The sequence below is a fragment of the Helicobacter sp. 10-6591 genome (assembly GCF_003288805.1).
In the GTDB taxonomy this organism is placed as follows: domain Bacteria; phylum Campylobacterota; class Campylobacteria; order Campylobacterales; family Helicobacteraceae; genus Helicobacter_F.
The window spans coordinates 1-57,671 of record NZ_NHYK01000010.1 but is presented as its reverse complement, the minus strand read 5'-3'; the positions used below and the strand labels follow the sequence as shown (position 1 = coordinate 57,671).

At 38.2% G+C, this 57,671-nt stretch carries 57 protein-coding genes and 1 pseudogene (1 of these 58 running past the window's edge); 23 read left to right on the top strand and 35 right to left on the bottom strand.

Annotation, left to right across the window (positions count from 1 at the left end; genetic code table 11):
• Positions 1 to 1,610 carry the 3' portion of a type I restriction endonuclease subunit R gene (locus CCY97_RS04665; protein ID WP_112064325.1) on the top strand. Its footprint begins 1,471 nt before the window's first position, so the window shows 1,610 of its 3,081 coding nt (coding positions 1,472-3,081); the start codon falls outside the window, past its left edge; the stop codon is at positions 1,608 to 1,610.
• Positions 1,611 to 1,739: 129 nt separating this feature from the next.
• Here the strand turns inward: CCY97_RS04665 and CCY97_RS08490 are convergent, their stop codons facing one another.
• On the bottom strand, positions 1,740 to 2,213 hold the full coding sequence (locus CCY97_RS08490; RefSeq protein WP_258456982.1) for a hypothetical protein: 474 nt from the start codon (positions 2,211 to 2,213) through the stop codon (positions 1,740 to 1,742).
• Positions 2,214 to 2,462: 249 nt separating this feature from the next.
• Here CCY97_RS08490 and CCY97_RS04655 point away from each other — a divergent pair, with 249 nt between their 5' ends.
• Positions 2,463 to 3,284 (top strand): cytolethal distending toxin subunit B family protein, encoded by an 822-nt coding sequence (locus tag CCY97_RS04655; RefSeq protein ID WP_112064323.1) that lies wholly within the window; start codon positions 2,463 to 2,465, stop codon positions 3,282 to 3,284.
• Positions 3,281 to 4,033: a hypothetical protein gene (locus CCY97_RS04650; protein ID WP_112064322.1), complete on the top strand. Its 753-nt coding sequence runs from the start codon at positions 3,281 to 3,283 to the stop codon at positions 4,031 to 4,033. Before CCY97_RS04655 ends, CCY97_RS04650 begins: the two co-directional genes overlap by 4 nt.
• Positions 4,034 to 4,281: 248 nt before the next feature.
• Here CCY97_RS04650 and CCY97_RS04645 read toward each other — a convergent pair whose 3' ends face one another.
• From CCY97_RS04645 to CCY97_RS04625, 5 genes are all read right to left on the bottom strand, one after another.
• Entirely contained in the window at positions 4,282 to 4,833 is a 552-nt protein-coding gene (locus CCY97_RS04645; RefSeq protein WP_258456981.1) for a hypothetical protein, read from the bottom strand.
• Positions 4,834 to 4,843: 10 nt separating this feature from the next.
• Positions 4,844 to 4,936: a hypothetical protein gene (locus tag CCY97_RS08485; protein ID WP_258456980.1), complete on the bottom strand. Its 93-nt coding sequence runs from the start codon at positions 4,934 to 4,936 to the stop codon at positions 4,844 to 4,846.
• A 237-nt stretch (positions 4,937 to 5,173) separates the two neighbouring features.
• Complete coding sequence (locus CCY97_RS08480; RefSeq protein ID WP_112064320.1) at positions 5,174 to 5,413, bottom strand: hypothetical protein; 240 nt, start codon at positions 5,411 to 5,413, stop codon at positions 5,174 to 5,176.
• A 53-nt stretch (positions 5,414 to 5,466) separates the two neighbouring features.
• Positions 5,467 to 6,174: a glycosyltransferase family 2 protein gene (locus CCY97_RS04630; protein WP_112064319.1), complete on the bottom strand. Its 708-nt coding sequence runs from the start codon at positions 6,172 to 6,174 to the stop codon at positions 5,467 to 5,469.
• Positions 6,171 to 6,974, bottom strand: a complete 804-nt coding sequence (locus CCY97_RS04625; RefSeq protein ID WP_112064318.1) for a hypothetical protein — start codon at positions 6,972 to 6,974, stop codon at positions 6,171 to 6,173. Before CCY97_RS04625 ends, CCY97_RS04630 begins: the two co-directional genes overlap by 4 nt.
• Positions 6,975 to 7,142: 168 nt before the next feature.
• Between CCY97_RS04625 and CCY97_RS04620 the strand changes: the two are divergent.
• A pseudogene (locus CCY97_RS04620) lies at positions 7,143 to 7,346 on the top strand (DNA methyltransferase); the annotation flags it as partial.
• Between the two features lie 193 nt (positions 7,347 to 7,539).
• Here CCY97_RS04620 and CCY97_RS08475 read toward each other — a convergent pair.
• From CCY97_RS08475 to CCY97_RS04575, 11 genes are all read right to left on the bottom strand, one after another.
• Positions 7,540 to 8,496 carry an HNH endonuclease family protein gene (locus CCY97_RS08475; RefSeq protein ID WP_258456979.1) on the bottom strand — a complete coding sequence of 319 codons (957 nt, stop codon included), beginning with the start codon at positions 8,494 to 8,496 and terminating at the stop codon, positions 7,540 to 7,542.
• A 359-nt stretch (positions 8,497 to 8,855) separates the two neighbouring features.
• Positions 8,856 to 9,005 (bottom strand): hypothetical protein, encoded by a 150-nt coding sequence (locus CCY97_RS08470; RefSeq protein WP_258456984.1) that lies wholly within the window; start codon positions 9,003 to 9,005, stop codon positions 8,856 to 8,858.
• On the bottom strand, positions 8,947 to 9,081 hold the full coding sequence (locus CCY97_RS08570) for a DUF262 domain-containing protein (RefSeq protein ID WP_346435142.1): 135 nt from the start codon (positions 9,079 to 9,081) through the stop codon (positions 8,947 to 8,949). Before CCY97_RS08570 ends, CCY97_RS08470 begins: the two co-directional genes overlap by 59 nt.
• A gap of 131 nt (positions 9,082 to 9,212) precedes the next feature.
• Positions 9,213 to 10,379, bottom strand: a complete 1,167-nt coding sequence (gene dapE / locus CCY97_RS04610) for a succinyl-diaminopimelate desuccinylase (RefSeq protein WP_258456978.1) — start codon at positions 10,377 to 10,379, stop codon at positions 9,213 to 9,215.
• Positions 10,360 to 10,635, bottom strand: coding sequence for a hypothetical protein (locus tag CCY97_RS04605; protein WP_112064316.1), 276 nt, complete (start codon positions 10,633 to 10,635; stop codon positions 10,360 to 10,362). Before CCY97_RS04605 ends, dapE begins: the two co-directional genes overlap by 20 nt.
• 126 nt (positions 10,636 to 10,761) lie before the next feature.
• Positions 10,762 to 12,891, bottom strand: a complete 2,130-nt coding sequence (locus CCY97_RS04600) for a heavy metal translocating P-type ATPase (RefSeq protein ID WP_112064315.1) — start codon at positions 12,889 to 12,891, stop codon at positions 10,762 to 10,764.
• 33 nt (positions 12,892 to 12,924) lie between these two features.
• Positions 12,925 to 13,281 carry a YtxH domain-containing protein gene (locus tag CCY97_RS04595; RefSeq protein WP_112064314.1) on the bottom strand — a complete coding sequence of 119 codons (357 nt, stop codon included), beginning with the start codon at positions 13,279 to 13,281 and terminating at the stop codon, positions 12,925 to 12,927.
• Complete coding sequence (locus tag CCY97_RS04590; RefSeq protein ID WP_112064313.1) at positions 13,282 to 13,626, bottom strand: hypothetical protein; 345 nt, start codon at positions 13,624 to 13,626, stop codon at positions 13,282 to 13,284. It abuts the gene before it with no gap.
• Positions 13,627 to 13,635: 9 nt separating this feature from the next.
• Positions 13,636 to 14,010 (bottom strand): hypothetical protein, encoded by a 375-nt coding sequence (locus tag CCY97_RS04585; protein WP_112064312.1) that lies wholly within the window; start codon positions 14,008 to 14,010, stop codon positions 13,636 to 13,638.
• Between the two features lie 17 nt (positions 14,011 to 14,027).
• Positions 14,028 to 14,774, bottom strand: coding sequence for a hypothetical protein (locus tag CCY97_RS04580; protein ID WP_112064311.1), 747 nt, complete (start codon positions 14,772 to 14,774; stop codon positions 14,028 to 14,030).
• A gap of 9 nt (positions 14,775 to 14,783) precedes the next feature.
• On the bottom strand, positions 14,784 to 15,179 hold the full coding sequence (locus CCY97_RS04575) for a hypothetical protein (protein WP_112064310.1): 396 nt from the start codon (positions 15,177 to 15,179) through the stop codon (positions 14,784 to 14,786).
• 239 nt (positions 15,180 to 15,418) lie between these two features.
• On the opposite strand from CCY97_RS04575, the gene typA reads away from it, so the two are divergent.
• The 5 genes from typA to CCY97_RS04550 are packed head-to-tail and all read left to right on the top strand — an operon-like array spanning position 15,419 to position 20,978.
• Positions 15,419 to 17,218 carry a translational GTPase TypA gene (typA, locus tag CCY97_RS04570; RefSeq protein ID WP_112064309.1) on the top strand — a complete coding sequence of 600 codons (1,800 nt, stop codon included), beginning with the start codon at positions 15,419 to 15,421 and terminating at the stop codon, positions 17,216 to 17,218.
• Between the two features lie 46 nt (positions 17,219 to 17,264).
• Positions 17,265 to 17,888 (top strand): NAD(P)H-dependent oxidoreductase, encoded by a 624-nt coding sequence (locus CCY97_RS04565; protein WP_112064308.1) that lies wholly within the window; start codon positions 17,265 to 17,267, stop codon positions 17,886 to 17,888.
• A gap of 14 nt (positions 17,889 to 17,902) precedes the next feature.
• Positions 17,903 to 20,275 carry a ribonucleoside-diphosphate reductase subunit alpha gene (locus CCY97_RS04560; RefSeq protein ID WP_112064307.1) on the top strand — a complete coding sequence of 791 codons (2,373 nt, stop codon included), beginning with the start codon at positions 17,903 to 17,905 and terminating at the stop codon, positions 20,273 to 20,275.
• Complete coding sequence (locus CCY97_RS04555; protein ID WP_112064306.1) at positions 20,253 to 20,708, top strand: Sua5 YciO YrdC YwlC family protein; 456 nt, start codon at positions 20,253 to 20,255, stop codon at positions 20,706 to 20,708. Before CCY97_RS04560 ends, CCY97_RS04555 begins: the two co-directional genes overlap by 23 nt.
• 24 nt (positions 20,709 to 20,732) lie before the next feature.
• On the top strand, positions 20,733 to 20,978 hold the full coding sequence (locus CCY97_RS04550) for an RNA-binding S4 domain-containing protein (protein ID WP_112064305.1): 246 nt from the start codon (positions 20,733 to 20,735) through the stop codon (positions 20,976 to 20,978).
• On the opposite strand, the gene panC is transcribed toward CCY97_RS04550, so the two are convergent.
• Genes panC through CCY97_RS04525 form a run of 5 tightly spaced genes read right to left on the bottom strand, consistent with a single transcriptional unit; the run spans position 20,975 to position 27,392 of the window.
• Complete coding sequence (panC, locus tag CCY97_RS04545; RefSeq protein ID WP_112064304.1) at positions 20,975 to 21,835, bottom strand: pantoate--beta-alanine ligase; 861 nt, start codon at positions 21,833 to 21,835, stop codon at positions 20,975 to 20,977. The two genes, CCY97_RS04550 and panC, sit on opposite strands and share 4 nt — an antisense overlap.
• A 13-nt stretch (positions 21,836 to 21,848) precedes the next feature.
• The gene (locus CCY97_RS04540) at positions 21,849 to 22,673 is read right to left on the bottom strand and encodes a 4-hydroxy-3-methylbut-2-enyl diphosphate reductase (RefSeq protein ID WP_112064303.1); all 825 of its coding nucleotides are present in this window, start codon (positions 22,671 to 22,673) and stop codon (positions 21,849 to 21,851) included.
• Between the two features lie 9 nt (positions 22,674 to 22,682).
• Positions 22,683 to 23,978 carry a 3-phosphoshikimate 1-carboxyvinyltransferase gene (aroA, locus tag CCY97_RS04535; RefSeq protein ID WP_112064302.1) on the bottom strand — a complete coding sequence of 432 codons (1,296 nt, stop codon included), beginning with the start codon at positions 23,976 to 23,978 and terminating at the stop codon, positions 22,683 to 22,685.
• A 3-nt stretch (positions 23,979 to 23,981) separates the two neighbouring features.
• The gene (gene pheT / locus CCY97_RS04530) at positions 23,982 to 26,381 is read right to left on the bottom strand and encodes a phenylalanine--tRNA ligase subunit beta (RefSeq protein WP_112064301.1); all 2,400 of its coding nucleotides are present in this window, start codon (positions 26,379 to 26,381) and stop codon (positions 23,982 to 23,984) included.
• A gap of 30 nt (positions 26,382 to 26,411) precedes the next feature.
• Entirely contained in the window at positions 26,412 to 27,392 is a 981-nt protein-coding gene (locus tag CCY97_RS04525; RefSeq protein WP_258456983.1) for a phenylalanine--tRNA ligase subunit alpha, read from the bottom strand.
• Between the two features lie 198 nt (positions 27,393 to 27,590).
• Between CCY97_RS04525 and CCY97_RS04520 the strand changes: the two genes are divergently transcribed.
• Complete coding sequence (locus CCY97_RS04520; RefSeq protein ID WP_112064299.1) at positions 27,591 to 29,414, top strand: tetratricopeptide repeat protein; 1,824 nt, start codon at positions 27,591 to 27,593, stop codon at positions 29,412 to 29,414.
• Between the two features lie 123 nt (positions 29,415 to 29,537).
• Here the strand turns inward: CCY97_RS04520 and CCY97_RS08255 are convergent, their stop codons facing one another.
• Complete coding sequence (locus tag CCY97_RS08255; RefSeq protein WP_181562824.1) at positions 29,538 to 29,678, bottom strand: hypothetical protein; 141 nt, start codon at positions 29,676 to 29,678, stop codon at positions 29,538 to 29,540.
• Positions 29,679 to 29,701: 23 nt separating this feature from the next.
• Entirely contained in the window at positions 29,702 to 30,076 is a 375-nt protein-coding gene (locus CCY97_RS04515) for a hypothetical protein (protein WP_146744503.1), read from the bottom strand.
• Between the two features lie 551 nt (positions 30,077 to 30,627).
• Between CCY97_RS04515 and CCY97_RS04510 the strand changes: the two genes are divergently transcribed.
• From CCY97_RS04510 to CCY97_RS04495, 4 genes are all read left to right on the top strand, one after another.
• Positions 30,628 to 31,458, top strand: coding sequence for a carbon-nitrogen hydrolase family protein (locus CCY97_RS04510; RefSeq protein ID WP_112064297.1), 831 nt, complete (start codon positions 30,628 to 30,630; stop codon positions 31,456 to 31,458).
• A gap of 24 nt (positions 31,459 to 31,482) precedes the next feature.
• Complete coding sequence (locus CCY97_RS04505; RefSeq protein ID WP_011989934.1) at positions 31,483 to 32,364, top strand: polysaccharide deacetylase; 882 nt, start codon at positions 31,483 to 31,485, stop codon at positions 32,362 to 32,364.
• 128 nt (positions 32,365 to 32,492) lie between these two features.
• Entirely contained in the window at positions 32,493 to 32,822 is a 330-nt protein-coding gene (locus CCY97_RS04500) for a hypothetical protein (RefSeq protein WP_011989935.1), read from the top strand.
• Entirely contained in the window at positions 32,815 to 33,882 is a 1,068-nt protein-coding gene (locus CCY97_RS04495; protein WP_112064296.1) for a GTP-binding protein, read from the top strand. The genes CCY97_RS04500 and CCY97_RS04495 overlap by 8 nt, the downstream gene beginning before the upstream one ends.
• A 1,248-nt stretch (positions 33,883 to 35,130) precedes the next feature.
• Here the strand turns inward: CCY97_RS04495 and CCY97_RS04485 are convergent.
• Complete coding sequence (locus tag CCY97_RS04485) at positions 35,131 to 36,591, bottom strand: NCS1 family transporter (protein WP_112064294.1); 1,461 nt, start codon at positions 36,589 to 36,591, stop codon at positions 35,131 to 35,133.
• A 683-nt stretch (positions 36,592 to 37,274) separates the two neighbouring features.
• Here CCY97_RS04485 and CCY97_RS04480 point away from each other — a divergent pair.
• Complete coding sequence (locus CCY97_RS04480; protein ID WP_112064293.1) at positions 37,275 to 37,475, top strand: hypothetical protein; 201 nt, start codon at positions 37,275 to 37,277, stop codon at positions 37,473 to 37,475.
• Complete coding sequence (locus tag CCY97_RS04475) at positions 37,462 to 37,713, top strand: hypothetical protein (RefSeq protein WP_112064292.1); 252 nt, start codon at positions 37,462 to 37,464, stop codon at positions 37,711 to 37,713. Before CCY97_RS04480 ends, CCY97_RS04475 begins: the two co-directional genes overlap by 14 nt.
• Before the next feature lie 139 nt (positions 37,714 to 37,852).
• Here CCY97_RS04475 and purF read toward each other — a convergent pair whose 3' ends face one another.
• The 9 genes from purF to CCY97_RS04425 form a co-directional block, all read right to left on the bottom strand.
• A complete protein-coding gene (gene purF, locus CCY97_RS04470) occupies positions 37,853 to 39,265 on the bottom strand; it encodes an amidophosphoribosyltransferase (protein WP_112064291.1) in 1,413 nt (470 codons plus the stop codon).
• Between the two features lie 59 nt (positions 39,266 to 39,324).
• Positions 39,325 to 42,063, bottom strand: a complete 2,739-nt coding sequence (locus tag CCY97_RS04465) for a RecB-like helicase (RefSeq protein ID WP_181562823.1) — start codon at positions 42,061 to 42,063, stop codon at positions 39,325 to 39,327.
• 20 nt (positions 42,064 to 42,083) lie between these two features.
• On the bottom strand, positions 42,084 to 42,941 hold the full coding sequence (gene fdhD / locus CCY97_RS04460; protein WP_112064289.1) for a formate dehydrogenase accessory sulfurtransferase FdhD: 858 nt from the start codon (positions 42,939 to 42,941) through the stop codon (positions 42,084 to 42,086).
• Between the two features lie 43 nt (positions 42,942 to 42,984).
• Positions 42,985 to 44,037, bottom strand: coding sequence for a formate dehydrogenase subunit gamma (locus CCY97_RS04455; RefSeq protein WP_258456975.1), 1,053 nt, complete (start codon positions 44,035 to 44,037; stop codon positions 42,985 to 42,987).
• 9 nt (positions 44,038 to 44,046) lie between these two features.
• The gene (gene fdh3B / locus CCY97_RS04450; RefSeq protein WP_112064288.1) at positions 44,047 to 44,679 is read right to left on the bottom strand and encodes a formate dehydrogenase FDH3 subunit beta; all 633 of its coding nucleotides are present in this window, start codon (positions 44,677 to 44,679) and stop codon (positions 44,047 to 44,049) included.
• Between the two features lie 11 nt (positions 44,680 to 44,690).
• Entirely contained in the window at positions 44,691 to 47,513 is a 2,823-nt protein-coding gene (locus tag CCY97_RS04445) for a molybdopterin-dependent oxidoreductase (RefSeq protein ID WP_258456974.1), read from the bottom strand.
• A gap of 27 nt (positions 47,514 to 47,540) precedes the next feature.
• Positions 47,541 to 47,753, bottom strand: coding sequence for a twin-arginine translocation signal domain-containing protein (locus tag CCY97_RS04435; protein ID WP_112064285.1), 213 nt, complete (start codon positions 47,751 to 47,753; stop codon positions 47,541 to 47,543).
• Positions 47,754 to 47,830: 77 nt separating this feature from the next.
• Positions 47,831 to 48,511 carry a molecular chaperone TorD family protein gene (locus CCY97_RS04430; protein ID WP_112064284.1) on the bottom strand — a complete coding sequence of 227 codons (681 nt, stop codon included), beginning with the start codon at positions 48,509 to 48,511 and terminating at the stop codon, positions 47,831 to 47,833.
• A gap of 23 nt (positions 48,512 to 48,534) precedes the next feature.
• Entirely contained in the window at positions 48,535 to 50,124 is a 1,590-nt protein-coding gene (locus tag CCY97_RS04425; RefSeq protein WP_112064283.1) for a 4Fe-4S dicluster domain-containing protein, read from the bottom strand.
• A 319-nt stretch (positions 50,125 to 50,443) separates the two neighbouring features.
• Here CCY97_RS04425 and CCY97_RS04420 point away from each other — a divergent pair, with 319 nt between their 5' ends.
• The gene (locus CCY97_RS04420) at positions 50,444 to 50,881 is read left to right on the top strand and encodes a DNA starvation/stationary phase protection protein (protein ID WP_112064282.1); all 438 of its coding nucleotides are present in this window, start codon (positions 50,444 to 50,446) and stop codon (positions 50,879 to 50,881) included.
• Between the two features lie 38 nt (positions 50,882 to 50,919).
• Here CCY97_RS04420 and CCY97_RS04415 read toward each other — a convergent pair whose 3' ends face one another.
• Positions 50,920 to 51,990 carry a bifunctional 3,4-dihydroxy-2-butanone 4-phosphate synthase/GTP cyclohydrolase II gene (locus tag CCY97_RS04415; RefSeq protein WP_112064281.1) on the bottom strand — a complete coding sequence of 357 codons (1,071 nt, stop codon included), beginning with the start codon at positions 51,988 to 51,990 and terminating at the stop codon, positions 50,920 to 50,922.
• A gap of 237 nt (positions 51,991 to 52,227) precedes the next feature.
• Here CCY97_RS04415 and CCY97_RS04410 point away from each other — a divergent pair, with 237 nt between their 5' ends.
• From CCY97_RS04410 to nadA, 6 genes are read left to right on the top strand one after another with little or no spacing between them, the layout of a single operon-like run.
• Positions 52,228 to 53,550, top strand: a complete 1,323-nt coding sequence (locus tag CCY97_RS04410) for a hypothetical protein (protein ID WP_181562822.1) — start codon at positions 52,228 to 52,230, stop codon at positions 53,548 to 53,550.
• A gap of 47 nt (positions 53,551 to 53,597) precedes the next feature.
• The gene (gene lpoB, locus CCY97_RS04405) at positions 53,598 to 54,200 is read left to right on the top strand and encodes a penicillin-binding protein activator LpoB (protein WP_112064279.1); all 603 of its coding nucleotides are present in this window, start codon (positions 53,598 to 53,600) and stop codon (positions 54,198 to 54,200) included.
• 11 nt (positions 54,201 to 54,211) lie between these two features.
• Positions 54,212 to 55,138 carry an LPP20 family lipoprotein gene (locus tag CCY97_RS04400; RefSeq protein WP_112064278.1) on the top strand — a complete coding sequence of 309 codons (927 nt, stop codon included), beginning with the start codon at positions 54,212 to 54,214 and terminating at the stop codon, positions 55,136 to 55,138.
• A 56-nt stretch (positions 55,139 to 55,194) separates the two neighbouring features.
• Complete coding sequence (locus CCY97_RS04395; RefSeq protein ID WP_112064326.1) at positions 55,195 to 55,743, top strand: queuosine precursor transporter; 549 nt, start codon at positions 55,195 to 55,197, stop codon at positions 55,741 to 55,743.
• 9 nt (positions 55,744 to 55,752) lie between these two features.
• Positions 55,753 to 56,535, top strand: coding sequence for a phosphatidylserine decarboxylase (locus CCY97_RS04390; RefSeq protein WP_112064277.1), 783 nt, complete (start codon positions 55,753 to 55,755; stop codon positions 56,533 to 56,535).
• A 12-nt stretch (positions 56,536 to 56,547) separates the two neighbouring features.
• Positions 56,548 to 57,561 (top strand): quinolinate synthase NadA, encoded by a 1,014-nt coding sequence (gene nadA / locus CCY97_RS04385; protein WP_112064276.1) that lies wholly within the window; start codon positions 56,548 to 56,550, stop codon positions 57,559 to 57,561.
• Positions 57,562 to 57,671 lie beyond the last annotated feature (110 nt).

Here is a 57,671-nt window from a genome sequence, read left to right as displayed (position 1 = left end):
TTTTGCAATTAATTGATAAAGAATATGATTTAATGGCTCTTAATGCAGATGAAGAAGTGATTGAGCAAAGCAAACGAGAATTAAGCAAGATGGAATCTATATTAGGAGATGAAAGTACAATTAATTCTTTGGTTGATGATATTTTAAATCACTATGAATACAATAGAGAGCATCTCTTAACTGGTAAAGCAATGATTGTTGCTTATTCAAGACTTATTGCAATGAAAATATATGACAGAATTTTAAAATTAAGACCACATTGGGGAGAAAAGGATAAAGAAAAAGTTGCTGTTGTTATGACTTCAGGAAATAATGACCCTGAAGAATGGCGCGATATTATTGGCAATAAATCTTATAAAGCTGAACTTGCAAAAAGATTTAAAGACAATAAAGATACTTTAAAAATAGCAATTGTTGTTGATATGTGGCTTACAGGCTTTGATGTTCCATCATTAGCAACAATGTATGTTTATAAACCAATGAATGGTCATAACTTAATGCAAGCGATTGCAAGAGTAAATCGTGTATTTAAAGATAAAGAAGGCGGATTGGTTGTTGATTATGTAGGTATTGCATCTGCCTTAAAACAAGCAATGAATGATTATACAAAACGTGACCAAAAGAAATATGGAAACCCTGATATTTCTAAAATTGCATATCCTAAATTTGTTGAAAAATTGGAAGTATGTTGTGATTTATTCCATGGCTATGATTTTTCAAAATTTATAACCGGTACGGATTTAGAAAGAGCGAAATTAATTAGTGGAGCGGTGAATTTTATAGTTGATCCAAATATGCAAGATAGAAAAGAATCATTTCAAAAAGAGGCTTTATTGCTGCATCAAGCATTATCGTTGTGTTCTTCTATTGCACAAAGTGATGAAAGAATTACAGCAGCATTCTTTGAATCAGTAAGGGTGTTGTTGAATAGATTGATGAATACCGGAGTTGATAAAAAGATATCTCTTCTGGAAATGAATGCAAGAATTAACGAGCTATTAAAGCAAAGCATAAAAAGTGATGGTGTAATCAATGTATTTGCTGATGTAAAGCAAGAATTTTCATTGTTTGATCCTAAATTTTTAGATGAAATTGCAAACATGAAAGAAAAAAATCTTGCCGTTGAAATATTAAAAAAACTCATTTCTGAACAGGTTTCTATTTATACAAGAACAAATTTTGTAAAATCAGAAAAATTCAGTGAACTTATTCAAGCGGCTATGAATAAATATATAAATGGTCTAATTACTAATGCTGAAGTCATTGAAGAACTATTAAAAATTGCAAAAGAAATTAACGATGGAGAACAACCAATTGGGGACTTAAATGCAGAAGAAATTGCTTTTTACGATGCTTTGACCAAACCTCAAGCTGTTAAAGATTTTTATAAAAATGAAGAACTCATAAATATGACAAGAGAATTAACGGAATTATTAAGAAAAAGCAAAACAATAGATTGGCAAAAGAAAGAATCTGCCCGAGCAAATATGAGGAGGACAATAAAAAGACTTTTGAAAAAATACAATTATCCGCCGAAGAATCAAATGGATGCATTGCAAACAGTAATGACTCAATGTGAACTTTGGACAGATCATTTGATGGAAGTATAATTGCATTTTGACTAGCAAGACTGAAATAGTCCAAACAAACCTAAAACATAAATAAATATAATTAAATTTAATATAAAAGATATAAATATTAATCTGTTTATAAAATATTTAATAATCCATTAAGTAAAATTATTTAAGAATAACAATAAATATTAATCTATTTAAAAGGTATTCAATGAGAAATTTACTATTTTTGCTCTTTATATCTATATTTTTTATATCTTGTACTGGGACTAAAACTCCATACGCACCACTTGCGATAGATGATAACTCTACTACAAACAATCTGAGATCTAATTTATTTAATAGATTTGATTTGGGTAATAACTCAAACAATTCAAATAGCACCCCGTTGCTAAACTTATCCCTATCTCCAAGTCTTGGATCTAAATCTGCCCCACTAACTATAATCAACCCAAAAGGTGGCTCATCGATAACTGTTTGGGCATTAGCTGAGGGCAACTGGCTATGGGGATATACCCTAGATAACTCAAAGGATTTTGGTGGGGCTAGAACTTGGCAAGTTATAAATCTAGGTGATGATATAGTATTAATATTAAATTTCCTTACTAATACTTGTATCCACGATGAAGGCAGTGGCATAACCCACCGCTCTTGCAACCCAAAAAATCAATCTCAGCAATGGCACCTATCTGCTATGGATAATGGAGCCATTCAGATAAAATCTAGCGCTTCTGGTAAGTGCATTACAACAGATCTTGGCTCACTAGTGCAAACTGGTAGCTTTTACAGCCTTGCTATGAGAGATTGCAATTTTAAGCCAAACTTTAATCAACAATGGGTGTTTGTCCCTGAGGCTGCACCTACATCGCCACTGTTAGGATACCAACAATGAGATATATTTTAGTTTTATTATTTAGTGCTGCAGCACTATTTGGTGTAATTGATGATTTTAAGACCGCTACTTGGAATATGCAAGGCTCAAGCGCTAGTAGCGAGGCTAAATGGAGTATTAGCGTAGCTCAGATGTTCTCTGGAGCAAATGGGATTGATGTGTTAGCTATCCAAGAAGCCGGAACTCTCCCGGCTACAGCTGAACCAACTGGAAGAGAGTTTAGAGCATTTGGCACACAAGTAGTAGTAACTGAACATGTGTGGAACATCGGCACTAGACTTAGGCCAGATCTGATATTTATCTACTTTGCTAGAACTGATGCAGCTGGCAATAGGGTAAATTTAGCAATAGCTAGCAGAAGACAAGCTGATGAAGTATTCTTGCTCCCACCGCCAACAACAGTCTCAAGACCACTTCTTGGTATTAGGATAAATACTGATGCTTTCTTTAGTATTCACGCTTTAGCAAATGGTGGAGCTGACGCTTCGGCTATCGTTCACAATATAGATCTATTCTTTCAAAGATCTCCAACTCTAGCTAGCACTAACTGGATTATAATGGGGGATTTTAATAGAGAGCCTGTGGATCTTCTTAGCTCATTTGAATTAGAGTTAAGGCTAAGAACTAGGATAGTTACTAATAACGCCATCACGCAAATTAGCGCTAGAAGAACTCTAGATTACGCTGTGGTTGGTAACTCTAATCGTGCTGTTGTTCCAGCTCCATTACCACCAATATCAGCTAGCACATTCTTTAGCGGATTTAGAACTCATATAGCAAGCGACCACTTCCCTGTAACATTTAGGAGATTTCCATGATAAAAACTCTAAAAATATCTTTAATAGCTCTAATATCTCTATTTATTGTTAGTTGTGCTTCAGTGCCGAGTAAGACCTTTTTAATGCTAGATGACTCTAAAGGTTTTGCAGGAAATATAAGCAAAGCCCCAGATGAGAAAAGAGCCCCAGATAGAATTAAAATCAGTGATTTAAATGATAAACCAAATTTAAAATTAAATAATTCAAACAACCAAGATGGGTTTGATCCATTTACTTTGCCTTTAAGCCTAAGATCGCTTGATACTGGAATACCTTTGGTAGTGAATTTAGGCAAATCTGATGAGACTTTTAACTATAACATCAGGGAGGTTAAAGCCTTTCATCCAAGTGCGATTGCTGATATCAAAAGAGCTGATAGCTTTGCAAATTTGAGTTTAGAGTATGTGCAGTTTGTATCAGCTAAGGATATAAATGAGTGCTTGGGAATTGATGAAAGTGGATTTTTTACTTTAAAAAACTGCTTTGCAGATCTAAATAATAAGAAATTTGAAACTGTATTTCAGCTAATCCCTTTGCTTAGTGATGCTGTAGAGATAAGATCGTTAGTGTTAGGTGGTAAAGAGTGTATAAGCACATTTTTTAATCCAAACTTAGCGCCATGGCAAAGGGTAGGAATCTTAAGATGTGAATTAAGAGAGGGCTTTAGTGTAGATCTACCAAAGCTTTGGGCTATTATGCCAGAAATCAGAGAAGCTGCTGTTATACAGCCTATTGATGAGGGGCGCTAGGGGATAAGTCCTGTGTGAATGTTTATAAAATTAGTGAGCCCAATGTTATCTTTATGGTTTCCTGAACCTTGGTGTGGTTGCTTGTTTGCTTCAATTTGGGTTTCTTTACAATGTGTGCTAGGTGCGTATTTAGTCAAAGATTCAAAGACATAAAGATTTTAGGGTAGCGCATGCGTGTGCAATAGGAATTCACGCAGGTTGGACTTTAGCAAGCATGTTAAGCAGTGTGGCGTAATTGTATTTTGGTACTAACATTTAAAAATTTCTAGGTGTGGGTTCATAGTTTTGAGGTCTTTTTCTATCTCATTGTTATAAACGCCAGCACATAAAATCACAAAAGCATTGTCTTTGTCTTTTAGGATTGCAGGGGATTTGACACTTAGATTTGTCCCATAGAGCCGTTTTTCTTGTTTATTGGGGTTATTGTCTAAAATATGGAGAATTTTTTGACTATGCAGTCCATTATATATGAGGTATTGGGAGAAGAGATGTGCGCCAAAGAGATAGGCATCTGCATCTCTTTGTTCTAGGAGGGAATTTAGCTGTTCTATTAAAGCAGTATAGTGGTGGTGTAGGTCTAGAAATAGTTTTTTGTGTGCATTATAGTCTAGGTTTATTTGGGCTTTGGCAGTATCATCTAAACGTGCTTTAATAAAGATGGAATGCTCAGAGAAGTATGTTTTCTCAATGATGGAGAAATGATTCTTGTGTAAGAGGTATTTGATAGTATCTTCATTTAGGAAAATCGTGTGTTCAAAATTTAGGCAATTAATCCCCTTGTTCTCCAGCCACTTTTGCATATTTGGGAGGCTAAACCCCATCTGCCCCCCCCCCCCCATTATTTGCTAGAATTTTGTAGCATTTGTTTAAAAATACGTTAGGGTTATAGATGTGTTCAAACAAATGGCTGTGGGTGATTAAATCAAAATCCTCTTGGAAGTTATGTTACTCAAAGTAGCCTTCTATGTATTGGACTTTGTTGGTTTTGTGTGTTGGTGTAGGCTCAATAATTGTCCATCGTAGATTGTGGTTTTTTGCTAGGCAGTTTTTGGAGAGCTTTCCATGTCCTCCACCGACTTCTAGGACATTTTTGGGTGAGGATTGTAAAACAAACTCTGCAAACTCCTTATGGTGGTTTTCTCAAATTTCTCCTACCAAGCCTGCATAATGTCCATTTTTGTATAAAATCTCTAAGGGAATAAGGTCTTGGAGTGCGATGACACCACTTTCGTAGATGACCCATTTTTGTTCGCAGATGACATCTGATTCTACATTTTCATTTTCCACACAACCTGCAAAAATAGGAAATGTATTTTCATAGAGTGGTTCAAATGCTTTTTGCCCGGTGATTGGGCAAAATTCTCGGTGGATGTAATGCATGGTTATCCTTGTGTTTTTGGTGTTATAGGGTAAATTCCTTAAATTAAGTGTTGTTAGATGAGCTTGTAGTATTCTTCAGGAGTCCCGCAAAAGATAATGTCTTGTTTAGAGATTTCAAAATATCTAATATCTTTGTTCTTTTGGATGAGGTAGTTATACAAAGGTGCAACATAGTATTCGCCCTTGTGCGTGATTGCTTGGGAAAAGTTGAAGGTAAAGGCATCTAGAAAGTCTCCAGTATGCTTAAAATAGTATAATCCACTGCTACGTAGTGATGAGATTCTATCTTTTTCTGTCGTTTTTAGCACGGTGTTTTGTGCACCTGGGAGGATGAAGCTCCATTGATTGCCAAATCCCATAAATACTTCTAAATAACCATCACAACTTGCATAGTTAGAAGGAAATTGAAAATTAGGACGGAAGGTATCGATGTTAAAGATTAACAGGCTTTGATCATGAGCAATCCCCATGCTTTTAAGTCCTAAATAAATAGTGTGTGCTTGCCCGAGTGTTGTGTTATGGAGTGGGACTAGGAGGGGATTTGAGATGTTGAGTGTTTCGTAGGTTTTTACAATAAAGTCCTTTGTGTTGTAAATCTCTCTATAGATAAATAAAAACTTCTGGGATTTGTAGTGTTCAAAGCTCTTTAGCACACGCAATAGCACAGAACCTTCTTTTGTCTCTAGCATGTATTTTGGGAGGGTAAAACCCGCTTGTGTAAATCGGCTGCTAAGTCCTGCCATGGGGAAAACAAATGTCATGCTCTCTCCCTTAGTCGGCAAAAATCTTGATAGAGTCTAAAGGCATTAGCAAATAATGCCCACTGCCGAGTTTTATTATCTGCGTGTAAGGGAAGCATTGAGAGAAAGATGTGAATCATAATGGCATAGAGTTCTAGAGTGTTGTGATGGAAGATTTTTAGAAATCTCTCTTGAATCTCTTGGATATTGTTTGGGGTTTTGATTGCAAAATGGATGCGGTTTTTGGAAATTGTCAGTGTGTAGCAATCGCAAATAATAAAATCATAAAGCCCAATGCAAGAGTGCATTAGCTTTGCATAGTCGTATTTTTTGTCGCCATAGGGGGTAATTTGGTTGGAAAAATCCATCCCCCTTGGGTCAAAAATCTTGATGCCATTGGAACGGAAGTCATACATGATATTAGAAAAACAAAAATCCCCATGGATAAAGGAATGCGTATTTTGCTCTGTGATGTAGGTATTGATAGAAGATAGCATTTGTGGGATGGAGATTTTAAGGTCTTCAAACTCCCAAATTGTGTCGCAATCAAGCCGGTTTTCCAGTAAAAAAGTCTGGAATCGCGCTTGGGTTTTAAGCGGGTAGCTAAAGTTGATTGCTGCTTTTGTCGTGCGGGAGTATAGCTGTTTAAGGAAGTTGTAGATGGTTTGGAAGATTTTGCTCCAAACATAGGGTTGCAATCTACCAAAAACAAAAAGCTCTGAGAGGGTATTTAAGTAGAGATACTCAACTTTATAATGCGAGCTATCGCGGTCTCCTAAGAAAGAGGGGATATTGGTGGAGAGCTCTTTTGGGAATTGCAAAAACCAAGCAATTTCTCCTTGAATTTTTTTGGAGTTTGTGGAGGATTTGATGAAATAATTCTCTGCTATAGTCAGTGCATTAAAGGCTCTTTGGGAGGTTATCCTTTTCTTGGAGTTAAAATAGCTGCTTAATAGCCCAAAGTCAAAAGCGCTTACAATCCCGCGCCCTTTCCTAGAGAGTTGCCTAAGCGGTGCATTAAACTTTTCTCTTATGTGGGTGAAGTGGTATTTGATCCATTTTGTGGGAGTGGCACGACGCTTTTAGAAACAGAATCTAATTGTCGCATAGGCATTGGGCTTGAGCTTGATAAAGAATATTGCAAGCTTATAGAAAAAAGATTAAAAGAGAATGTGAAACTTTTTAAAGTCTAGTGTTACAATGCAGCTAGGCAGTAAATTTACACAGGCTGTTTATAGGTATTAAAAAAGAATCTAGTTGTATAGGCATAAAACGCAAAGAGCTAGAATCCAAAGCGCAAATTTACAACTGCAAAGCTTAGAAGGCAAAAAAGAAGCGATTATTTGCAATGCCCTAAAGGATTAGGGAAGCCAATGCACAAAAGTTTCAACTAAAAATTTTGGTGAAAAACTCCTCAAACTTTTGGTAAATCTGCGCATTTCGATTCTCAATATCCTCTTTGCGCCAATCTTTTTTATCGCTTCTTGCTAAATCCTGTGCTTCTATAATGCAAGAATCCTTATATATCGCTTTCTTCCTATGAAAAAACTCATTTCCAGCGTGGATATTTAGCTTTTTTTCAAGCAATATTTTATTGCCAATTTGCTCTAAATATTCTTGCGCTTCTTCTTCATTCCAACCATTGTAGTTTGTATCTTGCCATTTTTGGGGGAAAATATGCTCAATCTCTACTTTTGCAATGATATTAACATTTGCCCTCATAAAGCCCCAGAATAATCCAGAACTCCCACCTTTTAGATACATCAGTCCTAAGGCATTGTAGGCTGCAAGCTGCGGCAAAATTTCATCAAAAATGCTGCTATTTTTGTCCTTATCGCATATATAAAAGCACACACTCACGACCATTTGCCACAATTTGTTTTGATATATATTTAAAACTGCAAAATATTTTTGTGCTTCAGGGTTTAGATGATCATAAGGATTGCACCAAAATTCTGCCAATCTTTTAATAAAGTCAAAGGTCTCATTTTTGTCTAACAAATCTGCATCTGCCGCAAGATTAGCCTTCTTGCTTTTTTTAGTCCAAAAATCAAGTACACTTGGGATCTTCGTATCCACCTCGCCATGTTGCGCTCTAATGATATGCTCATATTGCAAAAACAAAAAGCTAATATCTTCTTTTTCGAGATAATTTGAGTTTTGAATCTGGCTTTCTAATGCCTTCCACTCTCTTCCAAATTCCATTTTTTCAGCATCACTTTTATTGGCAAAAATCAAGCCTTTTAAAATATCTGCTGCAGAGAGGGCAACACCCCTATTATTTAAAGTATTAAAGATGCGTAAAGCCTTATCACGTCCATCACACTCAATGGGCAAAATCACGCATAACCGCAATAAACACAGACAAAAGTCATACCACTTTGTTGGTTCATTTTTAGCTAATCCATCAATTTTATTTTGAAAGAAAACAAAATTTTTTTCATATAAAGATAGCTTTTTGCCTCCCCCCTCTGTATATTAATATCCAAAGTATCTTTAAAAAGATTTTCTAGACTCTCATTGTCTGAATCCGTAGCTACTTCGCTTTTAAAATGCGTTTTTTCAAAGTCAATATTTCCTGTTAAGGAGTCCGAGTCCCAAAGGCAAGAAGCCAAATCACTTTTAAGCTTATCAATCCCATCTTGTCCTCTTGCTTTTTCGTATAGGGCACGAATGAGTAAATTTAATGTCGTTGTCCTCTGCTATCCATCAATGATATTCTGCCTCCCATTTTCCTTGTATATCACCACAGAACCTAAAAAATATTCCTCATCTTGGTTTTCGTTTTTGTTTTTAAAAAAAATGATACACATCTTCCCATAACTGCTCACACTCATCCTCACCCCAGACATAATTCCTCTGATACATAGGGATTAAAAACTTATTTTTGGATAGATAATCAAAAATACTCTTGCGCTCAGCTCGCATTTCTGCCATTTCATACTCCTTTGTTTTCATTGCATCTTATCACAACCTTTAAATCCCAAAACTCTAACACAAGGAGGGCAAGGGATTTTAATGAAATATGCCTATCTCATTAATCCAATAAGGTTGTAGATTTAGCCAATACTATTAGCTAGTAACACTTCTAAAAATCTTATAAATATTCTCTCTAAACTTTGCACATCACTCACCTTTACGCGCTCATTGATAGCATGGATTCTGTCATTAGGCACGCCAATTTCTACAACATCTATACCTCTTAAACCGAAAAACCTTGCATCGCTTGTCCCACCACTTGTGCTAAGGCAAGCTTCTTTGCCACATACACTGCTTATACTCTCCTGCAGATAGGCAAGAAGCTTGGTGTGCTTATGCGTTATAAATCCAACTGAACTCTGCTTTAATTCTAAATCAAACTCCAAGCCCTCCAGCACCTCCTTTATGTATTTTTCCACAGAATCCACATTGCTTTGGGGTGCGTTACGGACATTAAAAAGTATTTTCAACTCACTTGGCGTGACATTTACCACTTCCATACCAGCACGAATATCAGTAATCACAAGCTTACTTGGCGCAAAATCTTCATCGCCATCATCAAGATTTACTCCTGCAAGTTTGCCCAGACGCGAACCTAAGAGCTCTATAGGATTGATACATTGCTTTGGATATGCTACATGCCCTTGCTTGCCAAAGATTTTTATCACGCCATTAATACTCCCGCGTCTGCCGATTTTTATGACATCACCACAAGTTTTGCTAGCCGTAGGTTCAGCGACTATAACCATATCTGGCAAAAATCCCTTTTGCTCCAAAAGCCCTAACATATGTTGCGTGCCATAGGTACCATCGCCTTCCTCATCACTTGTAAGCAGCAAAGAGATTCTCAGAAAATCTAGCGCATTCTCATATCTATATAGAAATGCCAAAACAGCACAGACAAAAGCACTTATACCACTTTTCATATCTTGAGACCCACGCCCGTAGATATATCCATCTTGGTGCTTTGCGCAAAATGGATCGCTCTCCCAGCCATCACCTGCAGGCACGACATCAATATGTCCGGCGAAGCAAATATGAGGGAGTTTGTCCTTCTTAAAATTCTTACTATAAGCAAAGAGATTTTTTACTCCATTTGTATCCTGCTCAATAAAAGAAAAATATGGATTCAGAAGTTCTTTTAAAAAAGAGTAGATTCCGCATTCTTGCGGGGTGATAGTGGGTGCGTTGATCAGCTTTTGTAGAAGAGTAATACAATCCATTGGTTTATTTGAACTTTTTGTCATACAGACTTGAATGCCATATGCTAAAGCCTACCAATGCTATACCACTAAGTATGTGCAAGTTTTTTGCTGTCTTGTTTTTCATAAAAAATGCACTTCCCACACATGTCATCAAGCTTGCGCTCATGCCAAGCTTTGCAAATTCACGTTTGGATTCTGTAGAAGTAAGGAATGTTTGAGTAGAAGAGAGCTCTTTTGAAACTCTCGATTTTTGTGTGTTGTGAGATAAAACTGGATTTTTGCTAGATTTTCTAGGCATGTCTTCTCCTTTTGGGTGATTTATAGTTGCGTCTTAATTGCTTAGCAAAAACCTTACGACTTTTAGAAACACTTCTATATACAATATAGACACAACCAACAAAAGCAAGTCGCAAGAGTAATGACATCAATTTTTCTTGAGATTAATAGCTTGCAAGGCATTGAACAAAAGCACAATCGTTGTGCCATTATGCAAAAAGGCTGTTTGGATTGGCGAAAGCTTGCCAAAAGTTGCAAGAGCTAGAATCGCGCTATTAACAACAACAGTTATCTTGAAGTTTTTGCGCACCTTCGATAAGCATTGCATAGCAAATTCTCTAGCTTCCGCCACAGATTCTATATCATCGCGTAAAAGCACAATATCAGCGCTCGCTTTCGCAATATCTGCCCCCCTATGCATGCCTATACCACTATCTGCCTTAATAAGTGCGGGTGCATCATTGATACCATCACCCACAAAAGCAACTTTTTTGCCTTCTTTCATAATCGATTCTAAAATCTCAGCTTTTTGGGTGGGCAAAAGCTTTGCGAAATATCTATCAATGCCAAGCTCTTGTGCAATCTCTCGAGCTTTAGAATCCTCATCGCCTGTAAGCATAATGATTTCTTTCACACCGCTTCTACGTAAACGATCAATTGCTAGCTTTGCATTTGCTCGCACAGTATCTTTAAGCAAAATAAGACCTAATAATCTATTGTCATATCCGATAAAAAGCGGAGTATGTCCAGAATCTAAGAGGGATTGAATCTGGCTATCATGCCCGCTCATATCAATACCCTCATCATCCTCCAAAAAATGGCGATTGCCTATAAGCACCTCTTTTCCATCAATATAGCTTTTCACACCATGCGCTACGATGAATGTCACTTCATCGTGGTGAATATGGATAAAGTCCTTTTGCTTTGCAGCCCTTACTACCGCTTCTGCTACTGGATGAAAATAATGCTCCTCTATACTTGCAGAAAGATTCAAAATATCCTCTTCTTGCCAAGAGCTATCAAAAGAATGTACTCCAATCACCTCTAAATCACCTTGAGTAAGCGTGCCTGTTTTATCAAATACAAAAACTTCCACATCATTAAGAGATTCCAGACTTTTCGCACCTTTTATGATAATGCCATTTTTTCCTGCACTTGAAATAGCAGCTTTGAATGCCACGGGTGTAGCAAGCTTTAAAGCGCAGGAATAATCAGCCTGTAAAACTGAGGCTACGCGAATTAAATCTCGATTAAAAAGATAAGAAATGATTGCAAGACCTAAGGTAACAGGAACAAGATTATCAGCCATTTTTGAAGCAGTAAGCTGTATGGATGATTTTTGTACCAGTGTTTCTTGGATATAGTTTTTTATACGGGCTGTAGCCGTCTCATCGCCAACGCCCTCTGCCCAAATCTTTATCCTACCTTCTTGGACAATAGTGCCAGAAAGCACTCTATCACCTCTTGCTCGTCTCACAGGTGTAGCTTCGCCAGTCATAGAGATTTGATTAACCAAAGCTTCCCCAGAGATAATATGCCCATCAATTGAGATGCTATCTCCAGCACCAACCACAACAATATCCCCAATCTTTATATCCTGACTTGGAATTAAGATAAGCTCTGATTTGCCATTGACTTCTCTTTCAACCCAAGCATCAGAATCTTGTGGCTTACTAAGCTCTTTAAGCAAATCATCGCTCTTATACATTGTCATCTCTTCTATATATTCGCCCAAAGTAAGCATGAAATTCGTAGAATTTGCCGTGCGATAATCTTGTCTATACAGCGAAATAGCTATGGCTATGGCTTCAAGCACACGGGAAGTAGCACCTTCATTAATAACTTCTTTTATCCCGCTTGCCAAAATTGGTGTAGAAGCAATAATAGAAAAGACAGATTTGAGTGTATTTGTAGGCAAAAATGGCTCCAGAAGAAGTGCTGTCAACGAACGCACAACTTCAATGCTGCTTGGAATCTCTTTTCTTAATGCGATATAACTTTGATCTGAATGTTGCTTGTTAGCAACAAGAAGCAATTTGTACAAAATCTCTAGAATTTGCTTTTGAATTATTATGAGTGTTTGCTCATCACCTGTGTAGTGGATGATGATATTGCGCAAAATCTCATTGACACGCACGCTTTGGATATATGGAAGCTTTTCTAATTCTATTCTTAATAAAATAGGCTGTATAAAATTCCCCTTGGGAAACCTATACGAGAAACGGGCACGATTTGGAATAGAATGAAGAAGACGTAGTTCTAAATTTCGCTCAGACATCTAACTGATTTACTTTAACTGGAATAGCAATACCTATTGTTGGGAATCAACTTCCGCTTTCGCATCCTCATATCGTTCTTTGAGCTCTTCTAATCCCATTTCCAATAAAGAAGTAAATTTAGCAAAGCCCTTAAAAATAGCTCTTTGGACATCTTCGTTTGTAAGTACAAAAGTAGCTACAGCACCAATAAGCGCGCCTTTAAGAAAATCTTGTTGGGTATTGCCGCTATTAAAAAATGAGCTCAATACATCTTTTGGATTTTTAGATTGTTTGTCTTGCTGATTTGCTTGTTCTTCTCTAGCCTGCCCTATATTAGCCTTCTCTTGCTGTATATAAGGGTTATCCTGTATAGAATCCAAATTCTGTAAATTCGTATCTGAAATCATCATCTATCCTTTAATTTTCTCTGATAGTGTCTTTTGTGGCGTAAGAAACCCCAAATTTTGTATAGCATAAGTGCCAGCTAATCCTAAAGCCAAATACGCCCCAGATTCTAAAAGGTTGGAAGTAACTTGCTTATTAGAACCTAGAGAATTTGCCGCGCCTATAGCACAAGCACTAACAAGCGCACCTTCAAGCCCTGCTTTTATTGCATGCTTTAAAGCATCTTGTTGTAAAATCTTGCCACTTTTATATTTTCCATAGCCCACAACTCCACCGAGTATAAGCCCTGCTACACCTCCACTCACTGCATGCGCCAAAACCGAACGAGGTGCGCCAGTATCTAACAACATAATAAAACCTTATAAATCTTGCTTTGGAGTTTCTACGAAAGTATCTAGAGTTTGTGTTTGTGATATTTTTGAAGCTCTAGGTTTTCGTGGTTTTTTAGCAACAGAAACATTTTCTTGAATAATTTGATTTCTTGGTTTTCTTCCTCTACGCGATTTTATCTTTTGTGCAGCTTCTTTGAATGCTTCGGTGCTAATCTCTAAATCTTGGACGACTCCATCTTTGAATTTTCTTGCATTTTGCGAAAGACCGTCTTTAAAAACTCGAGTCTTTTGATTGAAATCTTTACTTACACCTTGCAAGGTTTTGGCTATTTCCCTTCTATTGTTATAAGCTAGAATCGCTCCTCCACCCAAGATAAGACCTGCTAAAAATGGTAATGGCATACACTAACTCCTCTAAATTATCTTTTACTCATAAAATCCGCCAAAATCATAACACAAAAACTTCCCAAGATTCCACCACCCACAAGTGGAAAGTTGAGTTTTTCCAAAAAACTCACGAGCTCATCATGACTAAGTTTATTGTTTTGTAATTTTGTAAGTATCTGTTTTGTTTGCGAACTAAATTGCGTAATTTCTTTTGTAAAAATTTGCATACAAAATGGCAAAAACCCAGCATAATCTTGGATTTTCTTATTTTGTAAAATACTCTCCATAAAACCACTTAGTGCGGATTGTTGTGTATATCCCACATTAAGCTTAGTTAAAATATCTTTTAGAACCAATATATGATGATTGAAACTCAAAGCCTGCAAGCGGTATAAAAAATCTTTTGTGAGAGAATCCTCTGTCTTTTTTAATAAAAAATCGCAATTTTTCACATGACTACTTTCGATTCCAAGTGCTACCAAACACAATTGTGGTAAAGAACCCTGATTCGCATCATTGATACATGTTTGCAAGGCAAGAATCAAATCATCAGGCAAAGGGTTTGGCAATACAATACCTTGCATTGTTTCTGTAGTTTGCTCTGTATAACTTTGCACTTCCTCTTGTAGCCCAATTTCTCTTGCAAGAATCTGATTTATACAACCCTTAAACTCCTGTATTTGTCGCGTGCAAGCGTTATTTTCTGCCAACTCAATTGCTTGCAAACTCTTATAAAACTCTAAACTTTTTTGGCGCTCATGCATTTGAAGTTTTAGCATCATAAAACCTCATACAAAATCATTGAGTTTTGCTGTAATCTCATCTAAGCGCTCTTTTTTGATCCAAGATTCCCATAAATATGGAGCAAACAAGTTTTTATCATAGCAGATAGTTGCACTGCCAATAAGCATATTGACCTTAATGCTTTGCACAGCTTTTATTCGCTCTAAAAGCGAAATGATAAGAGTATGTGTATCGCTAGAATCTCCAGAATCAAAATCCTTAAGTTGCAAAAATTCTCTCAGTTCTGTTGTTTGTGCCCATTTTTTAGCAAGCAAAAGATTTTTAAGATTTGCACGTATTCTTATTCGCCCAGGAATATGATGGACTATTATAAAAAAATCTGCAACTTGGGCAACTTCTTGAAGCGGGATACTTGGGGGTGCAAAGGATTTTGATCTCATGAATTGATACCTAACATTTACATTGGCTTTGGGAGGTCTGAATTCTAACAAAGCTTTAGTAATTTTTAACACATCCCAATTTTATACTCAAACAAAGGCTTGCTTTATTTTTGACGCGAATCTCCTGACTTTCTTTGAGACAATATGTCTTTCTGTTTTATTCCAAAAAACTTAAGCATCTATCAATTATAATTGCCTCCTTGTAATCCAACTTATCCAAACCACATGAAAGAGAGCTCATGCAAAACATACGAAATATAGCAGTTATCGCACATGTTGATCATGGCAAAACAACTCTTGTCGATGGACTCTTACGCCAATCTGGAATCTTTTCTGAACGCGATCAAATAGAAGACCGCGTGATGGATTCTAATGATTTAGAGCGCGAAAGAGGCATTACTATCCTTTCTAAAAATACAGCAATCAACTACAAAGACACAAAAATCAATATCATTGATACACCCGGACATGCAGACTTTGGCGGAGAAGTAGAGCGCGTGCTTAAGATGGTAGATGGCGTGCTATTGCTTGTCGATGCACAAGAAGGAGTGATGCCACAGACAAAATTCGTTGTCAAAAAAGCACTGAGCTTTGGAATCCGCCCTATTGTGGTTGTAAATAAAATCGACAAACCTGCTGCTGAGCCTGATAGGGTAGTTGATGAAGTATTTGATTTATTTGTCGCTATGGATGCTAATGATTTCCAGCTCGACTTTCCAGTGATCTATGCAGCTGCACGCGATGGATACGCAATCAAAAATCTCAATGATGAAAAGAAAAATCTCGAACCGCTTTTTGAAGCCATCCTAGAATATGTTCCATCTCCTAGCGGTAATAAAGACAATGCATTACAAATGCAGATCTTCACGCTAGATTATGATAATTATGTAGGAAAAATCGGTATTGCAAGGGTGTTTAATGGTGTCATCAAAAAAGGTGCCAATGTGATGCTCGCAAAAGGTGATGGTGAGAAGGAAACAGGTCGCATAACCAAACTTATAGGCTTTCTTGGGCTTGCAAGAACTGAAATCCAAGAGGCACAAGCAGGAGATATTGTAGCAATTGCAGGATTTAATGCTATTGATGTGGGAGATTCTATTGTCGATCCAGTCAATCCTATGCCGCTTGATCCCATGCACCTAGAAGAACCTACCATGAGTGTGTACTTCTCTGTCAATGATAGCCCTCTAGCAGGCTTAGAAGGAAAACATGTAACAGCTAATAAACTCAAAGACAGATTGCTAAAAGAAATGCAAACAAACATCGCGATGCGTTGCGAGGAGATGGGTGAGGGCAAATTCCGAGTGAGTGGTAGGGGTGAGCTGCAAATAACTATTTTGGCTGAAAACCTACGCAGAGAGGGCTTTGAATTTAGCATCTCGCGTCCTGAAGTCATCATCAAAGAGATTGAAGGAATCAAATGCGAGCCTTTTGAGCATTTAGTCATCGATACACCGCAGGATTTTAGCGGGGCAATCATCGAAAGATTGGGCAAAAGAAAAGCAGAGATGAAGGCAATGAATCCAATGGGTGAAGGCTACACGCGTTTAGAGTTTGAAATACCAGCGCGCGGGCTTATTGGGTATCGTAGTGAGTTTTTGACCGATACCAAGGGCGAAGGCATTATGAATCATAGCTTTTTGGAGTTTCGAGCCTTTAGCGGAAATGTGGAATCGCGCAAAAACGGCGCTCTTATCAGCATGGAATCTGGTGAAGCCACAGGATTCTCACTTTTTAATATCCAAGAGAGAGGCACACTCTTTATCACACCGCAAACAAAAGTCTATGTAGGAATGGTCATCGGTGAGCATAGCAGGGATAATGACCTAGATGTCAATCCCATCAAAGCAAAGCATCTGACAAATATGCGCTCTAGCGGTGCAGATGAAGCAATCAAACTCGTGCCACCAAGGGATTTGACCCTAGAGAGAGCATTAGAATGGATAGAGGAGGATGAAATTTTAGAGATTACACCCCAAAATATCAGAATCCGCAAAAAAATCTTAGAGCCAAATCAACGCAAGAGAGTAAAAAAATAGTCTTTTTGCACTTAGTTGGCTTATCTTAAAATTTAAGGAGAATAGAATGGATAGATTTTTACAAGGTGTGGAGATGCGCCATGCATGCAAGATTTTTGATGAAACCAAAGCTATACCAAATGAGCAGTTTCAAAACATCCTAAAAGTAGGACATCAAGCTCCTAGCTCTTTTGGCTTGGAACCAACAAGACTTTTGGTTATCAAAGACAAGAAAACGCGCGAAGAGATAAAGCCACTTTGTTGGGATCAAGCACAGATAACTACCTGTTCAGAAGTCATAGTGTTTAAAGCACTCAAAGTAGATTTGCTTGCGGGAAGCAACTATGTGAAAAATTCTGTAGCACGTAAGCTCAAAAGTCCAGAAAAGCAAGAAATCCGTAACACATTCTACGCAAATTATCTCAAAAATCGCGGTTATGATGACTATACGATAGGATATTGGAGTGCATTACAAAGCTATATTGTGGCAACTTCAATGATGGATTATGCTAGTTTTCTTGGGATAGATTCTTGCATGATAGAGGGTTTTGAAAAAAAACCGCTTGAAAAATACTTCAATTTAGACACAGAGCGTGAGCAAATCACTCTACTTCTAACACTTGGCTATCGCAAAAAACCGCAGTCAGAAAGATTGCGCATTGATTTCAATGAGTTTGTGAAGTTTATTTGAAAGGATTTATAAGTATGTTAGACACAATCACTGTTAGAAAAAGAAATGGACGCATTGAACCCCTTGATATTTCTAAAATCCAAAAACATACCTCAAATGCAGTAAAAGATCTCGATGGTGTCAATCAGAGTGAGTTAGAAGTCGATGCAAAAATCCATTTCAAAAACGGAATCTCCACACAAAAAATACAAGAAACACTTATCCAAACCGCAGTAGATAAAATCGATGTAGATACACCAAACTGGACTTTTGTTGCCGCAAGGTTATTTTTATACGACCTATATCACAAAGTCTCTGGCTACACGGGATACAAGAAACTTACAGAATATTTTGAATGTGGTGAAAACGAAGGTAAGATACTGAAAGGTTTGAAGGAAAAATTTGATTTAGAGTTACTAGATTCCAGAATCGATGCATCGCGTGATTTACAATTTAATTATTTAGGTGTGAAAACGCTTTATGACAGATATTTACTCAAAGACAAAAACAACAAACCAATCGAATTACCACAACATATGTTTATGGCAATCGCGATGTTTTTAGCCCAAAACGAAAAAGAACCAAACGAGTGGGCTATCAAATTCTATGACATGATCTCAAAATTTGAAGTTATTTGTGCCACACCGACTTTAGCAAATGCACGCACTACACGTCACCAGCTTAGCTCATGCTACATAGGTAGCACCCCTGATAACATCGAGGGAATCTTTGATGCATACAAAGAAATGGCGCTTCTGAGTAAATATGGCGGGGGCATTGGTTGGGATTTCAGCAAGGTGCGAGGACTTGGAAGCTTTATTGATGGGCACAAAAATGCAGCCGGTGGGGTTGTACCATTTTTAAAAATAGCAAATGACGTAGCAATCGCTGTAGATCAACTCGGCACACGCAAAGGTGCTATTGCCACCTATTTAGAGATCTGGCATAACGATATCAACGACTTCATTGATTTGCGTAAAAACTCTGGTGAAGAGCGCAGACGCACACATGATCTCTTTCCAGCACTTTGGATTTGCGACCTCTTTATGAAGCGAGTGGAGGAAAATTCTTATTGGACTCTTCTAGATCCTTACCAATGCAATGACTTGACAGAGAGCTATGGAGAAGAATTTGAGAAAAAATACGAAGCCTACGAAAAAGATCCAAATATCATCAAAGAGCAAGTGTCCGCGAAAGATCTGTGGAAAAAAATCCTGACAAATTATTTTGAAAGTGGTTTGCCATTTTTGTGCTTCAAAGATTCTGCAAATAGAGCTAATCCAAATGCACATGTGGGAATTATCCGTAGCTCCAATCTTTGTACAGAGATTTTCCAAAATACAAACCCAAACCACTATGTTATAAGAGTGGAATTTGAAGATGGATCATTCGCAGAATATGAGGAATATGATGTGGTTTCTACAGATTCTGGAGTACAAAAAAATGCTAACAAGCTCACAAGCATTGATTCTATTGGCGGTAAGAAAATTTTCATAACTTCAAGAATGGCTAAAGATGGCCAGACTGCTGTATGCAATCTGGCAAGTATCAATCTCAGCAAAATCAATACAAAAGAAGATATACAACGTGTCTTGCCCATTGCGATAAGAATGCTAGATAATGTGATTGATCTCAATTTCTATCCAAATCGCAAGGTCAAGGTTACAAACAACCTCAATCGCGCAATAGGTCTAGGCATTATGGGCGAGGCACAAATGCTGGCAAACGAAAAAATACAGTGGGGTTCGCAAGAGCATTTGGTAAGAATCGATGAACTCATGGAAACAATCAGCTTCAATGCTATCAACGCAAGCAGTGATCTCGCCAAAGAAAAGGGCGTATATCCGCAGTTTGAAGGCTCAAATTGGAGCAAGGGCATTTTCCCAATCGATTTAGCGAATAAAGAGGCATTAAAAATTGTCAATCGTGATCTATTCAATGCACCTTGTGATTGGAATGCACTGAAAGAAAAAGTCAAAACACAAGGCTTACGCAATGGTTATCTGATGGCAATCGCTCCCACAAGCTCAATTAGCATTCTTGTAGGTACGACACAGACAATCGAACCTGTCTATAAACGCAAGTGGTTTGAAGAAAATCTCAGCGGGCTTATCCCTGTGGTCGTTCCAAATCTCACTCTTGAGACTTGGAATTACTATGTGAGCGCCTATGACATTGATCAGAGACAGATCATACGGGCTGCCGCCATACGTCAAAAATGGATAGACCAAGGACAAAGCACAAATATTTTCATACGGCTTGATATTGCAAGTGGGAAATTGCTCAATGAAATCTACACACTAGCTTGGAAACTAGGATTAAAATCCACATACTATCTGCGTTCACAAAGCCCTGCATTAGACGAAAATACGATGGATAGAAGCATTGAATGCTACAACTGCCAATAATCCATTGATTTTCGCCCAAACTGATACAACCGCGGGCTTTTTATGCAAAGACTGCAAGAAAATAAATCACACGAAAAAGCGGGGTTTAGAGCAACGCGTATTATGTGAGATTCCCAATTTTGCAACATTAAGAACTCTCACAAGAATTCCATTAGCACATAAAAAAAATGTACGAAAAATGCGCAAAACCACTTTTATTTACCCAAACCAGCGTGCTTATCGTGTGGTTGCCCCAGATTTGCCACACCATAGGATTCTGCGATATTTTGGCGTGCTTTATTCATCATCTGCAAATATCCACAACAAGGACTTTCAACTTTCATACGCACTAAGAATCTCTGATATTGTGGCTGTAAATTCGCAGTATTTTTCACAAAAAAAAGCCTCCAAGATTCTCAAACTCGGACGTATAAAAGTCCAAAAATTACGCTAACAAGCTGAGAAAATACAAAAAACAATGCGTATTGACAAATTTCTTAATACTACAAACATACTCAAAAGACGCGCATTAGCCCAAGATATGTGTGAAAGCGGGGTAGTCTTGCTTAATGGCATACCGGCAAAGAGCGCAAAAGAGGTGAAAGTAGGCGATGAAATCACCCTACGCTACTTAGAATACGAGAAAAAATACCTTGTATTAGCAATCCCTACAAGCAAGAATGTACCAAAATCCCAAAGCAGTAAGTATTTTCAGATTCTCTAGCACCAAAAGTTGTCAAGCAATCGCGTTGTCCCCACACCTACACAGAGTAAAAATATACTCTGCCCTTTTTCTATCGTATCTATACGCTCTAAGCGATGATTGAAAAAATGTGCATAAAACACACAGACATCTGCGAGATTTTTTTGTGCGAGATTTTCCAGCTCTTGAGTATCTGTAGAACCCTGTGCAATTTTCTCTTGTAAAAGAAAAATTGTGCGCGGAATACAAAGCGCTCTTTCTCTCTGGCTCTTATCTAAATAAATATTTCTGGAGCTAAGCGCTAAACCATCACTATCACGTATGATTTCACAAGGCACAATCTCAAGCGGTATGAAAAAATCTTCAAGCATTTTTTGCAAGAGTAGGAGTTGTTGTGCATCCTTTTTCCCAAAATATGCTCTATGAGCACCAGAGAGATGAAAAAGTTTCAATACTACTTGTAAGACACCACTAAAATGTGTCGGTCTCAAAAACCCCTCCAACACATAACCCATACATTTTGGAGGGACAAGAGTTATCTCATCAAGAGAACCTTCAAAGTTTGGATAAAGCTCATTTACACTTGGTGTAAATACCGCACTTACACCAGACTTAGCGCATTTAGCAAGGTCTGATTCTAATGTGCGTGGATATTTTCCAAAATCCTCATTTGCGCCAAATTGTGTGGGATTGACAAAAATACTCACGATAGTATGAGAATCTCTACGCCCAGATTGTGCAATCAAGCTCAAATGCCCATCATGCAAAGCCCCCATAGTTGGCACCAAACCAACACTAAAATCTTTTGTGTGTAGAAACTCGCTAGCGATTTGTTGTCTGTATTCTCTTAATTCCTCTGTGGTACGTAAAATCTCCATCCAAAACCCACCATTAGATTTTTAGGATCTTATTTTGCACTTTTGTGATAATCCAATCTGGCGTACTAGCTCCTGCTGTAAGCCCACATACTTTCTTGCCTTCAAACCAACTTTTATCTAACTCACTCTCGCTTTCAATAAGAAAGCTATCCGCACAATTGTTCTTGCAAATATTAAAGAGCTGCTTAGTGTTTGAGGAATTTTTGCCGCCGACAATTATCATAATATCCACTTCTTTGCTTAGTTTATCTGCTGCACTCTGATTGTCAAAAGTCGCATTACAAATGGTGTTAAACACCCTAACTTCTGTGCATCTCATAGACAAAAAGCTGGCTATTTTGGCAAAAATCTCTGGCTGTTTGGTCGTCTGGGAAATCAAGGCGATTTTTTTACCAAGCTGTAGTTTTTGCAACTCCTCAAAATCTGCCACTATATCTGTTGGCCCGGTTGCATAACTTACTACGCCTTTTACCTCTGGATGCTCTCTGTCGCCAAAGACGACAATCTGATATCCCTCTTTGCTCATCTGCTCAACTATCATTTGGGGCTTACGTACATAGGGACAAGTCGCATCAATAATCTGAAAATTCTGCTCCTGGAGATTTTTAAAATCACTCTTTGGAATGCCATGTGTGCGGACTATAAGCTTCCTATCTTGTGGGAGATTCTCTAGATTCTCACTGACATCGACATTGAATTTCTCTTTTAACCTCGCTATCTCTTTTGCATTGTGAATAAGCGGCCCTAGAGTGATCGAATTTCTATGATCTTGGGCAATCTTGATTGCGCGTTTCACACCAAAACAAAAGCCATAATTCTGTGCTAATCGAACTTCCATAGTTTCACCTCATATAGTTTGAGAATCTAGTGTTGTGATCGTGCTTAAAAGCTTCAAGAAATTTGGGAATGAGACATCAATACACTCGCTATCTTTTATCTCGCCACCACATGCAAGAGAAGCGATGGCAAAACTCATGGCGATTCTATGGTCCCCATGAGAATCCACACATCCCATCTTAAGACTCCCCCCCTGCACACTGAAACCATCTTCAAACTCATCGCATTCTATGCCAAAAGCACGCAATCCCTCTACAACACAAGCTATCCTATCAGATTCTTTGACGCGCAATTCCTTTGCATTGCGCACTTCGCTTCTACCTTCAGCTATCGCAAAAGCTATGCTTAAAGCTGGTATCTCATCAATAAGCCAGGAGATATCTTCGCTCACACACACGCCCTTAAGCCTTGATCCCTTGACCTCTATATCGCCTATATCCTCATACTGGCTGCTTCTATGATGGTAGGTAATCTTTGCGCCCATAGATTCTAGAATCTTAAAGGCTTGGATTCTCGTGGGATTTAAAAGCACATTTTTTAACAAAACCTCGCCACCTACCACGCAAGCAGCCACGGCGAAATAGAATGCACTGGATGGATCGCTTGGCACTGTGATACTAAAAGATTCTAGTCTCTTATCTCTTGGCAATGGATCAAAATGTATCCCGCACTCAGTTTTTTGGAAGGACATGCCCATAGATTCCAGCATGCGCTCTGTATGGTCGCGACTTAAAGATGGCTCACTGAAATAGCATGTACCATCAGCATATATGCCTGCAAGAATCATGGCGCTTTTGACTTGCGCGCTAGAAATCGGGCTTTTGTAATGGAATCCTTGAAGTTGGGAGCCGATAATACTAATTGGCGCCAAAGAATTCTGCTCTCTTGCATAAATACTCGCACCAATCTCTTGAAGCGGCGCTATGATGCGTTTCATAGGACGTGCATTCAAGTATCTATCCCCGCTTAAGACAAAATACCCTCTAGCTCCTGCCAAAAGCCCTGTATAAAGGCGCATGGCAGTGCCTGCATTGCCACAATCTAGCACATCATGTGGCTCTTGTAATTGTCGTGGTGGAGTGAATACAAAATGCCCTCTGGCCTGCTCTCTTACCCCCAATCCAAGTGCTTTGGCAATCTCTAAGGAATGCAGAGTATCCTCGCCTAACAGATAGTTTCTCACCTCACACACACTCTTGCTCAAAAGCGCAAAAATCGCGCAACGATGAGAAATAGACTTATCACTTGCTATATCTAAAAACTCTAGGCTAAAGCTCTTTGCTGGAGCAATTTTTAGCACACGCATAAGCTAGACTTTCAGCTTTGCGCCAAATTTGACCTCAAGCACATCTAAGGCCTTTTGGATGGCATTTTGCATATCTTTATCCTCAAGTGTGCCTTGCATTGACTGCAAGATAAGCCGTATGCTGAGCGCTATGACATTTTGAGATTCTCCAAAAACATCCATTGGATAGACATTCACAAGATTCTCGATATTTGCACCTAAGAGAGCCTCTCGTATTTGGAAAAACTGGATTTGAGAATCTAGCAGTATTGTCAAATCGCGCTGGGACTTTTGGAAGCGTGAAAACTCTTTCATCTGCACAAGATGAAAATCAAGCTTGTCTATAGCAATCTCGCACACAAAGCTATCTGCCTCAACAAATGCAGGATTAAGCTTAGCTATAAACCCTATGCACTCATCTTGCTTATATACAAACCCACATTGGTATGGATGCAAAAGCTTAGGAAAATCCTCAGTACTTTCAAATCCAAATCGCATAAAATATTCTCTGGCATTGGGATGATTGGAGGCATTTTGCAATCGAAACTCCCCAATGGCATTACCCAAAAGATTTGCGAAACTAAAAAAATCCCATTGCCTGCCTTTAGGATGAGGGAAGCTCTCATCTTGCATAAGCCCACTTACAAATACATTTAAACGTGTGCTTTCACACCGCTTCGCATCATAAACACTACCGATCTCAAAAAGCTTGATACTCTTAAATCCCAGATTCCTATTACGCTCTGTGCTTGCAAGCATACCTGGGATAAGACTTGTGCGCAATGTATCAAGCTCAGACACAATAGGATTGAGCAAGCCAAGAGAGGAATCTACTTGCACAAATCCTAGTCTTGCTAGCTCACTAGAACTTGCAAACACATAATGCACACACTCATTTAGGCCATTATCTAAAAGGACATGTGCTATTTGACGCATTTTTTTGTATTGCAAATACTGGGTGTTTATCTCTAGAGATTGGGTGAATTCCAAAGGCTTTGGCTGGATGGAATCTATCCCATAAATGCGCAAAATCTCCTCGCTCAAATCTTGGATATTAGCAATGTCATGGCGATAGTTTGGCACCGTCACCATAAAAAAGTTCTCATCACAAGTAGCATCGATCTCAAAATGCAGCCGCTTGAGTATCTCTGTCATCTCCTCTCTACTGAGGGTATTACCGATAATCTCACAAATCGCGCTAAAAGTTGTTTTGATTTTCACATCTTGTGTGTATTGCTCGATATTATGCGTCCCTGAATAAATCAGCACATCATTAGATACAAGCATGCTCTCACACAAAAAATTCATGCCCTGCTCTAAGTCTGGATTGCTTCCACGACTAGAGCGATAAAAGACAGAATCCGAATACTTAAGATTATTTTCAAACACAATTTCAGAGACAATATTTGGCGGGATAAAGCTCGCCTCCAAAATAATCACTTCTCTTTTTGTCTGAAAATTTGTCTCCAAGCGACTTATGCCTATAGATGAAAGCACTTTATCTTGTGTGCCAACGACTTCTACACCCTTCTCATCTTTCTTGATATACAGCTGCGCATCAAGAGAATCTGTATTGTGCGTTTTCTCTAAGCGACATTCATCCAAGCGATAAGCATTCAAGATAACACCTGTCATATAGCTGGCATATTCCAAAAAATTCTGCACTATATCAAGCCTAAGCGTGCCATTAAGCGCCAAGATAAATGCGATATGCAAAGGAAGTGCGATCTCTTTGATTTCAGCGATTCTATACAAAAGACAAGAATCTAATTTGTTCTCAACGCACACGCCTAGCACTCGTCCAAGCCCAAGAGCCAGGATATTGTCTATGTCATTGATTGGTTTTAAGCGGAGATTAAAGCACGCCGCAATATCGCGCGCAATCCCTAGCACACTCAAACAATCCCCGCGATTTGGCGTGATAGACATCTCAATAAGATAATCATCAAAAAGAGGCAATCCACAAATCTCAGCGCCCAAATCAAGACTCCCTACACTTGCATCTAGCACCATGATGCCCTCATTGATACTAGGCAGCCCCAATTCACTGCTAGAGCACAGCATGCCAAAGCTCTCAATCCCGCGTATATTTGTTTTCTGAATCTCTATAGCCTCGCCTTTGGCACTAGGCAGCAAGGCACCTTCAAGCGCGACTGCCACAAACTGATCTCGCGCGACATTCTTAGCCCCACATACTATTTGCAGCACCTCAGAGCCGATAGTTACCTCACACACACTGAGCTTATTTGCATCTGGATGTGGGCTTTTAGAGAGTATCTTGCCTACTACGACCCTACGAGGCAATACAAAGGATTCTACCCTCTCAACCTCCAAGCCAATACTATTAAGCTTCAGACACAACTGCTCACGAGTAATCTTGCTAATATCCACAAACTTCGACAATAAGTTTTTTGTAACAATCATTAATGCCCCTAAGAAATTGCTTGCTTGATTTTAAAACTGCTCTAACACACGCAAATCACTCTCATAAAAACTTCGCAAATCACTCACCCTATGAATAAGCATAGCAAAGCGCTCAACCCCAAGTCCAAAAGCATAGCCACTCACATCCTTATACTCTACAGCTTTAAACACATTCTCATCTACCACCCCACAGCCTAAAACTTCAAGCCAACCTGTATGGGAGCATACCCTACAACCATCGCCTTTACAAAACACACAGCTTATATCCACTTCTGCACTTGGCTCTGTGAAAGGAAAAAAGCTCGAGCGAAAGCGCACCTTCACATCGCCAAACATATAACGCAAAAAATCCTCTAGAATATATTTGAGGTGGGCAAAGCTTACCTTGCCTGTTTTATCTACCACCAAACCTTCGACTTGATGAAACATCGGTGAATGCGTTAGGTCATAGTCTCGTCTAAAAACTGCGCCCGGAGCAATGATGCGGATAGGCAAATGCGAATCTTGCATTGTGCGAATCTGCACAGGAGAAGTATGGGTGCGTAAAAGCATGGAATCTTTGAAGTAGAATGTATCTTGCATATCCCGAGCTGGATGGAATTTAGGGAGATTGAGCGCTTCAAAATTATGAAAGTCATCCTCTACCAAAGGACCTGTTTGGATTGAAAAATTCAGCGAGACAAAATACTCAATAATCTTTTCCAAAATCTGATTGATTGGATGTCCTAAACTCTTAGGCTTTAGTCTATGAAACAGTGAGGTATCGATATATTCTGATTCTAATTTCTCGCAAAGTTCAGTAAGCTGCAGTTTGTCCTTAAGTGTATGCAAACGAGATTCAAAATCTTCTCTGATAGTATTGAGCTCTTTGGCTACTTCTTTTTTCTCTTCTGTCGCAAGATTTTTTAGTTCTGCAAAAAGCAAGCTCAAAGCGCCTTTTTTGCCTACTATACCAACGCGCAAATTTTCCAAATCTTTCAAACTGCCTACATCTGCAAACCCAGAATCTATCTTTTTGCGTATTTCTTGTAACCGTTCTAACACAACAAACCCTATCTCTATGAAAGTTCTATCGCGGGGATTTTAGCACAAATTCCCATCTCCAAAACCTCTTAGAATCCCCATAAATATGTCGAAAATAGATCAAATTGGAGTGGATTTTGCTTTTCACTTTGTTTAAAGCGAAATAAATACCAAAGGCTTATTTTTATGCAAGGTTCAGAGATAAACGAGATTGTAAATAAAAGAAAGCTTTGCCAGGAAGCATTTGTAGCAAAAAACTACAGCGAATGCATAGGTCTATGTATAGAAATCCTAACCCTCGAGCCCACAGATGTACAAACTTGGAATCTCGCTGGTTTTATCATGATAGAGCGCAAAGATTTTAAGCGAGCTATCGAATATTTCAGCGAAGGACTAAATTTCGCCAAGACGCAACTCACCCTTCTGCAAGATGAGCTAAGCACACAAGATTCTCATACAAGCTCCACCGCCCTATCCCAAGCATTTAGCACGATGTGGAATCTCTGCGCAGGGATATGGATAAATCTCGCCGAAGCCTACAGACGCCACAAACTCCCTCAAGAATCAATCAAGCTCTTACAAGAGGCTTTACAGTCCCTACCACTTTTGCGCGAAAACGCCACCTTCCACTTTAATCTTGCAAAAGCCTACATAGACGCGGAAGACCCCCTAAACTCCATCAAGCATTACACGATAGCAATCAAACTCGACCCAACCGATCTAGGCGCAATGTATAATCTCGCCAATGCGCACGTGAGACTAGAGAATTTCCCTCAAGCCATAGAGCTCTACCAAAAAGCCTACCAAAAAGGATTCTTAAAAGCCGGCATAAACCTTGCCAATACCTACATAAAGCTCGGATATTTCTCGCAAGCGCTCAAAATCTTTACAGAGATAGAACCACATTTCCTCCAAGACAGCGTGTTTATGTTTAATTACGCAAACGCTCTGAACTACACAAATGCCAATTTTGCAACAACACAAGAATACTACTTGCGAGCGCTAAAGCTAGATTCCACCCGAGCAGATTTTTATCTTAACTACGCACATTTCTTGCTTAAACACAAAGAGTTCGCACAAGGCTTCAGGGTTTACGAATCAAGAAAGAAATTTGACAATATGCTCCCCATAACCCTCCCTAACCTCTGGCATAAAGACAAAGAAGATACGCTAGCTTTCAAAGACAAAGTAGTATGTGTACATTATGAGCAGGGATTTGGTGATTGTATTATGTTTGCTCGATTCTTAGTGCCACTGCAGCAAATCGCAAAAGAAATAGTTTTCATCATACAAGAGCCACTCAAGAAGCTTTTTGAAGATATTTTCGCTAGCCAAAACATGAGAATCTGTACAAATCTTATGCAGTCAGATTTCACTCATATTGACATAAGCATATCTTTACTTTCTTTACCGCTAGCACTTGGTATTGGCACCAAAGAGCAGATACTAAAAAATGAGCAATACCTCGCTTACACAAGTATGCTCAAGCGCGCACTTATCAAAGGCAGTGCCGATGAGATATATGGCATAAAGCCCAGCACGCTAAAGATAGGTGTATGCTTCCAGAGTGATTCAAACTTCCATGAAGTCAGTCTCAAGAATATTCCACCAGAGCCACTCTTTGCCATGCTACGCTCACTTTTTCCCGATAGCCAAAAGACTGAGCTCTACTCTCTTACTTTCAGCGGTATAGACTCTAAGCTGTGTGAGGAACTCGAGATTCTTGATTGCCAAGCACAGATGCAAGATTTTTTCCAGACAAGAAAGCTTATAGAAAAGCTTGATTTGGTTATCAGTATAGATACCGCCATAGCTCACCTTAGTGCATCGATAGGCAAGAGCACGCTAACGCTTCTTAGCAAGCGCTACGATTGGCGTTATGAGAATGGCATAAACACATCCTGGTATAGCAATATGTTATGTTTCACCCAAAGCGAGCTTAACAAATGGGAATATGTATTGGCAAATCTCAAGTCCTACCTGGCGGGAATCTACAAAGAATATATCTGAGTCTTTTTAGACTAGTTTATTTTCTTAAAAAAGCAGCTTTATAGTCATGGGATTAAACTTATAGATCCCTTTGCTAGCTTGCACATGGATTGCTTCATGTGGATTGTTATACTCGAAGCTATTTTAGCTTTGAGTACCAATGACCCCAATGGGGTCATTGATAAAAGTCTCTATAGTACTAGCACTTAAATACACTGCATTGTCGTTACTTGCCTTTATCAAGCCAGAGTTTTCAAAGCTTGTGATAGTTGTGTTGTAAAACATTAAAGCTGGATCTTTGTCTGCCTTTATAGTCCCCTCATTGATAAAAGTCCAATACTTCCATCATAGCCATTCTGTCCATTTCTCTCAATCTTTATTGCAACCGCATTTCCAGTCGCTGAAACCGCGATTCCACTATGAGAACGTAAAAAAAGTATTCGCCTCTCAAAAGGATTAAGATTGTAAGATTGTGGCAATGTAAGTGTTTGTAGCTGGATATTATGGATTGTTACTTCTAAAGTTTCTAAAATTTCCTTTAAAGCCTGTGGAATCTCACTCAACGCCCAAAATGATAAGATATTGAAAGCATAAAGACTTTGCAAAGCCTCTAATTTTTCTAAAAGCTTAGAGGCTTCAACCAAAGAAAAAGCAATAATTTTTTGCGCTTCATACACTACCACACTAAGTGTGCAATAGGAGTCCAAAAGAATCAAGCAAGTTTTAGCATCATGAGAAAATGGGTATAGAAAAATCGGATGACTCAGATAAATGTCGGCATTTTTTACATAAGCTTTTAAAAGTTCTTTTATCTAGCAATATGCAATGATAATCCCTGCCATTTTGCGCTAAAGAGTAATGTAAAAAATATTCTTTAGTACTTGGCAAATTAAGAAGCACACAAATCCTATGCTCTAAAAAATCCACAAGTAACTCGCCATATTCTTGCGATTCTTTAAACGCTTCATCTTATTAAAAATACAAAAACCTTTAATAATGTTTTTGGAATGTTTATTTTAGGGTTTTTAGCAATACTAATCATAAACACGATGTATTACGATTTGTGCATTCTTCAAAAAATAGGCTTTATAGAGAATCTATCCTTATAAAGTGAATTTAAAATTTACAACTATTACAAAAAGTAACTATTTGATATTGTTAAGTTTAAGAAACGAAACAATTTCATAAGTTTTTAGCTATTGTATCCCAATGATTAAAAGGTTAAAGGCAAAAAATGCGAAATCTAAAGGTAGCTCTTATTCAGATGAATCCAAAACCATACGAGCTTGAATATAACCTTAATTTATTCTTAAGCATAGCCACCAAGGCAATAGAACAAGATGCCAAGCTTATAGTTTTGCCAGAGCTTTTTGACAGTGGATATAGTGTGGATGAGAAGGATTTTGCTATGGATTTTAGCAAGATAAATGAAAATGAGACCTTGCAAACTCTAAGTGCTTTTGCTAAAAAAAATAAGATTCACATTATTGCTTGTAGTATAGAAAAAGACGAGGATAAGTTGTATGACACTGCTTATATCATTGACTCAAAAGGCACATTTATAGGCAAACAAAGAAAAATGTATCTTTGGGGTGGCGAGAAACAAAGGTTTTCAGAGGGCGAGAAACAAGAGGTTTTTGAGCTTGATTTTGACGAGTTTAGAGCCAAAATTGGCGTTGGGATTTGCTATGAAATCGGCTTTAGCGAAGTAGCAAGGACACTAGCCTTAAAAGGAGCTGAGATTTTAATTTACCCTAGTGCATTTGGTAAAGCTCGTGCTTATGTGTGGGATCTTGCCAGCAGAGCTAGAGCACTAGAAAATGGTTGCTATATCCTAGCATGCAATAGAAGCGGAGAGGAGATACATAGAATTACTAAAGAGCAATTCCAATTCGCTGGGTGTAGCAGAGTGATAGACCCCAAAGGCGAAGTTATAGCACAAGTCAAAAGCGAGAATGAATGCCTAATCGCCACGATTGATATAGATCAAATATACAAACAAAGAGAGGCATTGCCTTATCTTAAAGACATTCATACAAAGCTTAGCAAAGGAGCTATGCTTTAATTAATTTAACAAAAGGAGAATAAAATGGCAAAAGAAATTTTAGTTGCTTATGGCGTGGATATTGATGCAGTAGCGGGTTGGCTAGGAAGTTATGGGGGAGAGGATTCGCCTGATGATATTTCAAGAGGACTTTTTGCAGGTGAGGTTGGCATACCAAGATTGTTAAAGCTTTTTAAGAAATACAATATACCTGCGACTTGGTTTTCGCCGGGGCATTCCATAGAGACCTTTCCAAGAGAGATGGAAATGATAGTTGAGGCAGGACACGAAATCGGTGTGCATGGCTATTCGCATGAAAACCCTATAGCTATGAGTGCCAAGCAAGAAGAAGATGTGTTGCTAAAATGTATAGAGCTGATAGAGAAAATCAGTGGCAAAAGACCTACGGGCTATGTGGCTCCTTGGTGGGAATTTTCTAATATCACTAACGAGCTTTTACTCAAGCACGGCATTAAATACGACCATTCTTTAATGCATAATGATTTTAGTCCTTATTATGTGCGTGTGGGGGATAAATGGACTAAGATTGATTACAGCAAGGAGGCAAAAGACTGGATGAAGCCTCTGGTGCGTGGGGAGGAGACGGATTTGGTTGAAATTCCTGCGAATTGGTATTTAGATGACCTACCTCCTATGATGTTTATCAAAAAATCCCCCAATAGCTTTGGCTTTGTTTCGCCAAGGGATATAGAGCAGATGTGGATAGACCAATTTGACTGGGTGTATAGGGAAAATGACTATGCGGTCTTTACTATGACCATACATCCTGATGTAAGCGGACGTCCTCAGGTCTTGTTAATGCATGAAAGAATTATCGAGCATATCAATAAGCATTCAGGTGTGAAATGGGTGGATTTTAATACCGTAGCCGATGATTTTCTAAAACGCTATCCAAGAAAGAAATGAAGAATGCTTGTTTTTAAACAAGACAAACCTAGCCAATTTGGCTGGGTTTTAGGATAATTTTAAATTTTTTAACTAGGCTTTATTTTAAAAAAAAGCTAAGGCTTAAGAGTGAATTCTAAGGAGTATAAATGTGTGTGCTGTGTGGAGAAATGGTAAGTTCCTTTCACTGGAGTGATATAAGCTTTAAAGAGCAAAACGAGCTTATAAGCGTAGGAGAACAGCAAAAAGAACGGCTACAAGCAAGATTAAAAAAAGTAAAGATTCTTAATCAAATTCTAAGCTTTTACCGCCTGAATTTAAAAGAATGGCAGGGTAGCAAATATATCTTAAGCAATCTTAGAGGAGGAAGCATTATAGTCAATGACTTGGGCGATTTGTGGGCTAAGGTTTATGAGCTTGAAAAAATTAGTCCCGATACCCTAGATATCAAACTTCTTCATTTTTTACACCATGGCTAAGATAGCCATACATATCATCACAGGCTTTTTAGGCAGCGGAAAGACTACCTTTTTACAGGAATTTTTAGAGCAAAAAGGCGGTAAAAATATAGCTCTCATAGTCAATGAACTAGGAGAAGTAGCCCTCGATAATGAACTCATTCAAACTCAATTTGTCAAAGAAACCCTTGTACTAAATGCAGGTTGTATGTGCTGTAATAAAAGAGAGGATTTAAGTCAAAAATGCAAAGAAGTGCTAGATGGTTATGAAAAAAGCGGCAAAAAATTAGAACGTATACTTATAGAAACTACAGGACTGGCAAATCCAGCCCCCATAGTTTTTACTCTGCTTAGTGATGCTTTTTTGGCAAATCATTTTTACTTAGCTAATATCATTACCTGCGTAGATGCCTTGGATGGACTTAAGCATTTAGAGCAAAATGCTGAGGCTCGTAGTCAAATCATAAGTGCGGATTATGTGGTAATAACAAAGACTGATTTACACAAAGACACGCAAAAATTAAGAGAAAAAATATTCTGCATTCATCAAGGGGTGGGTATAGTGGCTAAGGAAGACTTTAATTTTAACAAGCTTTTTTCTTTAAAGAGAATGGAAGAATTTTCAGGGCAAAAATTCCCACAAAATAGCACTCCAACAAACTTGCATCAAGCCCATCAAAACAGTGTTAATTCTCTTTGTCTGTGCTTTGATAAACCCTTAGATTGGAGTGTGTTTGGGATATGGCTGAGTATGCTTTTGTATGCTTATGGGGATAAAATTTTAAGAGTAAAGGGTCTTTTGGATGTGGACGAGGATTATCTAGTCAATATCAACGGCGTAGGGCATATCATCTATCCACCTACACATACGAAAATCTCTTCAAGGCGGGATTTAGATATTAGGCAAGATTTAAGAATAAAACAAAGTCCAGCTTTATCAGGTGGAAAAGATGAGTCTGGTTTGACAGATCAAAATAAAACTTATTTAGCTAGGCAAAGCAGACTGGTTTTTATTGCTAAGAATTTAGACCTTAAAAATGTGGAGTATTCTTTACGAGCCTTTTTAAAGCTTAAAATTTAAAAAAGCTAAGCTTTAGATTTGGATTTGAAGTTGAATTACTTTTTCTAAAAAGTTGTGAAAATTTTTTACTAGTTCCTTTAAAGCTCTAAAGGTCTTTAGCTAATAGGGTTGTTTTAAAGCTAAATTTTAAGGTATTTAAGAAATTTTTGCGAATTCAAAGCTAAATTGTTTGTAATTTTGCCCTTAAAAATCATAAATATCACTATCTCAAATCACTACATCCGTTCTCATTGGCTTTAAAACTTAAATTTTGATTTTCCTTACAAATCATATTGGAATCAAATTCTTTCAAAATCTCACCGAGTCCGCAAAAATGCTTTTTTGTATTTTTAAATAAACTCACTTTTATTCTTCTTTACTTGTTTTTAATAGATGAAATATTAATAAACTATTAAAATTTTTTATCTTGTTAAAATAAGTATAGTGATTAAGAACTTGCCAGTCTTGCAAAAAAACCTTGAAGCAAGTGATTAATTTCTCAGTAGGAGTAAATCCTATTTTGCGACAGGGAGTTATACTTCTTTGATCCATTTAAAGTCTCCTGTCTCACTTGCGTAGCTATTGACATATCTGACTTTTACTTGTAAAAATGAAGCAAGTTGTCTCTTTTTTAAAACCTCACAAAAACGAGACTTTAAAAACCAACCTATCCGTAGCCGAAAATTTTAATTTTGTTTTGGATGAAAACACATAAAAAAATTTTTAAAGTATTGAAATAAGTATTTTTTGAGTTTGTAAGATCTTTGATTTGACCTTATCTAAAATGCTAAAAAATCTTAAAATTCATCAGTGTATGGAATTTTAGGAATTGAAATTTCTCTTTTATTTGCCTTTTAAAGAGCGTTTAATCGCTTTTTAAAACAAACAGACTTATAGATTTTGGGATTTTTATGCTTTAAATTGAGAAAAAATCATTTTTATAGCTTTGAAAAATCTGTTATTTGGGAATTTTTCCAAAATTATTTAGAGATAATTACTTGTTTTTTAAAAATATTGTTTATAAGATTAAATTTCGTATTCTTTAAGAATATCTTTACTTTGTTTTTAAAAAAGTTTAGAAAGCTAAAGATTTCATTAAATTTGAAGTTCATTTGCCTCTAAACGATGAAAGTGATTTATTTAAAATTTAATTTTAGTTTTAAATTTACAAGCTTTTGGAAGTTGAAAAATATAGGATTAGCAAAAAGGAGATGAAATTCAAGTATGTTTAAAAAAAGTCTAAAGCTTAAGCTTTAGACTTTTCTACTCTTATCTATCTTCTCTAGCAACTACGACTAGGTCTTTGCTAGCTACTCTTTTAAAGTTTTCATTTTCATAGACCCAGTTCATATCCGCACTAGTACCTAAAAAATCATCGCTTAAATTTTCTAGTTCTACCTGTGGATATTTTGGCAAAATCCAAGTTTTCATCACAAATAAATACACCACAAAACCAACCGCAAAGCCCACTAGATAAGAAATCGAAGGCAGAGCTATGGCGACCACTCCTGCCACAGCCCACGCTATAAGTCCTGCCCAGTTAAAACCCTTAGCAAAGACAAATTGTCCTTCATAGCTGTAAAGATGAGGTACATTGAGTCTTCTTTTGCGTAAGACATAATAATCAGCCACTATTATCCCTCCTATGCCTGAAAGCACTGCTCCGTAATAGCCTAAAAAGATAAAAAGATTATCTAAAATCAGCCAAGGCATAATGATAGTACCTGCTATGCCAGAAATTACCACAGCGGTAAAGTAGTGTAGTTTAGGTGCACCTGCATTGATAAAGGCAAGGGCTGCGGGGACGAGATTTGCCGGAGCATTAGTGCTCCACTGCGATAAAATTACCATCACAAGAAGAACGACCATAGTAAAGCCTGTACCGTTATTTTGTATCACTTCAATGGGATTCCAAATTCCAGTTGCTATAAAAGAAATCGCCCCGATAGCCCCTATCCAAGCCTGAGTCATAGGCAAGGCTATAAGCTGGGCTATGAAGACATTTTTATTGCGTTTGAAGAAATTCTTCTCTCCGCTTGGGGTCTTTAGAAAGCGGGTGAGATTAGGTATATCGATAGCTAAAGCCGACCAAAAGGACATATTCGCAAAGAAAAATACAAGCAGATTGATATTATCCGTGCCTGCAAAGCTCCAGATATTTATGCCCTTAGTCTGTGCCATCACATCAAGAGTAAAATACATCCATACCGTTACGGCGATAATGCAAGGTGCGGCTATGGAGGTAATAAGTTCGATCGTGCGTATGCCCATGCCTGTGCTAATGATTTGCACAGCGGCAAAGATAATATACCAAATGAACCAATTATTAAAGCCAAAGAGATATTCAGAAATGCCATTTAAGGCAAGGGCACCAAGATAGGTTTGTATCCCAAACCAAATGGAAGCTCCAATGCCCCTAGCGATGGAGGGCAAATGTGTGCCTCTTATGCCAAAAGGAGCACGCAAATACACAGAAAAAGACAGCCCATGCTCAGTGCCAATGTCCGCTACTAAAACCATCACAATAGCGATGGCAACATTTGCCAAAAAGATAAGCCCTATAACTTCCCAAAGTGCAAGAGATTTTATGCCTGTTTCACCCAAAGAAAAGGTGGCGATAATCACAGCCATACTAATCCACATCCAAATGAAAGTAAGGAAACCTATGGTTCGCTGGTTGTTCAACACTGGGAGTATGGCTTCTTCTAGGAGATGATTTTTTTCATTCATGGTTAATCCTTAAAAAATGCTTTTGTTATATTATTAACACGAAATGAAATAATAAATTTTTATTTTTGCAGTTAACTTGAATTTAAATGAAAATATGCTACTAATTTACTCAAATGGGATTTAGCTTACTAAAATCAAATGAGATTAAACCCAGAGTCCAAGCTAGGTCAGGTTAAATTATGCCAAAGCAACGCACAGGAAAGCCCGGAAAACTTTTAAATTTAGGCACTCCTATAAAAATCACTCCACATTTAGCGGGTAGTTCAGTTAAATTTTTTAAGCAGTTCTACTTGGAATTTATTCGCATCTAGCGCAAATTTTTCTGCATATAAAAAGCCTTTTTCTAGCACATCCTTACTCGCATCCGTATCCATAGTTTCGTGCCCTACATCTAAAACCCTTAAGTTCTATTTTGCCGTGTTCTTCTTCAAATTCTAAAATATCTTTAGCGCTTAAAACAAAGTCATTATTTTTTTGGACTTATTTTTCTTTGTTTATCATATGCAGTATAAATTCCCTAAGACCAACACAAGCTAAATTTTTCTTTGAAATCAATATTTCTATGGAAAATTCTCTTGTAGATAAAACCTAAGAACGGCTTAGGTGAAACAAAAATTAGCACCTCTTAAGCAACATTTTACATAATTGTTCTTTCAAGGAATCACAACTATAGTTTCCTCATAATGAAAGCTTTTGCCCTATTAGAATTTCTAGTATTTTTAGCCGTGTTAAGCATTGTGATTGTCGCGATGGCTTCTAGTATTTCTTTTAAACAGCCCAAGCGAAACGCACCATTAAATATCACTTTATGCTCTACCTTAAGCACACATTGCATTTTAGATTCTAAGATTCCACAAACGCATTATTATTTTGAAGTCAAATAAACCATCTTTTACACTCTTTGAAGTAGTCTTAGTGCCAGGATTGCTTGGAATCTTTGGCGCATTTAGTGGGCAGTTGCTTCTTGGGATTTATCAAAATTACGCGCATGAACGTGATAACTCTAACGCGCAATTTAGAGTGCAAATAGCATTACTCCAAATTAAACGCATTTTAGAATCAGCGTATTTACAAAGCCTACAACTTAGCACAAACACAGCTTCATTTTTTCTGTCTTCATAACATTCTCCTTACAAATATATATTTCAACAATATGTATTGCGTAAAGGATATATATAAAGCAGTTGTTCTCAAAAAAGCAAGAAATTTATAAAGACGTGTAGAAAAAAATATAAGGAGAAAGATTGACTTACAAAATTCATCAATAACACCAACCCTTGTTTTTTAGAACAAAATTGTCTATATATCTTCCATCAAAACATGCCTTGCAAAACATTTGTTCTTGACCAATGCTCTTTAGCATCCCATTTATTGAAAGAAAACCCAAAAAATCTGCACCAATGTATTCTCGTACTTCATTTTGATTCTTGTTTGCGCAAATAAGCTGGCTTATATCTGGTGTATCTACACCATAAAAACAAGGTGATATTGTAGGGGGTGCTGAGATGAGCATATAAATCTTTCTGGCACCTGCTTTACGCAAAATCTGCACAATCTGCTTGCTCGTAGTCCCTCGCACTACAGAATCATCTATCACGATAATATCTTTGCCTTTTATGAGACTAGCGATTGGATTAAGCTTCAGACGCACTTTAAGCTCGCGTGTCTGCTGTGTGGGTTCAATAAATGTCCTGCCTACATAATGGTTACGGATAATGCCTAGTTCAAAGTCAACGCCACTTTCTTTTGAGTAACCAAGCGCTGCTGCTACACCAGAATCTGGAACAGGCACTACCATATCTGCTTTTAACTTGTATTCTTTTGCAAGCTCTATACCCATATTTTTGCGCACTTCATAGACATTCTTACCATAAATCTGACTATCAGGACGCGCAAAATACACGTATTCAAAGATACAAGGCGCCAGTTTTGACTCAAAGATTTGGATGCTTTTTGGTTCGCAATTTGAAAGAGGCGTATAAGCGCCTTCAAAAATTAGCATCTCCCCTGCTCTCACATCGCGTATAAACTCCGCACCTATCAAATCAAATGCACAAGTCTCACTGGCTACGATATAACCTATTGAGCCATCTTCATTGGTAATCTTGCCAAGACTTAATGGACGCAATCCATACCTATCGCGCACGACAAACATCTTACTTCGTGAAAGAAACAAAAAACAATATGCTCCATCGACAAACTCCAGCGCATCAATAATCCTGTCTACAAGCCTACTCTTTTGCGAATGTGCTATAAGATGTATGAGATTTTCTGTATCAAGATGGCTTTGGAAAATAGCACCTTTTTTGATGAGATCTTGGCGTAAAGATTTGGCATTTGTGAGGTTGCCATTATGCACAATCGCAATTTCGCCTAAAGAATAACGTGCAAACAAAGGTTGCGAGTCGTTTGCGGAATCTTCACCAGCAGTAGAATAGCGATTATGTCCTATGCTCGAATAGCCCTCTAACTTTAAGAGTTTGTCTTTGTCAAAAACCTTTGTGACAAGTCCATTACCTTTGATTGTGGCTATTTTTACACCATTTGCTGTACTTATACCACTTGCTTCTTGCCCTCTATGCTGCATAGCAAATAATGCGTAATAGCTTAAAAACGCAGAATGCTTGACATTATATACACCAACTACAGCGCATTCCTCATTCCACTCTTTCACAATATCCCCTCATCTGTTGGATTTGATACAGTCTGGATTCTATAAAAATAAATCTGATTCTATAAGTTGACTTGCACACAGATCTGCTCACTGTTTGGGTAGATCAAATAGCCAAAAGTCTTTTTGGTAAAAAGATTTTGTACAAATTTCATATAGCCTTGCACCTGCTGTTGGTGCTGCTTTTTATCCAAAGATGTACTTTTATAATCCAGCACATAGCAGCAAGCATCGCTTACAATAAGCGTATCGATTCTAAACATCTCGCCATTTAAGAGAAAAGAGACTTCTGTATACACGCTACCTTGTGCTAAAAGCGCTTGGAACTCACTACTTTGGCTTGCTCTATCAAAAGTCTTTTTTACAGAATCTCGCTGTGTCTTATTCAGGATAAAACCATAGAGATTCTCTAAGATTGACTCTAGTTCTACAGACTTTTCTTTAGCGTGCAAAAAATACTCAAAGCAAGTATGCAGTGCCTTCCCATAAGTAATTGCACTCAAAGAAAAACTATCAAATCCTGGCTCTACATGCTCATCCTGTATAAAGTCTTTTTGTACTCCGAGTTTTGGCAAACGGATACAGATACTGCTTTCTTGTAATTTATCCTGGGGCTGCTGGCTTGGTGTGGTGCATTCTTGTAATTGCCCAAACTCTTGGGTATGTAGTCTTAAAGATTCAAAGCGGGATTTTTCTTTTTTCTTAAGAACAATGAGACTCTTTCTTGCCCTTGTGAAAGCGACATAGAGACGATTTAATTCTTCATTTTGTTCTAATTCTTGCATTTGGCGCTTTGCTCTTGCGTAAGATATGTCTACATTTTCTCGCCCTGCAATGTTGTAATAAACCTTTACACAATCAACCCCATCATATTCATAGATGAATTTTGGCTGGGTGTTTCGTTTTTGCTGGAAATTATCACAGACTATCAAATGCTCAAACTCTAAGCCCTTAGATTTATGGATAGTCATGATCTTCACTCCGCTAAGGTTTTGTACCGGTGTAGGAATCTGAAGCTTTGTGTATTCTTGTAAGAATGTCTCAAGGCTTTCAAACTTGCATACACATTCTAAAAACTTTGCGCTCAAAACCCCACCAATCTCAAGAGATTCTATAAGCATAAACACATATCTTGCTAAGTCCCCATCAAACTTGGGCAACTCTAAAACAGAAGTACTTAGTAGGCCTAATTGCTTCTTGGCATTAAGCAAAAAGAGTGTGTTGTTTGTATGGGTGAAGTGCAAGAGATTTATAAGGACATTGCAAGGAAAGCGTGCAAAAAAATTGCTGCTTGATTCTGTGACAAGCTTGAAAGTACGTTTTTGTGATTTAATAAAATCGCTTAGGGCTTGCACTTCATTGTTTTTGGACAACAAAATTGCGATTTTATCGCTTGGTATATTCGAGTCTATAAGCTCACACAGCGTCATATAGACTTCTTCAAATGTACCATTGACTTCGCGTACACTCACATAACCTTTATTATAAAGACTGTTATCTGGGAGCTTTTGTGGCTTATAATCCTCATATTGTGGCGCAAAAGTTTTGTTAATAAATTCTACTATGTTACCCTCAGATCGATAGTTGTACGGCAAATTGTCACTTTTTAACGACTTGGCTGCCTCCTCAAACACACTTGCAAAGCCACCTCTAAAGCTATAGATGCTTTGCTTCTTGTCACCTACGATAAATACGCTTCTCTCGCCTATACGTCCATCTCCTCCACATACCTCATCAATGAGTGGTTTGAGAATCTTGTACTGCAATATGCTTGTATCTTGGAATTCATCAAGCAAGATATGCATAATCCTGTCATCGAGTCGGAAATAAAAAAAATCGCGATCGATGCTCTTGACTAAGAGCTCATGATTTTTTTCCGTAACATCATCAAAACGCAAAATGTTGTTTTGGCGCAAAATACGATTCTTAAAGTACTCATACTTTGCACTGTATTGTGTTATCTGCCCAAAAACCAATTCTTCTTTTGCCACTACAAATTCATACAAAAGCTGCTGTAGTTCGTGCTGTAAGGGGTGCAAAGATTCTAGATCTTTGGCAAATTTCTTCAAAAAACTATGCTCTTCAAACTCAAAAATCCATTTCTCTGTTAATAAAACTTGAGGTTTTGGTTCTTTTTGGAGGAGTTTTTGTACTCTGGGTGTGATATTTGGAATCTTTAAAATTTCTGTTTTAAGTAGGTGGAAATTCTTGGTAATTTGGTTGTTAATCTCTGTAATACTCTTTGTTTGTTTGTAGCAAAACACCTGCTTATTCAAAGATAGGAGTGCAAGAAAGCTTGAAAAACTCATATCAAGTGTATCTATAAATTTTACAAACTCTCTTTTGTCGCTTGCATCTAGAGAACCCAAAAAGAGTTCATAAATCTGTTCATCGCTATAATCTCCAATGATAAAGCTACTGCCTATACCTACATACCAACAAAACTTCCGCAAAATAGTGTAGAAAAAAGAATCGATGGTCGTGATTTTGAGGCTAGCAGTCGAAAATTCCTCATAGATTCTGTGGATATTTTGTGTAAGAAATTCTTTGCTTATACCATTTTTTTGCAATTCTTGAAAAAGAAAATTTTGCTCTAAATCTGATTGTGTACTGGCAGATAGCAATTCTCTCAGATTATTATGGATACGGGTTTTCATCTCATTTGCTGCTTTCTTAGTAAAGGTGAGAGTGAGAATCTCCCAAGCTTTGGCACCTTGACATAGCAGATAAATAAAACGCAGGGCTAAGGCAAAAGTCTTGCCACTTCCAGCACTTGCCTTAAGAGCTAAAAACTGCTCCATCATAACTCCCTTAATACAAACTACGAACCAAAAAGCTCCTGCTTAGCAGAAAAATCTCTATCCAACATACAATCTTCTAAAACATCTTGTGCGCCCAAGATTCTGTAGGGATGTGTGTAGATATTACAGCGATTGCCACGAGCAAAGCCAATAAGGGTGATACCTAGCAATTGTGCGGATTTGATTCCAAGCTCTGTAGTAGCAGAACGAGAAATAACAATGGCGATATTATGCATCGCGGCCTTTATCACCATCTCCATTGAGAGACGCCCGCTAACAACCAAAAGCGCTCGCGAAATATCAATCCCATCTAGACGAGCTTTTCCCACTACCTTATCGATTGCGTTATGACGTCCTACATCTTCACTGACTAATTGGGTGCCGTCCTCAAAAACCAAAATGGCTTTATGCACACAGCCTGTCTTTTCAAACAAACCCGAATCTTGCTCGAAATTTTCAATTAAATCCCAGAGTCGCTCTTGTGGGAGATGCAAATCTGTGGAGATAAACTTCTCTACAATCTTGCCTTCAAAATTTGCACTCACGCCCACACAACAACCTGAAGTTAGAGTTTTTTCATGAAAAAGGTTGTTTATATTCTCTTCATTAATCTTAGCTTCCACATACACGCTAAAGCCATCTTTTGCAATGCTTAGATGTGTAATATCTTGCATACATTCTATTACACCCTCACTCATCAAAAAGCCGACCGCATGTGCATCCTGATCTTTTGGTAAAGACATAGTAGAAAGCAGCTTTTTACCATTAAGATAAAGAGCAATCCTCTGCTCCTTGATAATAAGATCCTCTTTATACTGGATACAATCCTCGCCCTTTGCAAGGCTTACAATGGGAATACTAGTAAAAAACCGCTCCATTTCTACTCCTTTGAATTTCTAAGCAGCTTTGGCTAAAAGTGTTTTAATGCGTAGAGACCCGCATAGAATCTAGCTTGCCTTGCTTTTTGAGATCCTCATAATAATAACTATGGAGCATTGAAACTTCCTCTTCACCCATTTGTCCATTAACAATTGATTCTAATGCGCCCTCAATTGCAAATGCCGCCATATAGATATGCGTAATGAGTAGAGCAATCACAGCAAAACCTATGATATTGTGGATTAGCGCCATAAGACGCAGGGTGTTTATATCTGTATTTTGGAAAAACATCACAGCACCGGTTACAATCATCACCACACCACCTAATGTAGCTACCCAAAACCACATCTTTTGCCCGGCATTGAATTTGTGTGCGGGGATTATGCGGTTTGCCTTATCCAAATAGCCACCCATAATCATAAACCACTTAATATCATACAATCGTGGCAAGCAGTCCTTCACCCACATAAAAAACATCAAAGGGCAAAAGATCGCAAAGCCAATCGTGCTTAAGCCATGCAAATCCCTCACAAACCTAACAAGTGCCCCACCGCCAAGCTTGTCGCCAAAAACCATCATAAGTCCTGTGATACAGAGCAACACAAAAGGCACAGCAGCAAACCAATGCACCAAAATATTGTATTTACTAAAAACCCTGAGTTTGGAATCATGATTGTATTTACGCGCGCCAATGATTTTATAATGTCCAAAAAATGCCAGTGGTGTAAAAAGCACAATACAAAAGAAAATAAGAGCAAAATACTCACCTTGCGCGATTGTGAAAAGCTCTCCCAAGCCATTCCAACCGCGTATGCCAGATATTTCCTGCCCGCTAGTAAGTGCCTCTATACTGCTACCATCTCCGGGGATTACATTGCCTAGCACCACGCCTGATGTGTTTGTGCCTAATCCCCAATTTTTAATAGCTTCAATCTGTGAAGTACCATAGAGATGTTTGTTGTATGAAAGATCCACTTCTTTATCGTGGATTCCGATATGTGAGGGATCTACATAATTTTTTTTGTCTGTGGAATGCGCGCTAGATAACGAACAGAAAAAAAGGCTCAATAGAGATAACAAAAATACCATTCTCATACCCACCTCCTAATCACCATAGGCTTTTTTCCAAGTATATGGGATCTTTGGTGCACCTTCACCCTTAGTGATAGCTCTGTAGCGGATAATCGCACTTACATCATCGCTTCCACCTGCAAGCAACGCTTTTGTGCTACACATAGCCGCACACGCTGGGACTTTTCCTTCTGCGATTCTATTCTGCCCATACAACTGCCACTCCTCCTCGCTATGTGTCTCCTCTGGACCTCCAGCACAAAAGGTACATTTATCCATAGATCCACGCGAACCAAACACATCGGATTTTGGAAATTGTGGTGCACCAAAAGGACAAGCATATAAACAATAGCCACAGCCTATGCAAGTCTTTTTGTCGTGCAAGACGATTCCATCAGCACGGATATAAAAGCAATCCACAGGACAGACTTTCGCACAAGGTGCATCAGCACAATGCATACAGGCAATAGAAATAGACTTCTCAGCCCCCTCTATGCCTTCATTCAAGGTAACTACTCGTCTGCGACTAATACCTACAGGCAAATGGTGGGCCTCCTTACAGGCGACATCACAGCCATGACAATCGATGCAGCGCGTATCATCGCAATAAAACTTTATGCGCTCATGACCAGGATGATTAAAACCATTCATTAAATTCTCGCTCATTGTCTCCCTCCTTATGCTTTTTCTATACGGCAAAGTCCGCATTTTGTCTCAGGACAAGCACAATTGTAGTCAAAGCCATAGCTAGAGACCATATTTGCCGACTCTCCTATGGCATAAGGCGCTGTGCCTTGTGGGTAGTTTTCTAAGAGATTCTTACCTTGATCCATTCCTGAGAAGTTTTGTGGCATCCACACGCTGTTATAATCCACGCGGTAGCTAAGCTTGGCTTTTGTGAGAATCTTTGTGCCCATAGTGCCATGCACCCATACCATATCACCATCTTTTACTCCTAGCTCAAAGGCTTTATCTGGGTGAATCTCTACAAACATCTCACCATACACTTCAGCCAAATACTTTGCACTTCTGGTCTCTGTTCCTGTTCCTATATGTGCTACAACTCGCCCGCTTAGTAAATTGATTGGATACTCTTTTGCCCAATCTTTCTCTTTTTGACGTGAGCGATACTTTACATTAGCTCTATACAGATTCTCTTTATCCGGGAAACTTGGATATTTATCAACCAAATCTGGACGTACAGAATGCAAAGGTTCTCTATGCAATGGAATCTTGTCATACCAATTCCACACAACTGCACGCGCTTTCCCATTACCATAAGGACAAAGCCCCGCTTCTAATGCCTTTTCTACCAAGATATTATTCCCCATACCAAAAGAATAAGCACTCATATCAGCAATGGCTTCTTTTTCTTTGTCCGTGAGCTTCACACCCAAAGATTCTATATTTTGCACACTCACTGGCGGGTGTCCTGCTACTTTTGCACCCGGTAAGGTGTGTGCTGAGAGCATACTTCTGCCATCTGGTGCAGTTGCCCCCCAATTCACTCTAAAACCCATACCACCTTGCATTACAGGGATAGAATCATTATAAAACACTGGCGTGCCGGGATGCTTATCACTCCAGCAGGGCCAAGGAAGTCCGTAATATTCGCCTTTAAATGGACCTTTACCCATAAGAGTTACTTTGTCAAACATATGCCAATTTTCTTGATGGGCTTTCAGACGCTTGGGACTCATACCTTGCAAACCTATGCTACGAATAGATTGCGTAAATTCTGTCGTCGCATCCTCTGGCCACATAAATTCACTGCGCCCATCAGCCTTAGCGATTTCATACAAGCTTCGCTGGAATTCCTCCAAAAACCCAAAGCGTTTCGCAAAATCAAACAAAATCTCTTGGTCCTCTCTGCACTCATAAAGTGGCTCCATAACCTTGCTTCTCCATTGGTAGCTGCGATTTGTCGCAGCCAAAGAACCTGATGTCTCCATTTGGCTTGCAGCTGGAAGCACGAAAAGATTGTTTTGTTTTTCGCAATAAACTGCCAAATCATTCACATAAGGATCGATAAAGACAACGAGCTCAAGTTTATTCATTGCCTTGCGCTGCAAATCGAGCAGCGAAACGCTTGTCATACCCGTGCCAATCACCACAAGTGCGCGTAGCATTGTGTCACCATTATTTTTGGCATTCTCCTCATCAAGCACACCAAATTTCCAAGTAGAATGCGCAAAGCCCCCTGATTCCATCATTTTTTTGTTTTTGAATCGCCCTAAGAGCCATTCATAATCTACACGCCAATGCTTTGCAAAATGCCTCCAAGAAGCTTCTGTGAGTGGATAATATCCTGGAAGTACATCAGGATTTGCAGCCATATCTGAACTTCCTTGCACATTATCATGTCCACGCAAGATATTCACACCACCACCATTTTTACCCATATTGCCCAAAAACATCTGTAAAATTGGAACAATACGTGTATTGCTCGTACCAACCGTATGCTGTGTAAGCCCTTGATTCCAAATTGCACTCGCTGGCTTTGCAGCCGCCATTTCTCTAGCTATGTGGATTATAGAATCTGCTGGAATACCTGTAATGTTACTCACTTCTTGTGGATCAAACTTTTGTGCTTCTTTGATAATCTCCTCATAGCCATAAACGCGATCTTTTAAGAATTTCTCATCATAGAGCTTCTCCTTGATAATCACATGTAAGAGACCATAAACAAATGCTATATCTGTCCCGCTTCGGATTCTATGGTATTCATCGCACTTTGCTGCAGTTTTACTAAAATGCGGGTCGATACACACAAGTTTCGCACCGCGCTCCTTTGCGCGCAAAATATGCACCATTGATACAGGGTGATTGACCGCAGGATTTGCACCAATGATAAGAATGTATTTTGAAAACATCATATCACCTAAATGATTTGTCATACCACCAAACCCAAATGTATTCGCCACACCGACGACTGTTGGGGCATGTCAAACGCGATTGCAATGATCGAGGTTATTTGTCCCGAAAAATGCTGAAAATTTACGCAAGTAATAGCACTGCTCATTTGAGAGTTTCGCGCTTCCTATCCACATAATCGCATCAGGTCCGCTTTCCTCTCTGATTTGCATAATCTGCTTTGAGATTTTATCCATTGCAGATTCCCAATTAGTGCGCTGCCACTCTCCATTGACTTTCTCCATTGGATAGCGCAATCTCGTCTCACTTCTTGCTCTATCAATCAAATCAGCACCCTTACAACAATGTCCTCCTTGAGAAATAGGATGGTCTTGGGCTACTTCTTGGCGCACCCACACACCATCTTGCACTTCAGCAATAATTCCACAGCCCACAGAGCAATGTGTACATATGGTTTTTACACGTTTTGCTTGTGGGTACATCTCTTTTAATTCCTGCTCGCTTGCCTTGCGTATCACACGCGCACTATCATCTCCAAAAGCACTTCCCACACCAGCTACTGATGCTAATGCAGAAAGCTTAAGAAATGATCTGCGTGCTGAACGTCTAGTATTTACTTCACTCATCTTAACTCCTTATTATTGTTAATTGTCCTATTTCGCTACCGAGAAATATTCCTGCCAATACTTTGTATCGTTGCGATACAACACTTCTTGCTTCTTGCTCTTACCTTTGATAACTTCTTTTTGTGTGTGCCCTTCCTTGCACCCGCTCAAAGCCATAGAGCCTACCGCTACAACCGCTGCACCAAGCGTAGCATTTTTCAATACTGCACGACGAGTGCTCAAATTCTTTGCGTTAGACATCACGTCTCCTTAGAGTTAGTTTTGGGTTGCTATCCCCATCTAAACCTTAACCTAAAGCTTAAATGGAGATAGAGATTCTACGCGTGCTGCTCTAGATGCAAGAAACTCTCAAACAATGCACCAACCAATCCATAACAAGCTAATTCTCTATCTTGCAAAGCTTTGGCAATATCTACTCCCATAGGCAAGATACATTGATGAAAAATCTCGCGCGATAAAGTCTGTGAATTTTTTGCATACTTGCTTGAATCTTGTAGTAAATGACGCATCAAAAGCAGTAAAAAACCCAAATGATCTTCACTTTCTTTAAACTCCTTGGCATTAAGTCTAAAATGCGTTTGCTTGATGAATTTTTTGACCTCTATGAGACTTTCGCCATTCAGGCAGCCATCTTTATAATGGCTTAGATATAAAAATACTTGTGGATTTGGGATATTTGCATGCATGCCTTTTTTTCCACCTGTAAACTTTGGAAGATTCTTTGTAGCAAAAGGGAGATTGAAAGTCTGTGTGTATTCACGGATCACAGAATCCATAGTGGTATTTTGCAAATAAGACTGCAACATGGCAAAACGTGCAGAATCCTCGATTCCAATTGGGTGTTGAGACAAAATGCTGATTTGTCTTAATATAAGGTCTTTGCGTTTTACTAAAAGCTCAAACAAAAAAAATCCGGCAAAAAAGTCATAATACAAAGAGCGTGCAAGATTTAGCGTCTGGGTAAAATCTTGTATCTGTATAGCTTGAGAATCTTGCATGGCCACTCCTGTACCGATGTGATTTAAGAATTTTCTTTAGGACCAAAAATAAGCTTGACCTTGCAGTCAGCACAACATTCAATACTTCTTTGTTTGAGTAAATCACCTTCAAATGCATGAAAAAGCAGATTCTTTATTTTCATGATTGATTTGCTTGTCGCAAAAATCTTTCCACACTCTACACATTTAAATGGGTCATCTTTGGCTTTTTGCACATAAGCAAAACTTGCACCCCTCGCATCTAAAACATTGGACTGCATACTTATCACCTTCTCAGCACACGTATCTACACAATACCCACAACCTGTACACAACGCATGCTTGAATAAAAGCTCAAAAGAGGAGTTGTTATTGATAAGTGCATTTGTATTGCAAGCTTCCACACAGGAAAGACAAAGGGTGCAATCTTCTGTTATTCGTATATCCGCAGAATGCGTGAAATCTATCTTTCCAAAGTTATTGTCTCTTACCCATGCATGCGCTCTTTGTGCAAAAACTTCCTTGAGCGATTCTCCTTGTCGTGGTGTATAGATAAAATATGCTTGTGGCAGGCGGGAAGCTTGCTTGAGAGCAGATTCTAGCTGGCTTTTATCCTGCACAAGTAAGACACAATCTAGCCCAAAGATTGCTTGCGAAAGATTATTGATTGCATCCACACTCTTTTGTAGAACACTATGAGCTTGTGTATAAAGAATAATCGTGCTTGCACTCTCTTGCACAAGAGATAGCAGATAAGTTTCATTCAAAATATTTGGTTGTCCAATAATAAAGGGGAGCAAAAAGGGATGAGAGGAAGCTCTTAAAACACTAAGAATTTCTTGCACTGCCTCCTCTGCATGCACAAGCAATACATAATCTTTACAAACTCTAGCTTGGAAACTAAGAGATTCCAAGCTCTCACTCTCGCGATACAAAGCACCAGTAGGACATACACTGACACATTCTCCGCAGGCTACACAATCCATCCCGCTTAAATTTATCTCCACTTTTTTCTCATTGTGAAAAACACCTCGCACAGAGCAAGTATCCACACATGCTAAACAATAGCCGCTACCATCTTTTTTTATCCTTCTATGCTGGTAATCACAAAGATTTGGATCAAACACAATTGGTGCTTGGTATTCATAGCTCCCACAATTTTTATGCAACAAGGCAATAAGAGAATCTTGATCTGGATAATCACTCACCCAATGCACACCCTTAATGCTTGGCACATTATCAAATCTTGTAAAAAAAACCACTTGAGCAACTTCTAAGACTTGGGGGGTTTGGGAAGCTGTATCAGTATAAAGCACGCCAAAATTCCCTAGATTCCCATTTAACCCCAAAAAATTTTGTGGCAAAAGATGGAAAATCTCAGCATCTGCAAAATGTACAAATTCTTCTTTGGCCTTTGATTCTACAAGTCGCTCTAAGAACGAATCAACCAGCTCTCCACTGCCAACAACGGTAATTCTTGGTTTGATAAAAACACTCTTATGTGTGTATAGAGGTAAAAAATCAAGACGAGTCTCATTTACTTCATGCAATATCTCTTGCTGCTGTGGCGAGAAAAAATCATTCTCTAAAAAATCTTTGTAGATATTTTGTGAAAAATAAGTAGCAGTCTGCATTTTTTTTCTCTTTGGGTTGTTCAAAATCTTTAAAAATCATCTAAAAGTGCCACAAAAACCTGATTTTTACATTTAAAGTAAAATTTTTCTTTATCTTTTGGATGGATTATAAAGGCCAAAAACTAACTGCACTCATAAAGCAAAAAATGCTCATTTATATAAATGAAAATATAATTGTAATTTAGTAACACTGAAACATTGGTTTGAGATAGCAAAAATTGCCCAAATATTATTTACAAAATATTTTTACAATTCCCACCGCTCTTAGCCCGACTAACAATCGCTAAGAAATTTTTTCTGTTCTCACAAGGAGTAAGTAATGAGTAAAGTCATCGAGCAACTCAAGCAAATTCAAGCTGATGCGCAGGTATTCTATATTAAGGTACATAATTTTCATTGGAATGCGAGAGGTATGGATTTTCACAGTACACACAAATCAACTCAAGAGATTTATGAGAAATTTGCAGAAATTTTTGATGATCTTGCTGAGCGTGTATTACAGCTTGGAAGCACGCCTTATGTAACACTTCAACAAATTCTACAAAACGCTAAAATCAAAGAAGTCTCTTCAACAGAATTCGACTCAAGAGGAATAATGGAAGCGATTCTAAGTGATTATAAATATTTTTTAGATGCTTTTTTGGAGCTTTCAAATATGGCAGATGAAGCCAACGATAAAATTACTGCAGCTTATGCTGATGAAAATGTAGCAAATCTACAAAAAGCTATTTGGATGCTTCAAGCACAGCTCAACTAAACACGTGGTTGCCCACCCCACCTCTTAGACGAACTTCTCTAAATTAGATTCAATCTAGAATGCTTAAAAGATCCTTTAGGCAAGACTTTTTGCGTCAGATTGAGATTAAAACCACTTAAAGTCCTAAAATCACTAAGAGCGCCTTGACTATTCTCACTAGAACTCAAGAGTTTAAAACTCTCAATTCCCATTTCTCGGAGAATCTGCGCGCCAATACCAAGTGTCTTCACATCCTGTGATTGTGGGCTGTCAAGACACACAAGATAACCACCTTGATTCTGTAGCATTTTCACACCTTGCAAAAAACTCTCTCGCACTTCTTGTGATTGCTCATAAAACTGGTAGTCTTTTTGGATCGCATGGAATTTCACTAATGGATTCTCAAGATTGCTCCCATACACATATACAATATGCTCTCTGTTGAAGTTGTCAATAAAAGTCAATTTCATACAAGCCATACCCAAGAAAACACTTTGCTCTTTCTTATGAAGAGTAATGAGTTTCTCAAATTGTAATCGGTATGCAATCACATCTGAGACATAAAGGATTTTGAGATTGTGTTGCTTTGCAAACTCTGTTAGGTCATTATTACGTGCCATTGTTCCGTCGTTTTTCATAATCTCACAAATCACACTCACAGGCTTTATTCCTGCTAGTTTACAAACATCTACACTTGCTTCTGTATGCCCAGTGCGCACAAGGGTGCCACCTTCTTTTGCAATAAGCGGAAAAATATGTCCTGGACGCACGAAATCTTTTGGCTGACTGTGTTCAGCACATAAAAGCTGTATAGTCAAATCGCGTTCATATGCTGAAATTCCCGTCTTTGCTTCCGCTGCGTCAATAGATATAGTAAAAGCAGTTTCGTGGTTTGAGCTATTGTTTTTTACCATTGGGGAAAGCTCTAGTTTTGTCGCAATATCACTAGTCAAAGACACACAAATAAGCCCGCGCGCTTCTTTTGCCATAAAATTTATCTTTTCAGGTGTGCTGAAAATCCCAGCCATCACCAAATCACCTTCATTCTCTCTATCTTCATCATCCATAATAATAATAATCTCACCTGCTCTAATAGCTTCTAAGGCTTCTTTCATTCTTTGTGCGTACATAATCTTTACTTAGACCTTCAAAAAATTTTTTGCATTATACCCCAAGAAATAGCGCTACATAGCTTTCTTGAAGTTTAAGTAACAACAGACTACATTTGCATTTTCTTAACATATAGTTTTGGAATATCTCTTAATAAATATTTTTGGGAATCTGTATTGGCGCTACAAGACAAAAGATTATCTTGCTTTTTATTTTTGCTATGCATAGTCATTGGTGGCTGCTCGCATAAAGATTTGATGCAAAGCTTCACAGAAAGCTATTACCAAGGAGATTTGCCTAAAGCTTACAAAATAGCAAAGGACAAGTCTCAAAGCAAGGATGCATTATTATGGAGCATGCAAGCAGGAATAGTGGGCTTACAACTTAATGAGAAAGATAGCTTTGAGCTTTTGGATAAAAGCGAGCAGCTATTTAGCCAATACGAAGCGCAAGGTCTATTTTCTGGATTATTCGCAGATACTGCTGCAATCCTTGTGAATGAAAATGCCAAAACCTATCGCGGGAATATGTATGAGGGTGTGCTGCTTAATTACTACAAAGCTCTCCTCAGTATGCAAAAAGGGAATCTAGCGCTTGCACGGGTTGAGTTTAACCGCGCAAATGACAGGCAGCGCAGAGCAAAAGATTATTTCAGTAAAGATATACAAAAAGCCATGCAAGCACAGCAACAAGAAAATGCCAAAGATTCTAATTTCAACCAGATTGATTACAGTTCTACAAACCAAGGACTGGATTCTTATCTCCAGCAAAACTACACAAACATCGATAAATTCAAAGCTTATAGGAATTTTCTCAATCCAGCAGTAAGCTATGCATCAGGATTATTTTTCATGCTCGAATCTGATAATGCCAAAGCTCTTGATCTCTACAAACAAGCCTATGGCATGAGCAATGCACAAATCATCAATCAAGATATTGCAATCTTACAAGAGCGCCAAAATCGCATATTCAAACCTCACACTTGGTTGATTATAGAAGAAGGACAAAGCCCTATCAAAGAAGAGATTGCCTTGAACTTTCCAGCATATTTGCTCAATGACAGAATCTTACACATAGGACTTGCTTTGCCCTTTTTAAAGGATGCAAAAAGCTTTTATACAAACCTTCATGTCACAAAAGATTCCCAACACATCTCTGAAACTTCACTCATAGCAGATTTTGAAGGGGTAATTGCCAATGAATTCAACCAGCAGTTGCCATTTATCCATGCAAGAGCGGTAAGCTCAGCAATCATCAAGGCTATCATCCAATCAAATCTAAGCGATCAGCTTGATGTGTATGGTGCTCTCATAGGGCTTTTATACTCCAGCGCTACAACAAATGCTGATGTGCGGACAACCAGCGTCTTGCCTTATAAAGTCTATGTCGCACAGCTAGAAAACACACAAGGAATCTATGAACTCAAAAACTCCAAACAAACTCTTTTGAGCTTTGAAATAAGCCAAGAGTGCGAAAAGCAAGGGTTGGTTTTGTGTGAAAAAAATGATAATATTGTCTATCTTAGGTTGCGTCAAGGTAGCTTCAGTGCGCAAATTCTCTATACGAAACAAAACAAATAACGCACACAAAAAGGCAACTAACTTTGCAGAATCATAAGGAGTACATCATGAAAAAATCATTGCTTTGTATGGCTATTTTGGTGGGATTTTTTAGTGCTTGTAGCAAACCAAAATATGTGGATATTACAGATTCTAAATCCTATACAAGCATGGGATTGGATTACCACGATATAGAATCTGTAGTCCAAAAATCTGTGCAATCTCTTCTAGACACCCCATATGTGCGCAATATCAAACAGCCAAAAGTACTTGTTATCTCAGATATAGTCAATGACACTATGCAGGTAGTTGATGTCGAGCAACTCAGTCGTAAAATAACACGGGATATGCGTAATAGCGGAAAATTCAAGCTTTCTTTAGCGCTTGCAGGCACAGGCGCCAAGCAAGATAAGATGGTTGATAGAATCCGCGAAGCCACACGTGATAATGACGAATACAACCAATACAGCGTAATAGAAAAAGGACGACTCCAAGGAGCCCAGCTCTCTTTGTCAGGCAAAATTTGGCAAAAAAATGTCAAAGTAGGCAAAAAACAGCGCACAGACTATTTCTTTCTCTTAACCCTACTCAACCTTGAAACTGGCGAAGTGATATGGGATGATGAAGCAAACATCATCAAAGTCGGATCTAATAGCTCTGTAACTTGGTGATAGGACTCTAAGTGAAATTAAAGAATACAAACTTTGTAAAAATCTCAAGTAAGAACTCTATGAGAATCTTTAAGATTCTCTCTTGTGCAATTTTATTGGGTTCTTGTAAAGAGAATCCACCGCACTGGTATTATGCAACACAAAGTGATACAGCAAACCTCTATGGAGTTGGCAGTAGCCCTGACTTACAAAATGCAAAGGATAATGCAATCAACGATATGCTTTCTGCTATCAAAGTAGATATAAGCTCCCATACAAGCTTTAAAGAAAGTTTTGTTAATGGGGTGCAATCTAGCGCTACACATCAAAATATTCAAAAAACCATCAACACCACGACTCTCAGTAATGTGAGCTTCAAACAAGAACTTGTCAAAAAAACCTACTATGTACAGGCACAAATGACAAAAAATGATTTTATCAGGGAAATCAAAGACAAGCAAAAAAAAGTTCTCCTTGCACTTGAAGCATTAGGATTCAAGTGCAAGGATCTCAATATCAACCAATTAAGCAAATTAGAATCCTACCTCAAAGAATTGCAAGAATTGGAGAGCTATCTTGGTGTATTTGGGATACAAACCCCCTCGTCATCTTATGAAAAATTATGGCAACACAATACACCAAAACCAAAATTAGCACTCATCTTTAAAGATTCTCTCAGCACAGACATACAGGTATCCAACATACAAGCAACCATAGAAAGAGAATTATTAAAGTTCTACACACTAGATTCCCGAGCAACCCAAAAAGCATATTTTAGTTTTGATACATTACAATCCGTCACAGATCTTACTTTCAATGCAACATTGAAAATCACTGACTGCAATGCGCAAAATACCTTTTTGACACAATTTTCTGCAAGCTTGCCACACAAACAAACGGATAAACTTATAAAAAAAATTGGCGTGCTTTTATATAAACAACTCAGTTCCTCTATATGATGAAATCAATGCTAGGCAGAACACAAGCAAAAAATCCCAACCCCAAAGAAATAACAATGAGTAAAAAGACCTTTATTTTAAGTGCTTGTTTGTTTGCCGCTATCATTGTCTTAGCAAACTTCAGTGTGCAATATCCAATTTTTAATACCCATCTCACTTTTGGCGCACTCACTTATCCGTTAAGCTTTTTGCTTATGAATATCCTTAGTGAAAAATATTCTAGGAAACAGGTGTTACAAACACTCCGCTTGGGGTTAGTACTTGCATTTATCCCAAGCATTTTTGCTGCAGAATTTCGTATAGCAATCGCGAGTATATGTGCGTTTTGTGCTTCGCAAATACTCGATGTATATGTATTTTTCTACCTTAAAGAAAAATTTCCTCGCATTTGGTATTTGCGCAGTAATGCTGCTACTATGCTCTCTCAGCTCATTGATACAATGATATTTTTTCATATCGCATTTTTATTTACAAAACCTCTTGGAGATATTCTTTTTATGATTCTCGCTGATTACAGTATAAAGGCTATCCTTAGTTTTTGTAATACACCATTTTTCTATGCTTTAGCTATCCGCGGTAAAAATATTCTTACCAATCCGCATTAAGGAGTGTTTATGTTTTTGAGCAACATCTGTTCTCGTATTTTTGGCTCTTTTGCTAAAACTTGCTTCCCTACACCAATACAGGAGTTTATAAATTCTGTATATGTCAGAATTTTTCGTATCAATTTAGATGAATTTGAAACGACAAGATTCAAGAATCTCAACGCACTTTTTACGCGCCGCCTAAAAACAAAGCGTACCTTCGATATGTCCCCAACCCAGCTTATTTCTCCAACAGATTCACTTATTACAGAATCTGCACTTACTACTGAAGGCAAGGCGCTGCAAATCAAAAGTATGCAATACAGCATAAGCGAGCTTTTAGGTGAAAACTTAGACTGTGATTTTTTTTATCTTAATTTTTATCTCTCTCCAAGAGACTATCATCGATATCACGCACCTTGTGATTTAGAAATCGAAGAGATTCGGTATTTTGGCGGGTGTCTGAGACCTGTAAATATGCCTTCACTTATGCGCGTGCAAAATTTATTTGTCAAAAATGAGCGCATTGTGGTGAAAGCGAAAATGCCAAATGGCAAGAAAATATATTTTGTCGCGATAGGCGCTCTGAATGTCGGATCAATCATATTCCACTGCGAACCCAAGATAAAAACTAATGCTAAGAGAGCCAACCAAACTTATACCTATGCTACACCCATAAAAGTTGCAAAAGGCGATGAACTTGGAATGTTTGAGATGGGAAGCACTATTGTGCTCTTCATACAAGATTTTACACCAAACGTTGCGACACAGCAGATTGTAAAATTTGCCCAAAACATAGGATACATTAATTAGATAGGGACTTTAATGACAGCCAACACACAACTCAAAACAAAAATCAAAGAACTTACAAAAAAACTTGATGCACTACTCGTAGCACACTACTACCAAAGAGATGAGATTGTAGAGATTGCAGATTTATGTGGAGATAGTCTGGAACTTTCCTCCAAAGCATCGCAAAGTCAGAAGAATCTCATTGTATTTTGTGGCGTGGCATTTATGGGACAAAGTGTGAAAGTCCTTGCTCCAAACAAACGTGTCATAATGCCAAAAATGGCATGCTGCTCTATGGCACGTATGATAGATTCTGAGTATTTTGACAAAAGTATAGAGCTTCTGCAAAATCACGGGATCAATCAAATTTTTCCTATTACCTACATCAACTCAAATGCTGATGTCAAAGCAAAAGTAGCTAAAATGGGTGGGCTTGTCTGCACAAGCGCAAATGCAAAAAAGATTTTTGATTTTGCTAAGACCCAGGGTAAAAAGATTTTTTTTCTTCCAGACAAATGTTTAGGGCAGAATCTAGCAACAATAGATGGGAAAAGTTCTTGTGTACTTGGAAACGCCAGCAAAGAGGAGATTCTTGAAAGTGATGTGGTCTGTTATGATGGATTCTGTTCTGTACATCAACTTTTTAGTGTGAAAGATATTGAATTTTACCGCCAGAGATTCCAAGATATAAAAATCGTAGTCCATCCAGAGTGCGCGCCAGAAGTAGTGAATCTTGCAGATTTTGTCGGTTCTACGAGTCAGATTATAAAATATGTACGAAGCCTACCATTAGAGCAAAAAGTTGCAGTTGGCACAGAATTTAATCTCGTCAATCGTTTGCGACCTAAACTCAATGGGATAAATACAACCTTTGTGCTTTCCAGCACAAAACCTGAGTGCCCTACAATGAATGAAACAAACTTACGAGATTTGCTTGATTGTTTGCTTGCCTACGAAGATGGAGCACCAATCAATGAAATAAAGCTGGATAATGACACACAAAAATGGGCAAAAATAGCGCTAGATAGAATGTTGGAATTATCATAATCCACACATTGCTCTCTCCCTTAAACCAATTTTAAGCATTATGCTCGTAATATTGCGCTTCCCAATGTTTTTGGCGTTCCTTATTTCCTAAAGTGTTTTTTCTCACATAT

Bases quoted from the DNA above. Each gene is read 5' to 3' on its own strand.
- CCY97_RS04510 (WP_112064297.1), top strand. From the start codon at position 30,628: ATGCGAAATCTAAAGGTAGCTCTTATTCAGATGAATCCAAAACCATAC.
- CCY97_RS08255 (WP_181562824.1), bottom strand. From the start codon at position 29,678: ATGTTTTACAACACAACTATCACAAGCTTTGAAAACTCTGGCTTGATA.
- CCY97_RS04585 (WP_112064312.1), bottom strand. From the start codon at position 14,010: ATGCCATTACCATTTTTAGCAGGTCTTATCTTGGGTGGAGGAGCGATT.
- CCY97_RS04495 (WP_112064296.1), top strand. From the start codon at position 32,815: ATGGCTAAGATAGCCATACATATCATCACAGGCTTTTTAGGCAGCGGA.
- CCY97_RS04410 (WP_181562822.1), top strand. From the start codon at position 52,228: ATGCAAAGCTTCACAGAAAGCTATTACCAAGGAGATTTGCCTAAAGCT.
- CCY97_RS04605 (WP_112064316.1), bottom strand. From the start codon at position 10,635: ATGCCTAGAAAATCTAGCAAAAATCCAGTTTTATCTCACAACACACAA.
- CCY97_RS04415 (WP_112064281.1), bottom strand. From the start codon at position 51,990: ATGTACGCACAAAGAATGAAAGAAGCCTTAGAAGCTATTAGAGCAGGT.
- CCY97_RS04575 (WP_112064310.1), bottom strand. From the start codon at position 15,179: ATGAGATCAAAATCCTTTGCACCCCCAAGTATCCCGCTTCAAGAAGTT.
- CCY97_RS04595 (WP_112064314.1), bottom strand. From the start codon at position 13,281: ATGATGATTTCAGATACGAATTTACAGAATTTGGATTCTATACAGGAT.
- CCY97_RS04420 (WP_112064282.1), top strand. From the start codon at position 50,444: ATGAGTAAAGTCATCGAGCAACTCAAGCAAATTCAAGCTGATGCGCAG.
- CCY97_RS08570 (WP_346435142.1), bottom strand. From the start codon at position 9,081: ATGCGAGCTGAGCGCAAGAGTATTTTTGATTATCTATCCAAAAATAAG.
- aroA (WP_112064302.1), bottom strand. From the start codon at position 23,978: ATGCGTGTGCTAAAAATTGCTCCAGCAAAGAGCTTTAGCCTAGAGTTT.
- CCY97_RS04480 (WP_112064293.1), top strand. From the start codon at position 37,275: ATGAAAGCTTTTGCCCTATTAGAATTTCTAGTATTTTTAGCCGTGTTA.
- CCY97_RS08490 (WP_258456982.1), bottom strand. From the start codon at position 2,213: ATGCCACTGCCTTCATCGTGGATACAAGTATTAGTAAGGAAATTTAAT.
- CCY97_RS04500 (WP_011989935.1), top strand. From the start codon at position 32,493: ATGTGTGTGCTGTGTGGAGAAATGGTAAGTTCCTTTCACTGGAGTGAT.
- CCY97_RS04580 (WP_112064311.1), bottom strand. From the start codon at position 14,774: ATGCTAAAACTTCAAATGCATGAGCGCCAAAAAAGTTTAGAGTTTTAT.
- lpoB (WP_112064279.1), top strand. From the start codon at position 53,598: ATGAAAAAATCATTGCTTTGTATGGCTATTTTGGTGGGATTTTTTAGT.
- typA (WP_112064309.1), top strand. From the start codon at position 15,419: ATGCAAAACATACGAAATATAGCAGTTATCGCACATGTTGATCATGGC.
- CCY97_RS04455 (WP_258456975.1), bottom strand. From the start codon at position 44,037: ATGAGAATGGTATTTTTGTTATCTCTATTGAGCCTTTTTTTCTGTTCG.
- CCY97_RS04520 (WP_112064299.1), top strand. From the start codon at position 27,591: ATGCAAGGTTCAGAGATAAACGAGATTGTAAATAAAAGAAAGCTTTGC.
- CCY97_RS04600 (WP_112064315.1), bottom strand. From the start codon at position 12,891: ATGTCTGAGCGAAATTTAGAACTACGTCTTCTTCATTCTATTCCAAAT.
- fdhD (WP_112064289.1), bottom strand. From the start codon at position 42,941: ATGGAGCGGTTTTTTACTAGTATTCCCATTGTAAGCCTTGCAAAGGGC.
- CCY97_RS04505 (WP_011989934.1), top strand. From the start codon at position 31,483: ATGGCAAAAGAAATTTTAGTTGCTTATGGCGTGGATATTGATGCAGTA.
- CCY97_RS04560 (WP_112064307.1), top strand. From the start codon at position 17,903: ATGTTAGACACAATCACTGTTAGAAAAAGAAATGGACGCATTGAACCC.
- CCY97_RS08480 (WP_112064320.1), bottom strand. From the start codon at position 5,413: ATGCATTACATCCACCGAGAATTTTGCCCAATCACCGGGCAAAAAGCA.
- panC (WP_112064304.1), bottom strand. From the start codon at position 21,835: ATGGAGATTTTACGTACCACAGAGGAATTAAGAGAATACAGACAACAA.
- CCY97_RS04425 (WP_112064283.1), bottom strand. From the start codon at position 50,124: ATGCAGACTGCTACTTATTTTTCACAAAATATCTACAAAGATTTTTTA.
- CCY97_RS04395 (WP_112064326.1), top strand. From the start codon at position 55,195: ATGAGTAAAAAGACCTTTATTTTAAGTGCTTGTTTGTTTGCCGCTATC.
- CCY97_RS04655 (WP_112064323.1), top strand. From the start codon at position 2,463: ATGAGATATATTTTAGTTTTATTATTTAGTGCTGCAGCACTATTTGGT.
- CCY97_RS04435 (WP_112064285.1), bottom strand. From the start codon at position 47,753: ATGTCTAACGCAAAGAATTTGAGCACTCGTCGTGCAGTATTGAAAAAT.
- CCY97_RS04565 (WP_112064308.1), top strand. From the start codon at position 17,265: ATGGATAGATTTTTACAAGGTGTGGAGATGCGCCATGCATGCAAGATT.
- CCY97_RS04465 (WP_181562823.1), bottom strand. From the start codon at position 42,063: ATGGAGCAGTTTTTAGCTCTTAAGGCAAGTGCTGGAAGTGGCAAGACT.
- CCY97_RS04645 (WP_258456981.1), bottom strand. From the start codon at position 4,833: ATGCAAAAGTGGCTGGAGAACAAGGGGATTAATTGCCTAAATTTTGAA.
- nadA (WP_112064276.1), top strand. From the start codon at position 56,548: ATGACAGCCAACACACAACTCAAAACAAAAATCAAAGAACTTACAAAA.
- CCY97_RS04540 (WP_112064303.1), bottom strand. From the start codon at position 22,673: ATGGAAGTTCGATTAGCACAGAATTATGGCTTTTGTTTTGGTGTGAAA.
- CCY97_RS04430 (WP_112064284.1), bottom strand. From the start codon at position 48,511: ATGCAAGATTCTCAAGCTATACAGATACAAGATTTTACCCAGACGCTA.
- fdh3B (WP_112064288.1), bottom strand. From the start codon at position 44,679: ATGAGCGAGAATTTAATGAATGGTTTTAATCATCCTGGTCATGAGCGC.
- pheT (WP_112064301.1), bottom strand. From the start codon at position 26,381: ATGATTGTTACAAAAAACTTATTGTCGAAGTTTGTGGATATTAGCAAG.
- CCY97_RS04485 (WP_112064294.1), bottom strand. From the start codon at position 36,591: ATGAATGAAAAAAATCATCTCCTAGAAGAAGCCATACTCCCAGTGTTG.
- CCY97_RS08470 (WP_258456984.1), bottom strand. From the start codon at position 9,005: ATGTCTGGGGTGAGGATGAGTGTGAGCAGTTATGGGAAGATGTGTATC.
- CCY97_RS04590 (WP_112064313.1), bottom strand. From the start codon at position 13,626: ATGTTGTTAGATACTGGCGCACCTCGTTCGGTTTTGGCGCATGCAGTG.
- dapE (WP_258456978.1), bottom strand. From the start codon at position 10,379: ATGACAAAAAGTTCAAATAAACCAATGGATTGTATTACTCTTCTACAA.
- CCY97_RS04650 (WP_112064322.1), top strand. From the start codon at position 3,281: ATGATAAAAACTCTAAAAATATCTTTAATAGCTCTAATATCTCTATTT.
- CCY97_RS04550 (WP_112064305.1), top strand. From the start codon at position 20,733: ATGCGTATTGACAAATTTCTTAATACTACAAACATACTCAAAAGACGC.
- CCY97_RS04630 (WP_112064319.1), bottom strand. From the start codon at position 6,174: ATGACATTTGTTTTCCCCATGGCAGGACTTAGCAGCCGATTTACACAA.
- CCY97_RS04390 (WP_112064277.1), top strand. From the start codon at position 55,753: ATGTTTTTGAGCAACATCTGTTCTCGTATTTTTGGCTCTTTTGCTAAA.